This is a genomic window from Pseudomonas sp. Sample_14 (assembly GCF_004307515.1).
GTDB classification, from domain to species: Bacteria; Pseudomonadota; Gammaproteobacteria; order Pseudomonadales; family Pseudomonadaceae; genus Aquipseudomonas; species Aquipseudomonas atacamensis.
In genome coordinates this window covers 1-45025 of record NZ_RCOC01000081.1, presented here as the reverse complement: position 1 = coordinate 45025, position 45025 = coordinate 1, and the positions used below count along the sequence as shown (strand labels likewise).

The 45025-nt window shown below is 60.1% G+C and carries 41 protein-coding genes; 22 read left to right on the top strand and 19 right to left on the bottom strand.

Features of this window, described 5'->3' with window-relative positions; genetic code table 11:
- Window positions 1-174: 174 nt before the first annotated feature.
- The 8 genes from D8U61_RS19070 to D8U61_RS19035 form a co-directional block, all read right to left on the bottom strand.
- Window positions 175-2097, bottom strand: a complete 1923-nt coding sequence (locus tag D8U61_RS19070; protein ID WP_016772892.1) for a PrkA family serine protein kinase — start codon at window positions 2095-2097, stop codon at window positions 175-177.
- Window positions 2098-2393: 296 nt separating this feature from the next.
- On the bottom strand, window positions 2394-2723 hold the full coding sequence (glpE, locus tag D8U61_RS19065) for a thiosulfate sulfurtransferase GlpE (protein ID WP_016772893.1): 330 nt from the start codon (window positions 2721-2723) through the stop codon (window positions 2394-2396).
- Between the two features lie 33 nt (window positions 2724-2756).
- The gene (locus tag D8U61_RS19060; protein ID WP_130887898.1) at window positions 2757-3638 is read right to left on the bottom strand and encodes a symmetrical bis(5'-nucleosyl)-tetraphosphatase; all 882 of its coding nucleotides are present in this window, start codon (window positions 3636-3638) and stop codon (window positions 2757-2759) included.
- Window positions 3638-4018 (bottom strand): Co2+/Mg2+ efflux protein ApaG, encoded by a 381-nt coding sequence (gene apaG / locus D8U61_RS19055; RefSeq protein WP_016772895.1) that lies wholly within the window; start codon window positions 4016-4018, stop codon window positions 3638-3640. Before apaG ends, D8U61_RS19060 begins: the two co-directional genes overlap by 1 nt.
- A gap of 113 nt (window positions 4019-4131) precedes the next feature.
- Entirely contained in the window at window positions 4132-4950 is an 819-nt protein-coding gene (gene rsmA / locus D8U61_RS19050; protein WP_041476699.1) for a 16S rRNA (adenine(1518)-N(6)/adenine(1519)-N(6))-dimethyltransferase RsmA, read from the bottom strand.
- Entirely contained in the window at window positions 4947-5936 is a 990-nt protein-coding gene (pdxA, locus tag D8U61_RS19045) for a 4-hydroxythreonine-4-phosphate dehydrogenase PdxA (RefSeq protein ID WP_130927465.1), read from the bottom strand. The genes rsmA and pdxA overlap by 4 nt, the downstream gene beginning before the upstream one ends.
- Entirely contained in the window at window positions 5933-7255 is a 1323-nt protein-coding gene (gene surA, locus D8U61_RS19040; RefSeq protein WP_177421654.1) for a peptidylprolyl isomerase SurA, read from the bottom strand. Before surA ends, pdxA begins: the two co-directional genes overlap by 4 nt.
- Entirely contained in the window at window positions 7230-10028 is a 2799-nt protein-coding gene (locus D8U61_RS19035) for an LPS-assembly protein LptD (RefSeq protein WP_130902119.1), read from the bottom strand. Before D8U61_RS19035 ends, surA begins: the two co-directional genes overlap by 26 nt.
- A gap of 130 nt (window positions 10029-10158) precedes the next feature.
- Between D8U61_RS19035 and D8U61_RS19030 the strand changes: the two genes are divergently transcribed.
- Genes D8U61_RS19030 through D8U61_RS19020 form a run of 3 tightly spaced genes read left to right on the top strand, consistent with a single transcriptional unit; the run spans window position 10159 to window position 12615 of the window.
- Window positions 10159-11178, top strand: a complete 1020-nt coding sequence (locus D8U61_RS19030; protein ID WP_130927464.1) for a phosphotransferase — start codon at window positions 10159-10161, stop codon at window positions 11176-11178.
- Window positions 11175-11846: an N-acetylmuramate alpha-1-phosphate uridylyltransferase MurU gene (gene murU, locus D8U61_RS19025; protein ID WP_130927463.1), complete on the top strand. Its 672-nt coding sequence runs from the start codon at window positions 11175-11177 to the stop codon at window positions 11844-11846. Before D8U61_RS19030 ends, murU begins: the two co-directional genes overlap by 4 nt.
- 1 nt (window position 11847) lies before the next feature.
- On the top strand, window positions 11848-12615 hold the full coding sequence (locus D8U61_RS19020; protein WP_073476573.1) for a TerB family tellurite resistance protein: 768 nt from the start codon (window positions 11848-11850) through the stop codon (window positions 12613-12615).
- A gap of 123 nt (window positions 12616-12738) precedes the next feature.
- On the opposite strand, the gene D8U61_RS19015 is transcribed toward D8U61_RS19020, so the two are convergent.
- Entirely contained in the window at window positions 12739-13725 is a 987-nt protein-coding gene (locus D8U61_RS19015) for an alpha/beta hydrolase family protein (protein WP_130927462.1), read from the bottom strand.
- Window positions 13726-13799: 74 nt separating this feature from the next.
- Between D8U61_RS19015 and D8U61_RS19010 the strand changes: the two genes are divergently transcribed.
- The 10 genes from D8U61_RS19010 to trpE all read left to right on the top strand — a co-directional run bounded on the left by D8U61_RS19010 (window position 13800) and on the right by trpE (window position 26333).
- Window positions 13800-16196 carry a sensor histidine kinase gene (locus tag D8U61_RS19010; RefSeq protein ID WP_130927461.1) on the top strand — a complete coding sequence of 799 codons (2397 nt, stop codon included), beginning with the start codon at window positions 13800-13802 and terminating at the stop codon, window positions 16194-16196.
- Window positions 16197-16280: 84 nt separating this feature from the next.
- Window positions 16281-16910: a response regulator transcription factor gene (locus D8U61_RS19005; RefSeq protein ID WP_003228820.1), complete on the top strand. Its 630-nt coding sequence runs from the start codon at window positions 16281-16283 to the stop codon at window positions 16908-16910.
- A gap of 333 nt (window positions 16911-17243) precedes the next feature.
- Entirely contained in the window at window positions 17244-18368 is a 1125-nt protein-coding gene (locus tag D8U61_RS18995; RefSeq protein WP_041476689.1) for an ABC transporter ATP-binding protein, read from the top strand.
- A 48-nt stretch (window positions 18369-18416) separates the two neighbouring features.
- On the top strand, window positions 18417-19460 hold the full coding sequence (locus tag D8U61_RS18990) for an ABC transporter substrate-binding protein (protein ID WP_016772907.1): 1044 nt from the start codon (window positions 18417-18419) through the stop codon (window positions 19458-19460).
- A 198-nt stretch (window positions 19461-19658) separates the two neighbouring features.
- The gene (locus D8U61_RS18985) at window positions 19659-20906 is read left to right on the top strand and encodes an ABC transporter permease (RefSeq protein WP_073476581.1); all 1248 of its coding nucleotides are present in this window, start codon (window positions 19659-19661) and stop codon (window positions 20904-20906) included.
- Between the two features lie 12 nt (window positions 20907-20918).
- A complete protein-coding gene (locus D8U61_RS18980; protein ID WP_093097808.1) occupies window positions 20919-21743 on the top strand; it encodes an ABC transporter permease in 825 nt (274 codons plus the stop codon).
- Window positions 21744-22028: 285 nt separating this feature from the next.
- A complete protein-coding gene (locus D8U61_RS18975) occupies window positions 22029-23177 on the top strand; it encodes an iron-containing alcohol dehydrogenase (protein WP_016772910.1) in 1149 nt (382 codons plus the stop codon).
- A 114-nt stretch (window positions 23178-23291) separates the two neighbouring features.
- Window positions 23292-23966: a ribulose-phosphate 3-epimerase gene (gene rpe, locus D8U61_RS18970; RefSeq protein ID WP_007918813.1), complete on the top strand. Its 675-nt coding sequence runs from the start codon at window positions 23292-23294 to the stop codon at window positions 23964-23966.
- Window positions 23963-24781, top strand: a complete 819-nt coding sequence (locus D8U61_RS18965; protein ID WP_041476686.1) for a phosphoglycolate phosphatase — start codon at window positions 23963-23965, stop codon at window positions 24779-24781. Before rpe ends, D8U61_RS18965 begins: the two co-directional genes overlap by 4 nt.
- A gap of 70 nt (window positions 24782-24851) precedes the next feature.
- Window positions 24852-26333 carry an anthranilate synthase component I gene (gene trpE / locus D8U61_RS18960; RefSeq protein ID WP_125925541.1) on the top strand — a complete coding sequence of 494 codons (1482 nt, stop codon included), beginning with the start codon at window positions 24852-24854 and terminating at the stop codon, window positions 26331-26333.
- Window positions 26334-26505: 172 nt separating this feature from the next.
- On the opposite strand, the gene estP is transcribed toward trpE, so the two are convergent.
- Entirely contained in the window at window positions 26506-28413 is a 1908-nt protein-coding gene (estP, locus tag D8U61_RS18955) for an esterase EstP (RefSeq protein ID WP_130927459.1), read from the bottom strand.
- Window positions 28414-28820: 407 nt separating this feature from the next.
- Between estP and D8U61_RS18950 the strand changes: the two genes are divergently transcribed.
- The 4 genes from D8U61_RS18950 to D8U61_RS18935 all read left to right on the top strand — a co-directional run bounded on the left by D8U61_RS18950 (window position 28821) and on the right by D8U61_RS18935 (window position 32129).
- Window positions 28821-29414 (top strand): aminodeoxychorismate/anthranilate synthase component II, encoded by a 594-nt coding sequence (locus D8U61_RS18950; protein ID WP_130927458.1) that lies wholly within the window; start codon window positions 28821-28823, stop codon window positions 29412-29414.
- Window positions 29415-29423: 9 nt separating this feature from the next.
- Entirely contained in the window at window positions 29424-30473 is a 1050-nt protein-coding gene (gene trpD / locus D8U61_RS18945; protein WP_041476682.1) for an anthranilate phosphoribosyltransferase, read from the top strand.
- A complete protein-coding gene (gene trpC / locus D8U61_RS18940; RefSeq protein ID WP_041476681.1) occupies window positions 30470-31306 on the top strand; it encodes an indole-3-glycerol phosphate synthase TrpC in 837 nt (278 codons plus the stop codon). The genes trpD and trpC overlap by 4 nt, the downstream gene beginning before the upstream one ends.
- Before the next feature lie 124 nt (window positions 31307-31430).
- On the top strand, window positions 31431-32129 hold the full coding sequence (locus tag D8U61_RS18935; RefSeq protein ID WP_130927457.1) for a lipoate--protein ligase family protein: 699 nt from the start codon (window positions 31431-31433) through the stop codon (window positions 32127-32129).
- On the opposite strand, the gene crp is transcribed toward D8U61_RS18935, so the two are convergent.
- Window positions 32126-32770, bottom strand: coding sequence for a cAMP-activated global transcriptional regulator CRP (gene crp / locus D8U61_RS18930; RefSeq protein ID WP_016772920.1), 645 nt, complete (start codon window positions 32768-32770; stop codon window positions 32126-32128). The genes D8U61_RS18935 and crp overlap by 4 nt on opposite strands.
- Before the next feature lie 235 nt (window positions 32771-33005).
- Between crp and D8U61_RS18925 the strand changes: the two genes are divergently transcribed.
- Window positions 33006-33428, top strand: coding sequence for an OsmC family protein (locus D8U61_RS18925; protein WP_016772921.1), 423 nt, complete (start codon window positions 33006-33008; stop codon window positions 33426-33428).
- 237 nt (window positions 33429-33665) lie between these two features.
- Window positions 33666-34460 carry an adenosylmethionine decarboxylase gene (gene speD, locus D8U61_RS18920; RefSeq protein ID WP_024014530.1) on the top strand — a complete coding sequence of 265 codons (795 nt, stop codon included), beginning with the start codon at window positions 33666-33668 and terminating at the stop codon, window positions 34458-34460.
- A 110-nt stretch (window positions 34461-34570) separates the two neighbouring features.
- On the opposite strand, the gene coq7 is transcribed toward speD, so the two are convergent.
- From coq7 to hemJ, 6 genes are all read right to left on the bottom strand, one after another.
- On the bottom strand, window positions 34571-35218 hold the full coding sequence (coq7, locus tag D8U61_RS18915; RefSeq protein ID WP_041476678.1) for a 2-polyprenyl-3-methyl-6-methoxy-1,4-benzoquinone monooxygenase: 648 nt from the start codon (window positions 35216-35218) through the stop codon (window positions 34571-34573).
- 196 nt (window positions 35219-35414) lie between these two features.
- On the bottom strand, window positions 35415-35753 hold the full coding sequence (locus tag D8U61_RS18910; RefSeq protein ID WP_016772924.1) for a histidine triad nucleotide-binding protein: 339 nt from the start codon (window positions 35751-35753) through the stop codon (window positions 35415-35417).
- A gap of 56 nt (window positions 35754-35809) precedes the next feature.
- Entirely contained in the window at window positions 35810-36598 is a 789-nt protein-coding gene (locus D8U61_RS18905) for an SDR family oxidoreductase (protein ID WP_122612457.1), read from the bottom strand.
- Between the two features lie 61 nt (window positions 36599-36659).
- Window positions 36660-37607, bottom strand: a complete 948-nt coding sequence (locus tag D8U61_RS18900) for a DUF805 domain-containing protein (protein ID WP_125925550.1) — start codon at window positions 37605-37607, stop codon at window positions 36660-36662.
- A gap of 66 nt (window positions 37608-37673) precedes the next feature.
- Window positions 37674-38642: a nitronate monooxygenase family protein gene (locus D8U61_RS18895; protein WP_125925552.1), complete on the bottom strand. Its 969-nt coding sequence runs from the start codon at window positions 38640-38642 to the stop codon at window positions 37674-37676.
- Between the two features lie 33 nt (window positions 38643-38675).
- The gene (gene hemJ / locus D8U61_RS18890) at window positions 38676-39104 is read right to left on the bottom strand and encodes a protoporphyrinogen oxidase HemJ (protein ID WP_016772928.1); all 429 of its coding nucleotides are present in this window, start codon (window positions 39102-39104) and stop codon (window positions 38676-38678) included.
- Between the two features lie 134 nt (window positions 39105-39238).
- Here hemJ and argC point away from each other — a divergent pair, with 134 nt between their 5' ends.
- Window positions 39239-40273, top strand: coding sequence for an N-acetyl-gamma-glutamyl-phosphate reductase (gene argC / locus D8U61_RS18885; RefSeq protein ID WP_130902111.1), 1035 nt, complete (start codon window positions 39239-39241; stop codon window positions 40271-40273).
- Between the two features lie 168 nt (window positions 40274-40441).
- Complete coding sequence (gene erpA, locus D8U61_RS18880) at window positions 40442-40792, top strand: iron-sulfur cluster insertion protein ErpA (protein ID WP_007918905.1); 351 nt, start codon at window positions 40442-40444, stop codon at window positions 40790-40792.
- Window positions 40793-40861: 69 nt separating this feature from the next.
- On the opposite strand, the gene D8U61_RS18875 is transcribed toward erpA, so the two are convergent.
- On the bottom strand, window positions 40862-41953 hold the full coding sequence (locus tag D8U61_RS18875) for an anhydro-N-acetylmuramic acid kinase (RefSeq protein WP_130927456.1): 1092 nt from the start codon (window positions 41951-41953) through the stop codon (window positions 40862-40864).
- 3 nt (window positions 41954-41956) lie between these two features.
- Entirely contained in the window at window positions 41957-43381 is a 1425-nt protein-coding gene (locus D8U61_RS18870; protein ID WP_110603590.1) for a peptidoglycan DD-metalloendopeptidase family protein, read from the bottom strand.
- A 212-nt stretch (window positions 43382-43593) separates the two neighbouring features.
- Here D8U61_RS18870 and tyrS point away from each other — a divergent pair, with 212 nt between their 5' ends.
- Window positions 43594-44793 (top strand): tyrosine--tRNA ligase, encoded by a 1200-nt coding sequence (gene tyrS, locus D8U61_RS18860; protein WP_016772931.1) that lies wholly within the window; start codon window positions 43594-43596, stop codon window positions 44791-44793.
- Window positions 44794-45025: the final 232 nt, after the last annotated feature.

Below are 45025 nucleotides of genomic sequence, written 5' to 3'. Positions count from 1 at the left end.
GGTTTACCGTGCTCTTGTTCTTGCCATTGAGGCGTCGGTCGATCACATAGCTCATAAGGCCCCTCCGGGGAGCTTCAAGTTTTGAGCTGCAAGCTGCAAGTAAAAGCGAATGCCCGTGTTTTCGGGTTCACGCGCTTTGTTCTTGCAGCTTGTGGCTTATAGCTTGCAGCTGCCTCACTGCGACTTGCGGACCCGCAGGTACCATTCGGACAGCAGGCGTACCTGTTTATCGGTGTAGCCACGTTCAACCATTCGCGTAACGAAGTCGTTGTGTTTCTGCTGATCCTCCTTGCTGGCCTTGGCGTTGAAGCTGATGACGGGCAGCAGGTCTTCGGTGTTGGAGAACATTTTCTTCTCGATGACCACCCGCAGTTTTTCGTAGCTGAGCCAGGTCGGGTTCTTGCCGTTGTTGTTGGCCCGGGCGCGCAGGACGAAGTTGACGATTTCGTTGCGGAAATCCTTCGGATTGCTGATCCCGGCCGGTTTCTCGATTTTCTCCAGTTCTTCGTTCAGCGCCACGCGGTTGAGAATCTCGCCGGTTTCCGGGTCGCGATACTCCTGATCCTGAATCCAGAAGTCCGCATACAGCACGTAGCGGTCGAAGATGTTCTGACCGTATTCGCTGTAGGACTCCAGATAAGCGGTCTGGATTTCCTTGCCGATGAACTCGATGTAGCGCGGCGCCAGGTATTCCTTCAGATAGCGCAGGTAGCGTTCGCGGGTTTCGGCCTGGAACTGTTCCTGTTCGATCTGCTGCTCCAGCACATAGAGCAGGTGCACTGGGTTGGCGGCGATTTCATGCGGATCGAAGTTGAACACCTTGGAGAGGATCTTGAAGGCGAAGCGGGTCGACAGACCGTTCATGCCTTCGTCGACACCGGCCGAATCGCGATACTCCTGAATCGACTTGGCCTTCGGATCGGTGTCCTTGAGGTTTTCACCGTCGTAGACGCGCATCTTCGAGTAGATGTTGGAGTTTTCCGGCTCCTTGAGGCGTGACAGCACGGTGAATTGCGCAAGCATTTTCAAGGTGTCCGGTGCGCAGTGCGCCTTGGACAAGGAACTGTTGAACAGGAGTTTGTCGTAGATCTTCACTTCATCGCTGACGCGCAGGCAGTACGGCACTTTGACGATGTAGATCCGGTCGATGAACGCCTCGTTGTTCTTGTTGTTGCGGAAGGTGTGCCACTCCGACTCGTTGGAGTGAGCCAGCAGGATGCCGGTGAAGGGAATCGCGCCGAGGCCTTCGGTACTGTTGTAGTTGCCCTCCTGAGTAGCGGTCAGCAATGGGTGCAGCACCTTGATCGGCGCCTTGAACATTTCGACGAATTCCATCAAGCCCTGGTTGGCTCGGCACAGCGCACCGGAGTAGCTGTAGGCGTCAGCGTCGTTCTGCGGGAATTCTTCGAGTTTGCGGATATCGACCTTGCCGACCAGCGCCGAGATGTCCTGGTTGTTCTCGTCACCGGGTTCGGTCTTGGCCACCGCAATCTGATTGAGGATCGACGGGTACAGCTTGACCACGCGGAACTGGCTGATGTCGCCGCCGAATTCGGCCAGGCGCTTGGTCGCCCAGGGCGACATGATGGTGTTCAGATAGCGTCGTGGGATACCGAAGTCTTCCTCGAGGATCGCGCCATCTTCAGTGGCGTTGAACAGACCCAGAGGTGATTCGAAGACCGGCGAGCCCTTGATGGCGTAGAAAGGCACTTTCTCCATCAGCTGTTTCAGCTTCTCGGCCAGGGACGATTTACCGCCACCGACGGGGCCGAGCAGATAAAGAATCTGTTTCTTCTCTTCCAGGCCTTGGGCGGCGTGGCGGAAATACGAGACGATCTGGTCGATGCATTCTTCCATCCCGTGGAAGTCTTCAAAGGCCGGATAGCGGCGGATCACCTTGTTGGAGAAGATGCGCGACAGCCTCGAATTGGTCGAAGTGTCGAGCAGTTCCGGTTCGCCGATCGCCATCAATAGACGCTCGGCGGCGGAAACGTAGGCGCTGCGATCGTTTTTGCACAGCTCCAGGTACTCCTGCAGAGAGAGTTCTTCCTGGCGTGTGGATTCGAAGCGTTGTTGGAAGTGGCTAAAGATACTCATGACGTCACCTCGCTCGATACGTGGAGCCGACGCCGGATCACTCAGTCGATGCTGGCAGCAGTCGCTGTGGCAGCTGCTGTTTACCCCCCAGAATTCTCCCACGGTCGACAAACCGCGAAAGCTACTCCCGATGATCCGCGCGCCGGTGTACCGGCTCTCCCCTGATTTGGATGGCCTGCGCTTAAGGATAGTTGGGAATTCGAGAGGTAAAGGCGAGATACGTAATTAGTTGTGGCAGACCGTTCGTCTGCCGCGCGCAGGACCACGGCAGCCGGGGCCTGCGCTGCGCAAAAAAATTATTCGGCGGTGCCTTGCGCGGTTTCCGACGGATAAGTCGTACGCCACAGCTCAAAGCCGCCGTCCATGCTGTAAACATCGGAGAAACCTTGGCTGACCAGATAGGCGGCTGCGCCCTGACTGGAGTTGCCGTGATAGCAGACCACGACGGTCGGTGCATCAAGATCGGCGCCTTGAATGAAAGCGTGCAGCGAATGGTTGTCGAGATGCTTCGAACCGCTGATATGCAGCGCGGCAAAGGTCGCCGGGTCGCGCACGTCGACCACAACGGCGCCTTGTTCACGCAGGGCCTGCGCCTGTTCCGGGGGGATTCGTTTGAATTCGCTCATGGCGGGTTCCTGTAGCTCAACTGAAAGTGCAGTCTAACGCGGCGCGTCGACTGGCGAAGATTCGGGGATAAGTGGCGCAACCGTGTGTGCAAGCCCGCCGTGCTCGTCGCATTTGCATGACAGGCGTTCGCCGCTGTCGACGTTCATCAGCGTCAGGCTGCCGCCCCATACGCATCCGGTGTCCAGCGCGGAAATGCCCGGCTCGTGGATATTGCCCTCAAGCGCGGCCCAGTGACCGAAGATGATGCGCAGGCCTTTGGTCTTGCGCTCCTTGTGCTGAAACCACGGCCTGTAGCCGGGTGGGGCGCTGTCGAGGCCTTCCTTGCTTTTGAGGTCGAGCTTGCCCTCGGCGGTGCAAAAGCGCATGCGTGTGAAATAATTAGTGATCACCCGCAGGCGATCAATGCCTTTGAGGTCGTTGTCCCATCTCGCCGGTTCGTTGCCGTACATGCCGTCAAGGTAGGCGGGGAACACGTTGTCGTCACGCAGGGCGGTCTCGACTTCGGCGGCGCACTTCAACGCACGGCGCAGCGACCATTGCGGCGGGATGCCAGCATGGACCATCGCAACATCGCGTGTTTCGTCGTAATGCATCAGCTTCTGCTGGCGCAGCCATTCCATCAATTGCGGGCCGTCGGGGGCCTCGATGATTTCGCGCAAGGTGTCGCTTTTCTTCAAGCGCTCGATCTTTTTCGCGGCGGCCAGCAGATGCAAATCGTGATTGCCGAGGACACAGACCAGCGACTCGCGCATCTCGTAGAGAAAGCGCAGGGTTTCCAGCGACTGCGGGCCGCGGTTGACCAGATCGCCGACCAGCCATAGCCGATCCAGCACCGGGTCGAAGGCAACTTGCTTGAGCAGGCACTTGAGCGGTTCGAGGCAGCCTTGCAGGTCACCGACGGCGTAAGTCGTCATCAGTGCAGGGCTCCGGGTACGGCGAGGCGAAACGGTTTGATGGTCGCATCGAAACGTTTGCCGTCGTCGGCGAGCATCTGATAGGAGCCTTGCATGGTGCCGACCTTGGTGGTCATCACCGTGCCGCTGGTATACGTGTGGCTCTTGCCTGCATCGATCAACGGTTGCTGGCCGACGACGCCTTCACCGCGCACGTGTTCGACATGGCCGTCACCGTCGGTAATCACCCAGTGCCGGGACAGAAGCTTGGCCGCAATCTCGCCGTTGTTCTGTACGGTGATGGTGTAGGCGAAGGCGAAACGGTCGTGTTCGGGTTGCGATTGGTCTGCCAGATAATGGGTGACGACGCTGACATCGACCTGGTAACGGGAATCGGACATGCAAGAGGGCCTTAACGAAGCGGAACGCGGGGCGTAGCTGATGGGGAATCAGTCTAGGCAAGTATCGGGCAGTAAACCAGAGTGGTGTGCTGCCCGATAGCGTTCATCGCGGGTCAGTCGGCGGCGGGAGCTGCCGGGACCTGTATCGCGAGCTGGTCGGCCAGGCGCACGAATGCGGCCAGATCCAGTTGCTCGGGACGCAGGCTGCCATCAACGCCCGCGGCTTCGATCTCGGCGTTGCTGAGCAATTGCTTGAGGGTATTGCGCAAGGTTTTGCGGCGCTGATTGAAGGCTTCGCGTACCACGCGCTCCAGCAACTTGTGATCCTTGGCCGGGTGCGGCAGAACCGCGTGGGGCACGAGACGAACGATTGCCGAGTCGACTTTCGGCGGTGGATTGAATGCGCCTGGGCCGACGTTGAACAGATGTTCCACGCGGCAATGGTACTGAACCATGATCGACAGACGACCCCAGTCACCGCCACCCGGGCCTGCGGCCAGGCGCTCGACCACTTCTTTCTGCAACATGAAGTGCATGTCACGAATGATGCCGGCGTTGTTCAGCAGGTGAAAAATCAGCGGCGTGGAGATGTTGTACGGCAGATTGCCAACCACCCGCAGGCTGTTCGGCGCGGCATTCAGCGTATTGAAGTCGAACTTCAGCGCATCGCCCTGATGCAGGTTGAAATTGCTCATGCCGGCAAACTGCTGGTTGAGGATCGGGATCAGATCCTTGTCCAGCTCCACTACGTCGAGTTGCGCGCCGGAGCCCAGCAAACCTTGGGTCAGCGCACCCTGACCGGGGCCGATTTCCAGCAGGCGGTCGTCAGGCTTGGCGTGGATGGAGCGCAGAATGCGGTCGATAACGCCGGCATCGTGGAGGAAGTTCTGACCAAAGCGTTTGCGCGCCTTGTGTTGGTATTGCTCGTTCATAAACGGGTCTCGGCCATCTGGTAGGCGGTTTCCAGGGCGACTTGCAGGCTGCCGGTGTCGATCCTGCCGCTGCCGGCCAGATCCAGGGCGGTGCCATGGTCGACCGAGGTGCGGATGATCGGCAGGCCCAGCGTCACGTTGACGGCAGCGCCGAAGCCTTTGTACTTGAGCACGGGCAAGCCCTGGTCGTGGTACATCGCCAGCACTGCGTCACAGTGCTCCAGATATTTGGGGGTAAACAGAGTGTCGGCAGGCAGCGGGCCACGAAGGTCCATGCCCTCGCCGCGCAGGCGCTTTAATGTCGGTTCGATGATGTCGATTTCTTCATGGCCCAGGTGGCCGCCTTCACCGGCGTGCGGGTTGAGGCCGCAGACCAGGATGCGGGGCCGGGCGATGCCGAATTTGTCTTGCAGGTCGGTGTGCAGGATTCGCGTCACGCGCTCCAGCCGCTCCGGGATGATCGCGTCGGCAATCTCGCGCAGAGGCAGATGCGTGGTGACCAGCGCCACGCGCAAACCGCGAGTGGCCAGCATCATCACTACTTGCGCGGTGTGCGTCAGGTCGGCGAGAAACTCAGTGTGTCCAGAGAACGCGATGCCCGACTCGTTGATTACACCTTTGTGCACCGGCGCGGTGATCATCCCGGCGAAGTCGCCGTTCAGGCAGCCGTTGCCGGCGCGGGTCAAGGTTTCGAGGACGAATGCCGCGTTGGCCTTGTTCAGTTGCCCGGCGATTACCGGTGCGCTGAGCGGGGTGTCCCAGACGTACAGACTATTGGCCGGTGCTGGAACATCTGGCCACTGCCCCGGCGCGACATCCAGCAGGTTGACGGCCAGCCCCAGTTGCGCGGCCCGCTCAAGGAGCAGGTCGCGGCTGGTGATGGCAATCAGGGGATGTGGCTGGGCTTGCGAAGCGAGCAGCAGGCACAGGTCGGGACCGATGCCGGCTGGTTCGCCGGGTGTCAGCGCGAAACGCTTGGGTTTCACTGCGCTGCCTGGTCTGCACCAGGGAGTTTGATCTCTACATATGCTTCGTCACGGATCTGACGCAGCCAGGTCTGCAGCTCTTCGTCGTATTTGCGGTTACGCAGTACGGACATCGCTTGCTGCTCACGGGCCTGTTCCGTGCCGTCAGTGGCGCGACGGCCAAGGACTTCCAGCACGTGCCAGCCGTATTGGGTCTGGAATGGCTTGGACAGCTGACCTTGCGGGGTCGAAGCCATCACTTCGCGGAATTCCGGTACCAGCACGTTCGGGTCGATCCAGTTCAGGTCGCCACCGTTAAGGGCGGAACCCGGATCTTCCGAATAGTTTTTCGCCAGTTCGGCAAAGTCTTCGCCGGCGGTGATGCGGTCATACAACGATTGCACCAGTGCCTTGGTCTTGGCTTCGTCGCGGATCGGGCTCGGCTTGACCAGAATGTGACGCACATGCACTTCGTCGCGCATCTGCGCTTCGCCGCCACGTTTGCCCAGCAGCTTCAGAATGATGAAGCCGCCCGGTGTACGCGCAGGCTGAGTAATGTCGCCAACGGCCATGCTGCTCAATTCACGATCGAACGGCGGCGGCAGTTGCGCGGCTTTACGCCAGCCCATGTCGCCGCCTTCCAGCGCGTTGTCGCTGCCGGATTTGGCCACGGCCATCTGACCGAAGTCAGCGCCTTGCTTGAGCTGTTGGTAAACATCCATGGCCTGACGATAAGCGCTCTGAATCGCTTCAGAGTTGGCGCTTTCCGGGGTCGGAATCAGGATGTTGGCCAGGTGCAGTTCTTCGGACAGCTGCATCTTGCCGAGGTCAGAGGCGAGGAAGTTCTTCACTTCCTGCTCGGAAACCTGAATGCGCTCGGCCACACGACGCTGACGCACACGGCTGATGATCATTTCGCGTTTGATCTGATCACGGGCGTCGTCATAGTTCAGGCCATCGCGAGCCAGCGCAGCACGGAACTGATCAACAGTCATGTTGTTGCGCTGGGCGATGGTGCCGACAGCCTGGTTCAACTCTTCGTCAGTGATGCGGATGCCCGAGCGTTCGCCGATCTGCAGTTGCAGGTTTTCGACGATCAGGCGCTCGAGCACTTGCTGATCGAGCACGCCCGGAGGCGGCAGGCCGCCACCGCGCTTGGCGATGGTCTGCTGAACTTCGTGAACGCGCTGGTCCAGTTGGCTCTGCATGACCACGTCGTTATCGACGATCGCCACCACTTTATCGATGGACTGTACGGCGGCGTTGGCCGCCGTACCCAGGAACAACGCGCCCAGCAGCACCGGGCGCAGACAATCAGAAAGCTTGGTCTTCACGTTCACGATAACCTTGAATGCCTTTGTCGAGGAAGCTCTCTACCTTGGCGCCAGTCAGGCCGCCGAGTCCCTTCAGAACAATTTGGAGGAAGACGCCATGGTCGCCTTTTTCGTTTTGCGGAGCTTCCTGGCTGAACTCGTCATAGGAAACCCAGTAACGGTTGATCAGGCGCAGTTTCCAGCAGCAGTTGTCGTATTCGAAACCACCGAAAGCTTCCAGCGTGCGATTGCGGTTGTAGTCGTACTGCCAGCGGCTGATAGCGTTCCACTGCGGAACGATCGGCCAGATGACCGAGAAGTCATGCTGCTGGATCTTGTAGTAGTCCTTCACGTAGCCAGGTTGGCCCGGGGTGCCATAGTCGCCACCGCCCACAGTCCAGCGACCGGTGTTCTGGTCGTAACGAACCTGGTCGTTACGATAGCGGTAACCGACGTTGACGACCTTGTTCGGGTTGTCTTCCGGCTGGTAGTGGAACATCGCGCTGCCAGAGCGCGGGCTGCGGCTGTCCGGGTCCCAGTTATAGTCGGCAGTAGTGCGCCAGTCGCGGTTCCAGCGGTATTCGTATTCCAGCGCGTATGGCGAAACGTCGGATTTCGCGTCGTCACGATCGTTGAAAGCGATACCCGGCAGTTGGACCTTGCGATCCTTGAAGTACAGAGCCTGGCCGACGCTGATGCGCTGACGCTCGAAACCGTTGTCTTCGATCCAGCGACTGGTCACGCCCAGAGACAGCTTGTTCTCGTCACCGACACGGTCGGAGCCGGTAAAGCGGTTGTCACGGAAGAGCGACGAGTAGTTGAACGTCGTTTCGCTGGTGTCGAATACTGGAATGTCTTCCTGATCAACCTCAGGGACATAGAGGTAGAACAGGCGCGGTTCCAGGGTCTGACGGTAGTTTTTGCCGAAGTACGACGTGTTGCGGTCGAAGTACAGGCCGCTGTCGATGCTGGCGATCGGAACACCGCGGTTCTGATTGCTATCGAATTCGCCGTTGAGCTTCTTCTGTTCTGCGGTCATCGCATCGATCTGCGATTTACCGGTACTGTCCAGATCAAGCTGATACTGCGTGTACTGATACTTCAACGATGGTTTGAGGAAACCATACGTCCAGTTCATCGGCAGGCTGACGCCCGGCTTCAGATTCAGGCGATCACCGTTAGCGCGAGCCAGACCGGTGATGTTTGTGTCCAGACGACGTTCGGCAATGCCATCTTCATTGATGAAGTCACCATCACGTAGATCGCGATCGAAACGAACCAGCTCGGTCTCGTAATCGAAATTCAGACCTTCCGGATGGTACGGCAGCTGACCATTGAAGGTGATCTGCGGCAGACGACCGTACGGTGTGATGTTGGAAACGGTAGCCAGCTGATATTGCTGAGCATTCAGTCGCGCAATGTAGCTGTCGCCACGATACGTCACTGCGCCTTGTTGGTTGACGTAATCATCGCTCTTCACACCAATCTGATCAGTCTGCAGATCCTGGAAGTAATACGGATCGCTGATCTTGGTGTAATCAACTTCTGTGAGCACGCGGGAATCGAGACCGCCCTTGTGCTGCCAGTTGTACATATAGCGAGTGTCTTTGTAGTCAGACTGAAGCTTGCGATCGTCGTTCTCATCGTTGAGATACGCCGCACCGAACTGACCTTCACTCGACTTGGTCAGGTAGCGGAACTCGCCCTCCACCAGCATGCCGCGCTTGCTCATGTAGCGCGGGTACAACGTGGCGTCGTAGTTCGGCGCCAGGTTGAAGTAGTAAGGAGTGACCAGCATGAAGCCGGTGTCGCTGCCCGAACCGATGGTCGGCGGCAGGAAACCTGACTGGCGACGGTCGTCGATCGGGAAGTAGATGTACGGGGTGTACAGAATCGGGATGTCTTTGACGCGCAACGTCACGTTGGTCGCGGTGCCGAAACCGGTCGCCGGGTTCAAGGTGATGTTGTTGCCCTTGAGCTGCCAGGCGTTGCTGTTCGGTTCGCACGTGGTGTACGTGCCGTCCTTCAAGCGGATGATCGCGTTTTCGGCACGCTTGGCATACAGCGCGTTACCGCGGATGCGCGATTTGTGCATCACGTATTCGGCGTTGTCGACCTTGGCTTCGCCGGTGTCGAGTTGCACATCGGCGTGGTCGCCGACGATCAGCGCGCCGTTGTCACGGATGCGCACGTTGCCGGCCAGTTCGCCACGGCTCTCGGCCTGATACAGGTTGGCCTCGTCGGCTTCGACCTGCATGCTGCCCTGACGCATGACCACGTCACCGGCGAGGCTGGCGACTTGTGTGTCCTGCTCGTAACGCGACGCTTTGGCACCGATGAAGGTCGGCGCGTCACTTTTATTCGTCTTGTCATTCATGCCAGGACGAATCGGTTCGATATAGGAACCAGAGCAGTAAGGACCGGTCTCGGCCAATTGCGCGGCGGTGAGCTTCTCGCGCGGAACCCAGTCGAGGTGACTGTAGTCTTCGCTACGGGATTTCAGACCGCGGCCCTTGGACTCAGTGACCAGTGCGGTTTTTGCACCGGTCTCTGCGCCGGAGCCGTTGTCGGCCGGGGCCTCGCCAGCAGAGCTGACGGCACTGCCGTCATGCACCGGGCGCGGCGGCAATGCCGCGGCGGGCGACTTGGGCGCACAGTCCCAGCCACCCGTAGCCGAGACGGAGCAGTCATACTGCTCGGCGGCAACAACGAATTGACTGGCCAGAGGTTGCATAGCCAGCAGACTGCCGGTTACCAACAACGGAAATTTTTTACGAAACGCGGGGGATTTCAATGCCATCTTATTAGTCCGGGCTTCCTGCGTGCCATCTGCCCGCGGTGTGGGCCGCACGCCTCTCGATGGTCTGAAAAAGATGCTGGATAATAAAGCATGACCCGCTTGACGGCTAGCGCCGTCGGAGACCCTTGCAATGCCTGACCAAGATGTACGCTTGCAACACCTGAAAGTTTGGCTCGATGAGCAGTTGGCAAAGCTGTTTGCCGAGCAGGGCTGGGGCACCGTGCCCCCGGCCACGTTGACCGCGGCCAGCAGCGACGCGAGTTTCCGCCGCTACTTCCGCTGGGAGGGCGATGGTCGCAGCTTCGTCGTGATGGACGCGCCGCCCCCCCAGGAAAACTGCAAACCGTTCGTGGATATCGCTTTTTTGCTGGCGAAATCCGGAATTAATGTGCCGAAAATTTACGCCGAAGACCTCGATCGCGGTTTTCTTTTGCTCAATGACCTGGGCAACAAGACCTATCTCGACGTCATCGATGGCGAAAATGCCGACGCGTTATTCCACGATGCCCTGCAAGCGCTGTTGGCTTTTCAACAGTTGCCGATGGTTGCGCCGTTGCCCAGTTACGACGTCGCCTTGTTGCGTCGCGAGCTTGAATTGTTCCCCGAGTGGTACGTCAAGCGCGAGCTGGGCGTCGAGTTCGATGCGGCCCAGCAGCAACAATGGCAGCACATCAGCGAGTTGCTGATTGACAGCGCGCTGGCGCAGCCGAAAGTGCTGGTGCACCGCGACTACATGCCGCGCAACCTGATGCTCAGCGAGCCCAACCCTGGCGTGCTGGATTTCCAGGACGCGGTGTACGGCCCGGTGACCTACGACGTCACCTGCCTATTCAAAGATGCCTTCCTCAGCTGGCCTGAAGAGCGTGTGCGCGGCTGGCTGGAAAGTTATTGGCAGCAAGCCTCGGCGCTGGATATTCCGGTGCAGGCGGACTTCGAAGACTTCCTGCGCGCCAGCGACCTGATGGGCGTGCAGCGTCACCTGAAAGTCATCGGCATCTTCGCGCGTATCTGCCATCGCGATGGCAAGCCGCGTTATCTGGCCGATGTGCCGCGCTTCTTCTCTTATATAGAAGCAGTGATCGCCCGCCGTCCTGAACTGGCGGAACTGCAAGCACTGTTCAGCAGCTTGCGTGCTGGAGCGACGGCATGAAGGCAATGATTCTGGCGGCGGGCAAAGGCGAGCGCATGCGCCCGCTGACCCTGACCACGCCGAAACCGCTGGTGCGTGCCGCTGGCGTGCCGCTGATCGAGTATCACCTGCGCGCCCTCGCGGCCGCAGGCTTCAACGAAATCGTCATCAACCACGCCTGGCTTGGTCAGCAGATCGAGGATCATCTGGGCGACGGTTCGCGTTTCGGCCTGAGCATCCAGTACTCGCCGGAAGGCGAGCCGCTGGAAACCGGTGGCGGGATTTTCCGTGCGCTGTCGTTACTTGGTGACGATGCGTTTCTGGTGGTCAACGGCGACATCTGGACCGATTACGACTTCAGCGTGCTGCACCAGCCGATCAATGGCCTGGCGCATCTGGTGCTGGCCGACAATCCGCCGCATCACCCGAAAGGCGACTTCACTCTCATCGACGGCAAAGTGCGGGACGGTGAGCCTGATGCGCAGACGCTGACTTACAGCGGCATCGCCGTGCTGCATCCGCAGTTGTTCGATGGTTGCAGCGCTGGCGCATTCAAGCTCGCGCCGCTGCTACGCAACGCCATGGCCAAAGGTGAAGTGACGGGCGAGCGGTTGAAGGGGCATTGGGTAGATGTTGGTACCTACGAGCGTCTGGCCGAAGCCGAAGCCTTGATAGAAGCGAGTCGCTGAGATGCTGTGGCCAGGGACTCTGATTGGAGCCGGAGTGGGATACGCGATTGCCAGCATTCCGGGGGCCATGCTTGGGGCGTTGTTGGGGCAGGCGCTGGATCGGCGCCTGCACTTGCAGAGCTGGGGACACTTGCGCGAAAAGCTCGGCGGCCGGCCGATGCTGCGCAACGATGAATTGCTGTTCGTGTTGCTCGGGCGTCTGGCCAAGAGCGACGGGCGCGTCACTGACGGGCATATCCAGCAGGCGCGCAATGAAATGCGCGCGCTGGAAATGAGCGAGCCGGCGACACGGCGGGCCATTGCTGCATTCAATCGCGGCAAGTCCGGCAGCGACAATCTGCGCGGCTATCTGCGTCGTTTGAGTGCGCAACCGCATGCGGCTGAAGGCGTGTTGCGCGCCTGTTGGCGAATGGTCTGGGCCGATGGTCGCGCCGGGGTCAGCGAACGCGAGTTGCTGGCGCAGTGGGGCAAATGGCTCGGCTGGACGGCGCAGCAGGTGCAGGCATTGGCCAGCGATTACGAGCCGGGCAAGCGGCCGATCGTCAGTGCGGCAGTGAGCTATCAGGAGGCGATGAAGCTGCTTGGTGTGTCAGCGAGCAGCGAGCCGGCGCAGATCAAGCGCGCTTACCGACGGTTGCTCAGTCGCCATCACCCGGACAAGATCGCCGGCAGCGGCGCGACCCCGGCGCAGGTACGTGAGGCGACCGAGCGGACGCGGGAATTGCATAACGCCTATACGTTGATTCGGGAGCGGCGGGATTTTCGCTAGGCGTTAGAGAGGTGTCGTATGTGCGGGCCTCTTCGCGAGCAGGCTCGCTCCCACATTGAATTTTGCATAGATCCAATGTGGGAGCGAGCCTGCTCGCGAATTAAGGGCGACTCGGTGGAACAGTCAGTCAACAGCCTGAGGATTCAACCAGCCCCGCACCCGCCGAAACAATTGTTCCTGCTCAGCCTTCTTGTCCGGCAATACCTTCAGCGCCACCTGGCTGAACGCCGAGGTCTTCAGACGCTTGCTCGCCTGCATGCGCTCCAGCGCCGCGTTGCGATCCAGCGCTTTGTCCATGTAGAAAATATCCACCGTCGGCAGCTTCAGCGTCGGCGTCAGTTCGGCGAGTGGCGGCAGGGCTTTGGCCGGTGCTTGCGCGTCAACCATCACCAGTTTCTCCACCTGCGGCGTCTGCCGCTCGCTGAGAAAACGCGCCGCCCAATAAGCGCCGGTGCCGTGGCCGAGCACGACAATGCTGCGCGCGCTCTGCTGTTCGGCGTAGGCAATCGCTGCGTCGATGCGTCCGAAAATGCGCTCGGCGTCGGCCTTGGCCTGTTCTTCGCTGGTTTCGGCGACCACCTGTTCGGCGACCTCCGCTTCACCGCCAGCGGCCTGTTCGATCGGTTGTGCGGTGGCGGCATCCTTGCTTGTGGTTTCCGGGGCTTTCGGCGCCGCGGCCGGTTCGATCACGCGCGGAGCAATGGCGTCGCCTTGCAGATCCGGCAGGGTGATACTCAGGCTGCTCCACTCGACATCCGGCAATTTGCGTCGCAACGGGCCGATTGCCTGCGGCCAGTCAGCGGTTTCGCCGGCACCGGGAACGATGATCACCGCGCCTTTGGGCTCGGCGCTGTTGGCCGGTTTCCACAGGGCGAGGAAAGTGTCGCTGCCAGCCTGCAGTTGTTGCTGCTCTTGCGCCGGCAGTTTACGTTGCAGTGCGGCGGCCTCTTCCTGACTACGCTCAAGCATTGGCTGGCGCTCGGCCGGTTTTTCTTCGGCGGGTTTATCCGTGGCGGCAGGCGCCGGGTTGGCGGCTTCGACGGAAAACGCACAAGGCAGGATCAGCGACAGGCACAATGCTGGCAGTGCCAGGCGGTAGACAGAGGGCATCGGTTATTCCAGGCCAGAAAAGTATCCCGGCAGCCTAATGGGTTGGTCAGAATTTGTCAGTGTATGAGACTTCAATGAAGCGATTTTGCTGCCTGTGGGTTATCGGCTGTTTGTGGATTCCCTTGATGGGCTGGGCGGCGCCTGCGCCACCGGATCATGCCGCGCAATTGTCGCCAGAGCAGCAGCAATGGCTGGCGCAGCACAACGAATTGCGCGTCGGCCTGGTGTTGCAGGCGCCCTACGCGACCTACGATCGGCGCCTGCAGCGATTGTCCGGGGCCAATGTCGAGTTGATGAAACTGCTGGCCAAAACCCTCGGCGTGGAACTGAGCTGGCGCAACTTTCAGGATCTGGGAGCATTGGAAAACGCTTTGCGCGAGGGCGAGATCGACATCGCCCCGGGCCTCAGCCAGACCCCGAGCGCGCTGCGCCTCTGGCAGTTTTCCGACCCCTACATGCGCGTGCCGCAACTGGTGGTCAGCGACCAGAAAAGCAGCGGCGCGGTCGATCTGGAAAAGCTCGACAGCCAGACCCGCGTCGCCGTGCGCATGCCGAGCAGCACCGCCGATTACCTGCGCAGCAACTATCCGCACTTGAATCTGCAAGGCGTGCCGCTGGAACGGCAAGCGTTGCAACTGCTGTTGAGTCAGCAAGCCTCCTACGCGGTGGTCGACGAAGCACAGTTGGGCCGGCTGTCGGTGGAGCCGGAGTTTGCCGAACTGGTGGTGGTTGGCGATATCGGCCTGCCGCAACTGCTGCGTGTGGCCTCGCGGCGCGATTGGCCGGAGCTGGCCGGCATCGTCCAGAGCGCCTTGCGCGCGATCCCGGCCAAGGATCTGGAACAACTGCACAACCAATGGCTGCAGCCGAAATACCCACGGCTGACCGAGTCGCCGGGGTTTTGGCAGAACCTCAGCCTGTTGTTCGCGGTGATGCTGCTCAGTTGCGCGGCAATCGTGGCGTGGCAGCGGCGCCAACAGCACAGCCTCGAACAACGCCTGCTCAGCGCCCGCGAAGACATTGCGTTGCGCGCGGCCAGTGAAGAGGCGCTGCGGCTGACACAGTTTTCCATCGACCAAAGCACCGTCGGCATTCTCTGGGTCAATTGGGACAGCCATGTGCGCTACGCCAACCGCGCGGCGGAAAACATGCTCGGCTATCCCTCGGGCGGGCTGATCGAGCGGCCGCTGATCGATTTCGAGCCCGGCCTGCACATGGATCGCTGGCTCAATCTGTGGAAGCGTGCACGGGCCAGTGAAGAAGGGCCCTTGAGCTTCGAAACCAGTTGCCTGCGCGCCGATGGCAGTGTGCTGCCGGCGGACGTTTCCCTGAGCTTCCTGCGTTTTCGCGACAGTGAATATCTGGTGGTCTACCTCACCGACGTCACCGATCGCCGCCGCGCGCTCGCCGCTTTGCAGGAAAGCGAGGCGCGCCTGCAAGGCATCGCCGCCAACGTTCCGGGTCTGGTGTTCAGGCTGGAGCGGGCACCGGTCACCGGGCAGATCGACTTTGCCTACATCAGCGAGGGCAGCGAAAGTCTGGTCGGTTATGCGCCGGCAGCCATCGCTCATCGCGACATGGGCTTGCGCAGCCTCGTGCACCCCGACGACAAGGCCAGTTATCACCGCACCCAGGATCAGGCGCTGGACACTGACAGCGACTGGTCGTGGCAGGGCCGCATCGTCACGCGCCAGGGGGAGCAGCGCTGGGCCGAGATCAAGGCGATCACCCGCCAGCTGGAGGACGGCGCCTATGTGTGGGACGGCATCGTCTGGGACATCAGCGAAAGCAAACGCATCGAGCTGGAACTGGCGGCCTCGCGCGAGCAACTGCGTGAACTGTCGGCGCACCTGGAAAGCGTGCGTGAAGAAGAGAAGGCGCGCATTGCCCGGGAAGTTCATGATGAGTTGGGGCAGATGCTCACCGTGCTGAAACTGGAGACATCGATGTGCGAATTGGCCTACGCGCAGCTTGATCCGGGACTCAACGAGCGGCTCAACAGCATGAAACGCCTGATCGCGCAGTTGTTTCAGCTGGTACGCGATGTGGCGACGGCGTTGCGCCCGCCGATCCTTGATGCCGGGATTGCCTCGGCCATCGAGTGGCAGGCTCGGCGTTTCGAGGCGCGCACACAGATACCGTGTCTAGTGCAGGTGCCGGACAACCTGCCGGCACTCAGCGATGCCAAAGCGGTGGGGCTGTTCCGGATTTTGCAGGAGGCGCTGACCAACGTGATGCGCCATGCTCAGGCGCACACGGTGGAGCTGACGCTGGAGCTTGCGGGCGATGAATTGTGTCTGACCGTCAGCGATGATGGCGTAGGATTTGTCGCGGCCGAGGGTAGGCCGACGTCGTTTGGCCTGGTCGGCATGCGTGAGCGGGTGCTGATCATGGGCGGGCGGCTGGAGCTGGTGAGTGAGCCGGGGGAGGGCACCAGTCTGGTGGTGCGAGTGCCGGTGAGTGAGGTTTGACATGTTGCGGTGTCTGGACTGGCGCCTTCGCGAGCAAGCTCGCTCCCACAGGGATTGGTGTGTACCTGAAATCTGGAGAAGAACGTGATCCGTGTACTGGTAGCCGAAGACCACACCATCGTCCGCGAGGGCATCAAGCAATTGATCGGCCTGGCCAAGGATCTGCAAGTCGTGGGGGAGGCGAGCAATGGTGAGCAACTGCTCGAAACCCTGCGCAGCGTGCCGTGCGAGGTGGTGCTGCTGGACATCTCCATGCCCGGCGTCAACGGCCTGGAAGCGATCCCGCGCATTCGGGCGCTGAACAATCCGCCGGCGATTCTGGTGCTGTCGATGCACGACGAAGCGCAAATGGCCGCGCGCGCCTTGAAGGTCGGCGCGGCCGGGTATGCGACCAAGGACAGCGATCCGGCGCTGCTGCTCACGGCGATTCGCAAAGTCGCGGCGGGTGGGCGTTACATCGACCCGGAACTGGCCGACCGCATGGTTTTCGAAGTCGGCCTGACCGATACCCGGCCGCTGCATTCGCTGTTGTCAGAACGCGAATTCTCGGTGTTCGAACGCCTGGCCCAGGGCGCCAACGTCAACGACATCGCCCAGCAACTGGCCTTGAGCAGCAAGACCATCAGCACGCACAAGGCGCGGCTGATGCAGAAGCTCAACATCACCTCCCTGGCCGAACTGGTGAAATATGCGATGGAGCACAAACTCCTCTGACCGTCACCGCCCTCATGTGGGAGCGAGCCTGCTCGCGAAAGCGGCGTAACAGTCAGCCATTCAGTTTGATGACCCACCGCATTCGCGAGCAGGCTCGCTCCCACAGGTTCGGAGTCGGCATATCCATTAGCGACAAGCGCTTTTGCCTGTTCTTGCCGCTTGCAGCTTGCCCCTTGCCGCTGCGTTTGCCCAAACGCGCCATCCTTGTAGGGCAATCCCTACCCCCAACCTTCCATTGCACTTAAGCGATTCTCTCCTGCGCCCCGATTTGCGTGGCCGCCGCCAGCCACTAGGCTTGATGAACAAGCAGTCATCAACAACAAAGGTGTGGGTATGAGCCAGGTCGATACAAGCGCAGGGACCAGTGATGTGCTGGTCAGCTTTCGTGGTGTGCAGAAGAGCTACGACGGCGAGAACCTGATCGTCAAAGACCTCAACCTGGACATTCGCAAGGGCGAATTCCTCACCCTGCTCGGGCCGTCCGGTTCCGGCAAGACCACCAGCCTGATGATGCTCGCCGGGTTCGAAACGCCGACCGCCGGTGAAATCCTCCTGTCCGGGCGTTCGATCAACAACGTGCCGCCGCACAAGCGCGATATCGGCATGGTGTTCCAGAACTACGCACTGTTCCCGCACATGACTGTCGCGGAGAACCTTGCTTTCCCGTTGACCGTGCGCGGCTTGAACAAAAGCGATGTCAGCGAGCGGGTGAAGAAAGTCCTCAGCATGGTTCAGCTCGATGCCTTCGCTTCGCGCTATCCGGCGCAGTTGTCCGGTGGTCAGCAGCAACGTGTGGCACTGGCCCGCGCGCTGGTGTTCGAGCCGCAACTGGTGCTGATGGACGAGCCGCTGGGCGCCCTCGACAAGCAACTGCGTGAACACATGCAGATGGAGATCAAACACCTGCACCAGCGCCTCGGCGTGACCGTGGTCTACGTGACCCACGATCAGGGTGAAGCGCTGACCATGTCCGACCGCGTTGCCGTGTTCCATCAAGGCGAGATTCAGCAGATCGCGCCACCGCGCACGCTTTACGAAGAACCGAAAAACACCTTCGTCGCCAACTTCATTGGCGAGAACAACCGCCTCAACGGCCGCCTGCTCAGCCAGAGCGGCGAGCGCTGCGTGGTCGAGTTGGGGCGCGGTGAAAAGGTCGAGGCGCTGGCCGTCAACGTTGGCCAGACTGGCGAACCGGTGACTCTGTCGATCCGTCCGGAACGCGTCAGCCTCAACGGTTCGAGCGATCAATGCGTCAACCGCTTCTCAGGGAGGGTGGCGGAATTCATCTATCTGGGCGACCACGTCCGGGTGCGCCTGGAAGTCTGCGGCAAGACCGACTTCTTCGTGAAACAACCGATTGCCGAGCTCGATCCTGCGCTCAGCGTCGGCGACGTGGTACCGCTTGGCTGGCAGGTCGAGCACGTTCGTGCGCTCGATCCGCTTTTAGAGGCGCACTAAGCGCCCCGGCAATACCAACACCAACCCTGCACGTGGAGAGAACAATAAATGTTGAGATCCCTGAAGTTCACCGCCCTGACTCTGGGCCTGATGGGTGCGACCGGCGCGATGGCTGCCGGCCCGGACTTGACCGTGGTGTCGTTTGGCGGGGCGAACAAGGCGGCGCAAGTCAAAGCCTTCTATGCACCGTGGGAAGCGGCGGGCAACGGCAAGATCGTTGCCGGCGAATACAACGGTGAAATGGCCAAGGTCAAAGCCATGGTCGACACCAAGAGCGTGTCGTGGGATCTGGTCGAAGTTGAATCGCCAGAGCTGTCCCGGGGTTGCGACGAAGACATGTTCGAGCAACTCGACCCGGCCCTGTTCGGCAAGACCGAAGACTACGTCAAAGGCGCCATTCAGCCGTGCGGCGTAGGTTTCTTCGTTTGGTCGACCGTACTGGCGTACAACGCAGACAAGCTGAAAACCGCACCGACCAGCTGGGCGGATTTCTGGGACACGAAGAAATTCCCGGGCAAGCGCGGCCTGCGCAAAGGCGCCAAGTACACCCTCGAATTCGCGCTGATGGCCGACGGTGTAGCTCCGAAAGACGTCTACAAAGAGCTGGCGAGCAAGGGCGGCCAGGATCGCGCGTTCAAGAAACTCGATGAGCTCAAGCCAAGCATTCAGTGGTGGGAAGCCGGCGCACAACCGCCGCAATACCTCGCTTCCGGTGATGTGGTGATGAGCTCGGCGTACAACGGTCGCATTGCGGCGGTGCAGAAAGAATCCAACCTGAAAGTGGTATGGAACGGCGGCATCTACGACTTCGACGCCTGGGCAATCCCGAAAGGTCTGGACGCCAAGCGCGCCGAAGCGGCGAAGAAATTCATCGCCTTCTCGGTGCAGCCGCAGCAGCAGAAGACCTACTCGGAAAACATCGCCTACGGCCCGGCCAACACCCAAGCCGTGCCGCTGCTGGCCAAGGATGTCCTGAAAGACATGCCGACCACCCCGGAAAACATCGCCAACCAGGTGCAGATCGACGTCAGCTTCTGGGCTGACAACGGCGAGCAACTGGAACAGCGTTTCAACTCTTGGGCTGCCAAATAAGCCAAGCATGCGGACCGATGGCTTTCCGGATGATCGTTCCCACGCTCTGCGTGGGAATGCCGCCCGGGACGCTCCGCGTCCCTGTGTGACGCAGAGCGTCACTGGATTCATTCCCACGCAGAGCGTGGGAACGATCACTGGCAAAAGTTCGAGGTGGTTCGCCACCTCTGTAACGATCAAAGATTTGCGGAGTACGTCATGGCCATCGCCGTTCCCCTGAACGAGGGCGCCAGCCCCACCTTGAAGCAGAAGCTCAAGCACGCCGAGCGGGTCAACCGCTGGAAAGCCCAGGCGCTGATTGCGCCGCTGGTGCTGTTTCTGCTGCTGGTGTTTCTGGTGCCGATTGTGGCGCTGCTCTATAAAAGCGTCGGCAACCCGGAAGTGGTTGGCGGCATGCCGCGCACTGTCACTGCCATCGCCAGTTGGGACGGCCGTGGTCTGCCCGCCGAGCCGGTGTACAAGGCGGCCAGCGAAGACCTCGCCGAAGCCCGCAAAAACCAGACGCTGGGCGATCTGTCCAAGCGCTTGAACATGGAGTTGGCCGGCTACCGCAGCCTGCTGACCAAAACCGCCCGGGCGCTGCCGTTCGCCAGCGAACCGGCTTCTTATAAAGAAGCGCTGGAAGCGCTCGACGAACGCTGGGGCGACCCGGCCTACTGGCAAGCGGTGAAACGCAACACCAGCAGCATCACTCCGTATTACCTGCTGGCGGCGGTCGATCACCGCATCGATGACCTCGGCGAAATCGCCCCGGCCACTCCGGATCAGGCGATCTACCTCGACATCTTCGCTCGCACGTTCTGGATGGGCCTGGTCATCACCGTGATCTGCTTGCTGCTCGCCTATCCATTGGCCTACCTGCTGGCGAACCTGCCTTCGCGGCAGAGCAATCTGCTGATGATTCTGGTGCTGCTGCCGTTCTGGACTTCGATTCTGGTGCGGGTCGCAGCGTGGATCGTGCTGCTGCAATCCGGCGGCCTGATCAACAGTGCGCTGCTGGCCATGGGCATCATCGATAAACCGCTGGAACTGGTGTTCAACCGCACCGGCGTGTACATCTCGATGGTGCACATTCTGCTGCCGTTCATGATTCTGCCGATCTACAGCGTGATGAAAGGCATCTCGCCGACCTACATGCGTGCGGCGATTTCCTTGGGCTGTCATCCGTTCGCCAGCTTTTGGCGGGTGTACTTCCCGCAGACCTACGCGGGTGTCGGCGCCGGCTGCCTCTTGGTGTTCATCCTCGCGATTGGCTACTACATCACCCCGGCGCTGCTCGGCAGCCCGAACGACCAAATGGTCAGCTACTTCGTCGCTTTCTACACCAACACCAGCATCAACTGGGGCATGGCCACTGCGCTCGGCGGCTTGCTGTTGCTGGCGACCGTGGTGCTTTATCTGATCTACAGCTGGCTGGTCGGCGCCAGTCGCCTGCGCCTGAGCTAAGGGGAATTTGCGATGCTGAGTCCTTACATGTCGCCCATTGAACGGGTGTGGTTCTACAGCCTGCGGATTCTCTGCGGCCTGATTCTGTTGTTCCTGATCCTGCCGGTGCTGGTGATCGTGCCGCTGTCGTTCAACTCGGGGAGTTTCCTGGTCTATCCGCTGCAGGGTTTCTCGCTGCAGTGGTACCACGACTTCTTCGCCTCGGCGGAATGGATGCGCGCGCTGAAGAACAGCATCATCGTCGCCCCGGCGGCGACGGTGCTGGCGATGATCTTCGGCACGCTGGCGGCGATCGGCCTGACCCGTGGCGACTTCCCCGGCAAATCGCTGGTGATGGCGCTGGTGATTTCGCCGATGGTGGTGCCGGTGGTGATCATCGGCGTGGCGAGTTATCTGTTCTTCGCGCCACTGGGGCTGGGTAACAGCTTCTTCTCGCTGATCGTCGTGCATGCGGTATTGGGTGTGCCGTTTGTGATCATCACCGTGTCGGCGACGTTGCAGGGGTTTAATCACAACCTGGTGCGTGCTGCTGCGAGTCTCGGTGCATCGCCGCTGACTGCATTCCGCCGGGTGACCTTGCCGCTGATTGCGCCGGGAGTGATTTCCGGGGCGCTGTTTGCCTTTGCCACTTCTTTCGATGAAGTGGTGGTGACGCTGTTCCTTGCCGGACCCGAGCAGGCGACATTGCCTCGGCAGATGTTCAGCGGGATTCGCGAGAACCTGAGCCCGACGATTGCAGCGGCAGCGACGTTGCTGATTGCCTTCTCGGTGATCTTGCTGCTGACGCTGGAATGGCTGCGCGGGCGCAGCGAGAAACTGCGTACTGCGCAGGTCTGAGATCAAGGTCAAAAGCCACCCCTCACCCCAGCCCTCTCCCCAAGAGGGCGAGGGGGAAGGGAGCAGATCTCCGTGGCTTTCGCGGCCGGAGTTCGACTCGGTAATTCAGGTCGATGTATTTCGAGAGTACAACCCGGTCAGTCCCCTCTCCCTCCGGGAGAGGGTTAGGGTGAGGGGCTCTTGATCTTCCTATCCGATCAACCATTCACACCCTGAATAGCAGACAACCCCAAATCCCCAGCTAATCTTGTGCCCAGCTCCCACATCTATAAGAGGCTGCGCACCATGAGTCTGTCCCAGTTCAAAATCGCTCACAAACTGATCACCGGCGCCGCAGCCATCGAGCAACTGGCCGCCGAACTCACCCGCCTCGACATCGACAACCCGCTGATCGTCACCGACGCCGCGCTGGTCAAGTCCGGTACTGTCGAGCTGGCGCTGGTGCAACTCGGCGGGCGCGAATACGAGATTTTCGACCGTGTGCTGCCCGACCCGGAAATCGCCATCGTCGAGGACTGCATGCGCGCCTATCGCGAAGGCGGGCATGACGGTTTGATCGGCCTCGGGGGCGGTAGCGCCATCGATATTGCCAAAAGTGTCGCCGCCTACGCCGGATATCACGGCGCGCTGGAAGATTTGTTCGGTGTCGATCAGGTGCCGCGCAAAGGCCCGCCGCTGATCGCCATTCCGACCACTGCTGGCACTGGCTCTGAAGTCACCAACGTGGCGATCCTCTCGGACAAGGTCGCGCAGTTGAAGAAAGGCATCGTCAGCGACTATCTGCTGCCGGACGTGGCGCTGGTCAGCCCGCAAATGACCCTGACCTGCCCGCGCAGTGTCACCGCCGCCAGTGGTGTCGATGCACTGGTGCACGCCATCGAATCCTATCTGTCGGTGAACGCCTCGCCGATCACCGACTCCCTCGCCATCGGCGCGATCAAGTTGATCGCCAGCGCCTTGCCCAAGGCCTACGCCAACGGCGCCAATCTGCAAGCGCGCGAAGACATGGCCACCGCCAGCCTCATGGCCGGCATGGCGTTCGGTAACGCCGGGGTCGGCGCGGTGCATGCGCTGGCGTATCCGCTGGGTGGGCGCTTCAACATTGCCCACGGCGTCAGCAACGCCTTGCTGCTGCCCTATGTGATGACCTGGAACAAAATGGCCTGTGTCGAACGCATGCAGGATATTGCCGAAGCCATGGGCGTGAAGACCGCGCATCTGAGCGCCAGCGAAGCCGCGGACAAAGCCGTGCAGGCCATGACCGACCTGTGCGCGGCGGTGGAAATCCCTGCCGGGCTGCGCAGTTTCGGCGTGCCGGAGGAAGCGATCCCGGCGATGGCCGTGGAGGCCGCTGGCATCGAGCGCTTGATGCGCAACAACCCGCGCAAACTCAGCGCCGGCGATATCGAGAAGATCTACCGCGCGGCTTACTGAGGCGCGATCGCTGAGGGCTCATGGCACAACCCAATCATCGCGGTCCCGGTGCGCGCGTGGAAACTTGAGGTATACAATGCGCGCCATCGTGATTTAGCTCAGCACAGGTGCGTCATGCAGCCCTTCGTAATTGCTCCGTCGATCCTCTCCGCCGACTTCGCCCGCCTCGGCGAGGAAGTGGACAACGTTCTCGCCGCCGGCGCCGACTTCGTCCACTTCGATGTCATGGACAACCACTACGTACCGAACCTGACGATCGGCCCGATGGTCTGCGCGGCGCTGCGCAAGTACGGCGTCACCGCGCCGATCGACGCGCACCTGATGGTCAGCCCGGTGGACCGCATCGTCGGCGACTTCATCGAAGCCGGCGCGACCTACATCACCTTCCACCCGGAAGCCACTTTGCACGTCGATCGCTCGCTGCAATTGATCCGCGAAGGTGGTTGCAAATCCGGTCTGGTGTTCAACCCGGCGACTCCGCTGGACGTGCTCAAGTACGTGATCGACAAGGTCGACATGGTCCTGCTGATGAGCGTCAACCCGGGATTCGGCGGGCAGAAGTTCATTCCCGGCACCCTCGACAAGTTGCGTGAAGCGCGGGCGATCATCGACGCTTCCGGTCGCGACATCCGTCTGGAAATCGACGGCGGCGTCAACGTCAACAACATCCGCGAAATTGCCGCTGCTGGCGCTGACACCTTTGTCGCCGGCTCGGCCATTTTCAACGCGCCGAACTATCAGGAAGTCATCGACAAGATGCGTTCCGAACTGGCACTGGCGCGCCCATGAGCGGTTTTGAGCAGTTGTTCCCGGGGCAGTTGCCACGGTTGGTGATGTTCGATCTGGATGGCACGCTGATCGATTCGGTTCCCGACCTGGCGGCGGCGGTGGACACCATGCTGCTCTCCCTCGGCCGTCCGCCGGCGGGTATCGAAGCGGTGCGCGAATGGGTCGGCAATGGCGCGCCGGTGCTGGTGCGTCGGGCCTTGGCGGGTGGCATCGATCACTCGGCAGTGGACGACGCTGAAGCCGAGCGCGCACTGGAGATTTTCATGGAGGCGTACGGCGCCAGCCATGAACTGACCGTGGTCTATCCCGGTGTGCGCGACACGCTCAAGTGGCTGCACAAGCAAGGCGTGGCCATGGCGTTGATCACCAACAAGCCCGAGCGCTTCGTCGCGCCGTTGCTCGATCAGATGAAGATCGGGCGCTACTTCAAGTGGATCATCGGCGGCGATACCCTGCCACAGAAGAAGCCTGACCCGGCGGCGCTGTTTTTCGTGATGAAGATGGCCAACATTCCGGCCTCGCAATCGTTGTTCGTCGGCGACTCGCGCAGTGATGTGCAGGCGGCGAAAGCGGCGGGGGTCAAGTGTGTGGCGCTGAGTTATGGCTACAACCATGGCCGGCCGATTGCCGAGGAATCGCCGGCACTGGTGATCGACGATTTGCGCAAACTAATTCCCGGTTGCCTGGATCTGGCCGGTGGGATAACGTTGCCCGACGCTGTTCAACCCCCTTCTGGAAACGCCATCGTGGTGGTTACCCGCAAACTCTGGATGAAAGTCATCAAGGCCCTGGCCCGCTGGCGTTGGCGCGCCTGACTGATTCTGGCCGGCCCTGCCGGCGCGTTTGCATACCTGACTGATTGCACCTCACACCACGAGGCACCTTATGAATCGCGAAGAATTCCTGCGTCTGGCCGCTGACGGCTACAACCGCATCCCGTTGGCTTGCGAAACCCTGGCCGACTTCGACACGCCGCTGTCGATCTACCTGAAACTGGCCGATCAGCCCAACTCCTACCTGCTCGAATCGGTGCAGGGCGGCGAGAAATGGGGCCGTTATTCGATCATCGGCTTGCCGTGCCGCACCGTGCTGCGGGTTCATGATCATCACGTCAGCATCACCGTCGATGGCGTCGAGACCGAAAGCCATGACGTCGAAGACCCGCTGGCCTTCGTTGAAACCTTCAAGGCGCGCTACAACGTGCCGACCATCGCCGGCCTGCCGCGCTTCAACGGTGGTCTGGTCGGTTACTTCGGTTACGACTGTGTGCGCTATGTCGAGAAGCGTCTGGGCAAATGCCCGAACCCGGATCCGCTGGGCGTGCCGGACATTCTGCTGATGGTTTCCGACGCCGTTGTGGTGTTCGACAACCTGGCCGGCAAGATGCACGCGATCGTCCTCGCCGACCCTGCGCAGACCGATGCCTTCGAGCAAGGTCAGGCGCGTTTGCAGGAACTGCTCGAGCAACTGCGTCAGCCGATCACCCCGCGTCGTGGCCTGGATTTCAGCAAACAGCAATCGGCCGATCCGGTGTTCCGTTCCAGTTTCACTCAGGACGATTACGAAAAAGCCGTCGACACCATCAAGGAATACATCCTCGCCGGCGACTGCATGCAGGTGGTGCCGTCGCAGCGTATGTCGATCGACTTCAAAGCTGCGCCGATCGATCTGTACCGTGCCCTGCGGTGCTTCAACCCGACGCCGTACATGTACTTCTTCAACTTCGGCGATTTCCACGTCGTCGGCAGTTCGCCGGAAGTGCTGGTGCGCGTCGAAGACAATCTGATCACCGTGCGCCCGATCGCCGGCACGCGCCCACGCGGTGCCACCGAAGAAGCCGATGTGGCGCTGGAGCAGGATCTGCTCTCGGATGACAAGGAGATCGCCGAGCACTTGATGCTGATCGATCTGGGCCGCAACGATACCGGGCGCGTTTCGGAAATCGGCTCGGTGAAGCTCACCGAGAAAATGGTCATCGAGCGTTATTCCAATGTGATGCACATCGTCTCCAACGTCACCGGCCAGTTGAAGTCGGGCCTGACCGCGATGGACGCACTGCGGGCGATTCTGCCGGCGGGTACGTTGTCGGGCGCACCGAAGATTCGCGCGATGGAAATCATCGACGAGCTGGAGCCGGTCAAGCGCGGTGTGTACGGCGGCGCGGTCGGTTACTTCGCCTGGAACGGCAACATGGACACCGCCATTGCCATTCGCACGGCGGTGATCAAGAACGGTGAATTGCACGTACAGGCCGGCGGCGGCATCGTCGCCGACTCGGTGCCGGCGCTGGAATGGGAAGAAACCCTGAACAAACGCCGCGCGATGTTCCGCGCCGTGGCCCTGGCCGAGCAGACCCCGGACGCCTGATCCACGCAATTTCCCATGTGGGAGCGAGCCTGCTCGCGAAGAGGATGTGTCAGTCACCGTTGATATTGACTGACCCGGCGCTTTCGCGAGCAGGCTCGCTCCCACATTGGGTTTTGTGTTGAGGCATAAAAAAGCGGCGCCCTGACAGGCGCCGCTTTTTTGCATCTACGACTCAGAAATCCAGCACAACCCCGACATTCACTCCCTGCTGCTTGAAGTCATCATCCTTGCGGAACGTATACCCCCCACGCAGCGCCAGATCCGCCGTCAGCTTGTGACTGACACCCAGGCTCAAGCGGTTCAGGTGACTAGCCGGCGTGTAGCCTTCAAGGGTGAAGTCATTGGCCGGCAGGGTATTGAGGGCGATGTTGACCTTCTGCACGTCATCTTCGTACTCACGCTCGTGGGCGTATTCGCCGTACACCTGAGTTTGCGCGGTGAAGTTGTACTTGCCCTGGATGCCCAGGCCGAGTCGTTTCGAATCGCGGCTCTGGTCATCGAAGGTCAGCGCCGTGGCGCGGTTGCTCTTTTCCGAGTAACCGTCGACATCGACACTGGCGTAATCGGCGCTGACGAACGGCGACAGGTGCCATTGGCTGCCCGGTTGCGCAATGTCATAGCCCAAGCGCGTGCTGAACGCCCACAGGCTGCCGTCGGTATCGCCTTTCTCCGCGCCCTCGCTGGCGCCGAGGTCGAACTTGCGCTTGAGGTTGTCGTAGTCGAGTTTGCCGCCGGTCAGCGCCGCGTCGGCCCACCAGCGGTTCTGCTGGAACTGGGCGAACGCGGTGGCCATGTAGCTGTTGAGTTTGTAGTCGGAATCGTTGTGCCCGGCCTCGAGATTCTGTCGGTACAAACCGGCCGCCACGCCCACGCGCCAGGCTTCGTTCAGGCGATAGCTGCCGCCGACGTTGAGGTTGTAACCGCTGCCATCGGCGCTGGCGCCGCTGCTTTGGCTGTCGACATCCAGATGCTGTCCGCCGGCCGAGACAATCGCGCGCCATTGGCCGACCGCTTGCCAGTTCTCCCAGTCTGCCTGCCATTGGTTGCGCAATTCATCCTGATGCGCGCGCACGGTGCCGTGGGCCATTTCAGGTAGCAGGCTCAATTCCCACGGCGCAGCCAGCAACGAATAGGCGTAATCGGCGATCAGTTTTTGCCCGGATTCGGTCGGGTGTACGCCATCGTTGTAGATCAGCTTGGTCGGATCCGGCGTGGCGCTGTTGATCCCGTAACGGGCGTTTTCCGTGCAGCTATTGCCACTGAAGCAGGTCGCGGTGAGGTTCTGGTCGGTAGCCAGACCAAAGCGCCCCGGGTCGGCGAAGACTTCCGAGAGCAGCACCGGAATGTTCAGCGGAATGACTTCGGCGTTGATGCCTTGCAGGCGCGTCACCAACTGACTGTTGAACTGGTTGGCGAGGGTGCTGCTGAACGCTTGCAGCGGCGTGCCGTTCAGAGCAGGTGTCAGGCCCACGTCGGGCAGCAGCCAGACCATCACGTATTTGGCGCCGGCGGTCTGCAGGGTTTGCACGCTATCGGCCAGCCGATTGGCTGCGGCGTTGGCCTGGGGCAGGCTGAGAATGCGGCCCTGGAGGAAGTCATTGCCGCCACCGGAAATGTAATACAGCGCGTTCGGGTCGGCGCGGAAGCCGTTCGACGGCAGGTATCCGGCGCGGGTGCGTTCGCCGGTGGCCGATTGGGTGGTGATCGAGTCGAGAATCTGGTCGGTGCGATAACCACCGACCGCCCAGTTGTTGCCGTCGGGCTGGTCGTTTTCCGCGCGCACTGCGGAGCTGGAAGAGGCTGTCTGGTCGGGCGAAAAGCCTAGGCGGCCGCCGAGCAACTGGGTGGAATTCAATGAAAAAACTTCGCCGCTGCCACCCTGATACACCGGCCCGGTACGGTTGGTGTAACGCTCGGTGGAGCCCGCCGGGCCGCCGGTGTCGGCGAAGGTGCCGGCATCGTTGAGGCTGTCGCCGAACACAATGAAACTGGAATAAGGATTGGGCGCTGCATTGGCCTGGGCGCAGGCGAGTGCGAGCAAGCAGCTGGCCAGCGGTACAAACAACGTCTGTCTGATCATGAGCAAGTCCGTTTATTTATTGTTGTAGGTGAACGAAACGACAGTACCAAAAACGTTCGGCGTTTTGCCATCGGTCGTGAATCCCTCTGCCGTTTTATAACCCGCAGGCCCCGCCATATTGCACGCTCCGCCCAGCTAAGTTACTGTGCCGGAACGTATGAACGAGACCTTCCCCGTGTTGATCACCAGCAAACTTCTGGATCAAGTCATCAAGGCACACGCCCGCTGGCGTTGGCGCGCCTGAATCTTCTCTGCCGGCTCCGCCGGATCTGTATCGCTTTGCCTTCCTTGTCTGTTTGAAATGCCGCTGTGCTGGCGCCCTGTGCGCGTCCGACATCGCGCAGCGCCCTGCGGGCAAGTCATCTGAAGGCTGTCATCAAGTCAGAATTCAAGAGGTTCGAAACGCCATGTTGCTGATGATCGACAACTACGACTCCTTTACCTACAACGTTGTGCAATACCTCGGCGAGCTGGGTGCCGAGGTCAAAGTGGTGCGCAACGACGAACTGACCATCGCCGAAATCGAAGCGCTGAATCCCGAGCGCATCGTGGTTTCCCCCGGGCCGTGCACGCCCACCGAGGCGGGCGTTTCCATCGACACGATCAAGCACTTCGCCGGCAAACTGCCGATCCTCGGCGTCTGCCTCGGCCACCAGTCCATCGGTCAGGCCTTCGGCGGTGATGTGGTGCGTGCCCGCCAGGTCATGCACGGTAAGACTAGCCCGGTATTCCACGAGGACAAGGGCGTGTTTGCCGGCCTCAATCATCCGCTCACCGTTACCCGTTACCACTCGCTGATCGTCAAGCATGACAGCCTGCCCGATTGCCTCGAGCTGACCGCATGGACCCAGCACGATGACGGCTCGGTCGACGAGATCATGGGCCTGCGTCACAAGACCCTGAACATCGAGGGTGTGCAGTTCCACCCCGAATCGATCCTCACCGAGCAGGGTCATGAATTGTTTGCCAACTTCCTCAAACAAACCGGCGGCACGCGCTAAGGACTTCCCATGAATATCAAGACAGCCCTCAGCCGTATCGTCGAACACCTCGACCTGAGCACCGATGAAATGCGCGATGTGATGCGCGAGATCATGACCGGCCAGTGCACCGAAGCGCAGATCGGCGCGTTCATGATGGCCATGCGCATGAAGAGCGAAAGCATTGACGAAATCGTCGGCGCGGTGTCGGTGATGCGCGAGCTGGCCGATCAGGTCGAGCTGAAAACCCTCGACGGCGTGGTCGATGTGGTCGGCACCGGCGGTGACGGTGCGAACATCTTCAACGTATCGACCGCGTCTTCCTTCGTTGTCGCAGCGGCCGGTTGCACCGTGGCCAAGCACGGCAACCGCGCAGTGTCCGGCAAGAGCGGCAGCGCCGATCTGCTGGAAGCTGCCGGCATTTATCTGAACCTGACCCCGGTGCAGGTCGCGCGCTGCATCGACAACGTCGGCATCGGTTTCATGTTCGCCCAGACCCACCACAAAGCGATGAAGTACGCCGCCGGCCCGCGCCGCGAACTCGGCCTGCGCACGCTGTTCAACATGCTCGGCCCGCTTACGAATCCGGCCGGTGTGAAACATCAGGTTGTCGGCGTATTCACCCAGGCGCTGTGCCGGCCATTGGCCGAAGTCTTGCAACGGCTGGGCAGCAAACACGTGCTGGTCGTGCATTCGAAGGACGGTCTGGATGAGTTCAGCCTCGCCGCGCCGACCTTTGTTGCCGAGCTGAAGAACAACGAAATCACTGAGTATTGGGTCGAACCGGAAGACCTCGGCATGAAGAGCCAGAGCCTGCACGGTCTGTCGGTCGAAGGCCCGGAAGCATCGCTGGCGCTGATCCGCGATGCCCTCGGCAAGCGCAAGACCGAAAACGGTCAGAAAGCTGCCGAGATGATTGTGCTCAATGCCGGTGCGGCGCTTTACGCCGCCGACCTGGCAAGCAGTCTGAAACAAGGTGTGGAGCTGGCGCACGACGCGCTGCACACCGGCCTCGCTCGGGAAAAGCTCGAGGAGCTGGGTGCCTTTACCGCGGTATTCAAAGTGGAGAATGAAGGATGAGTGTACCGACGGTTCTGGAAAACATTCTGGCGCGCAAGGTTGAGGAAGTCGCCGAGCGCAGCGCTCGGGTCAGCCTGAGCGAGCTGGAAAGTCTGGCCAAGGCGGCCGATGCACCCCGTGGTTTTGCCCAGGCGTTGCTGGCGCAAGCGAAGAAGAAACAACCGGCGGTGATTGCCGAAATCAAAAAGGCTTCGCCGAGCAAAGGCGTGATCCGCGAAGACTTTGTGCCGGCCGACATCGCCAAGAGCTACGAAAAGGGCGGGGCGACCTGTCTGTCGGTGCTGACCGACATCGATTACTTCCAGGGCGCCGATGCCTACCTGCAACAGGCGCGCGCCGCCTGCAAATTGCCGGTGATCCGCAAGGACTTCATGATCGATCCGTACCAGATCGTTGAAGCCCGCGCGCTGGGCGCCGATTGCGTGCTGTTGATCGTCTCCGCACTGGACGACGTGAAGATGGCCGAGCTGGCCGCCGTGGCCAAAGGCGTCGGCCTCGACGTCCTGGTGGAAGTGCACGATGGTGACGAACTTGAGCGCGCGTTGAAAACCCTCGACACGCCGCTGGTCGGGGTCAACAACCGCAACCTGCACACCTTTGACGTCAGCCTGGAAACCACCCTCGACCTGTTGCCGCGCATCCCGCGTGATCGCCTGGTGATCACCGAAAGCGGCATCCTCAATCGGGCCGACGTTGAGCTGATGGAAATCAGCGATGTGTACTCGTTCCTGGTCGGCGAAGCGTTCATGCGCGCGGAAAATCCGGGCATTGAACTGCAGCGCCTGTTCTTTCCGGAGCGTGGTGTGCCGATCAGCGGTTCGACCCTCGACTGACCGAGTCGACCTCATTCGCAAGCAGGCTCGCTCCCACAGGGAAATGCATTCCAGTGTGGGAGCGAGCCTGCTCGCGAAGAGGCGCTAAATTCCGCTAAAGAGATTCAATCTGCCGGAGCTCACCATGTCGTTGCCAACCCCGCTGACCATCGAATCCGGCCTGCAAGCCGAACAGGACTTGCTGGCCTCGGTCTGCGCTGGCGACGCCGAATTCGGCCTGCTGTTCTGGCAACCCACCGACCGCGCGCTGGTCATGCCGCGCCGCCTCAACCGTCTCCCGCAATTCGACCATGCCTGCGAAGTCTCCGCTAACGCTGGCTGGCCGGTGCTGTTGCGTGAAACGGGCGGTGAGCCCGTCCCGCAATCCGCTGCGACCATCAACATTGCCTTGGTGTATGCCCCGCCTGGCAGTGAAGGCGACCTGAACCGCATCGAAACCGGCTACCGCCGTCTGTGCGATCCGATCTGTCAGTTGCTGGATGAGTTGGGTGGCACGTCGTCAGTCGGGGAAATCGACGGCGCATTCTGCGACGGCCGTTTCAACGTCAATCTCGACGGTCGCAAGATGGTCGGCACCGCCCAGCGCTGGCGCCAGAGCCAGGGCGGCCAGCGTCCGGTGGGGCTGGTGCACGGTGCAATGCTGATGGATGACGGGCGTGAAGCGATGGTCGCCGCGGTCAACCGCTTCAATGAAACCTGCGGCCTGGAGCAGCGGGTGAGGGCGCAAAGCCACATCGCCCTGCATGAGAAATTCAACGCGCCACATGCGTTGGCGCGTCTCGATGAATTGTTTCGTTTGATGCTGGCGCAGATTTACGTCTAGCGCGTGCCGAAGACCACCATCGTCTTGCCTTTCACATCGACCAGGTTGCGTTCTTCCAGATCCTTGAGCACGCGGCCGACCATCTCCCGTGAACAACCGACAATCCGGCCGATTTCCTGACGGGTGACTTTGATCTGCATGCCGTCGGGATGGGTCATGGCGTCCGGCTGTTTGCACAGCTCCAGCAGGCAGCGGGCGACGCGGCCGGTGACGTCGAAAAACGCCAGGTCGCCGACTTTGCGCGTGGTGTTGCGCAGGCGTTGTGCGATTTGTCCGCTGAGGGCGTAAAGAATGTCTGGATCCTGCTGCGATAACTCGCGGAACTTGGCGTAACTGATTTCTGCGGTTTCACATTCAACCTTGGCACGCACCCAGGCGCTGCGTTCCTGCTCCTGACCTGCCTGCTCGAACAGACCCAGTTCGCCGAAGAAATCCCCGGCGTTGAGGTAGGCGATGATCATCTCGCGGCCATCGTCATCTTCGATGAGGATGGTGACCGAACCCTTGATGATGAAGTACAGCGTGTCCGAGCGATCGCCGGCGCAGATGATGTTGCTCTTGGCCGCATGACGCCGGCGCTGGCAATGCATCAACAGCTTGTCGATGTTCTTGATTTTGGGTGTGGGGGTAATAGCAACCATGGTTGTATCCCGAAAAGACTGCACGGTGATGTTTGAGTTGTTATGAGGCGCTGAAGGCGGTCGCTACAGAGCTGACGAATTGGCGCCAGCGAATTGGCGCCAGCTTACCAGACACTTCGTCGTAAATTCGAGAAATTACCTACAGCCAGAAAGCATCCGTCCTAGGACGTCGTTCCTGCCGGGACAAAGCGCTGTGCTAAGCTGGCGACCCTTTTTTTACTGTGGAGTCTGGGCGATGAAGGCACGCATCCAATGGGCTGGCGAAGCCATGTTCCTCGGCGAATCCGGCAGCGGTCATGTCGTGGTGATGGACGGCCCGCCGGACGCCGGCGGCCGTAACCTCGGGGTTCGCCCGATGGAAATGCTCTTGCTGGGTGTCGGCGGTTGCAGCAATTTCGATGTGGTCAGCATCCTGAAGAAGTCGCGCCAGGCCGTTGAAAGCTGTGAAGCCTTCCTCGACGCCGAGCGTGCGACTGAAGATCCGAAGGTGTTTACCAAGATCCACATGCACTTCGTGGTCAAGGGCCGGGGCTTGAAAGAAGCTCAGGTCAAGCGCGCCATCGAACTGTCGGCCGAGAAATATTGCTCGGCGTCGATCATGCTCGGCGCGGCTGGCGTGGCAATCACCCACGATTATGAAATCGTCGAACTCGGCTGAACCGACATTCAACTATCATAAAAGCAGTGCAGACTCTGGCGATCCCCCGCTGACGTCTGCATAATGCGCCACTTTTTTCAGGGCAGTGATCGGTCAGCCGACGGGTCATCCGCCTGAACAGATAACCAAAATCGCCATCGCGAAGAGGTGTTAACCGTCCTACGCAGGTGCGTTGTTCGCACTTGACGGGCATGCTTGATCACGCGGCCGCGCCGCATACATAGAGAGTTTTTAACGGTGAAAAGCAAACTCAAGCTCCACGGGTTCAATAACCTGACAAAGACCTTGAGCTTCAACATCTATGACATCTGCTACGCGGAAACCCCGCAAGACCAGCAGGCTTACGTTGAGTACATCAATCAAGAGTACAACGCGAAACGCCTGACGCAGATTCTCACAGAAGTTGTCGAGATCATTGGTGCCAACATCCTGAACATCGCCAGTCAGGACTATGAACCCCAGGGCGCCAGCGTCACGATTCTGATTTCGGAAGAGCCGGTAACCCCGACTGACAGCCAGATCGAAGAATCGCCGGGCCCTTTGCCCGAAATTATTCTGGCCCACCTCGACAAGAGCCACATCACGGTGCACACCTATCCGGAAATCCATCCGGACGATGGTATTGCGACCTTCCGTGTGGATATCGACGTGTCGACCTGTGGTGTCATTTCACCGCTCAAAGCACTCAACTTCCTCATTCACCAGTTCGATTCGGACATCGTGACCGTGGATTACCGTGTGCGCGGCTTCACCCGTGACGTTGAAGGCAACAAACACTTCATCGACCACGAGATCAACTCGATCCAGAACTACCTCTCCGAAGACACCCGCGACGCGTACCAGATGACCGACGTGAACGTGTACCAGGAAAACCTGTTCCACACCAAAATGCTGCTGAAGAACTTCGAACTGGATAACTACCTGTTCGGCGATGCCACCAGCAACCTCTCGCCCGAGCAGCGTGCCCAGGTGACCGACCGTGTGAAACACGAAATGCTGGAAATCTTCTACGCGCGCAATATGCCGACCTAAGATTACCGGACAAAAAAAGGCGACCTCGTGGTCGCCTTTTTCATGCCTCATACAAAACCTCTGTGGGAGCGAGCCAGCTCGCGAAGAGGTCATCAGCACCGACACAGATCTCAGATCCGATAAGTACTCTTGGTCATCACCTTGGCCAACAAGCTCATCCCGAACTTGACCGGCGCCGGAAAACGAAACCCGCCCGCATCCAAAGCACTTTCCGCATGGTGTTCTTCATCGATGCGCATCTGCTCAAGAATCGCCCGGGATTTTTCGTCCTCGGCCGGCAATTGCTCCAGATGTTCGTTCAAGTGTTTGCAGACCTGATGCTCGGTCGCCGCAACGAAACCAAGGCTGACCTTGTCGCTGATCAGGCCGGCCACCGCGCCGATACCGAACGACATGCCGTAAAACAGTGGATTCAGCACGCTGGTGTGGCTGCCCAGCTGATGGATGCGCTGTTCACACCAGACCAGATGATCGATCTCTTCTTCAGCCGCGTGCTCCATGGCTGCGCGTACCTGCGGCAACTTGGCGGTCAGCGCCTGTCCCTGATACAGCGCCTGGGCGCAGACTTCGCCGGTATGGTTGATGCGCATCAGACCGGCGACATGGCGGGTGTCTTCATCGCTCATTTGCGTATCCGGCTGCAGAATCGCTGGCGACGGGCGGTACGGCTGGCCACTGAAGGGCAACAGGGTGCGCATCGCGGCATCGGCTTGCAGTAGCAGACGGTCTATGGGCGAGTAGTGACGTTGGGTAGTCATGCTGACCTCCGGGAAGAATCTCGGCGGCCAGTTTAACCGAATCGGCCGGCGAGGGTTTGCGCTGGGTCACTTGCTGGGCGGTCAGGCTTTTTTGTGGGAGCGAGCCTGCTCGCGAAAGCGGATTATCGGCTACTGAAGTGTTGGATGTATCGGCGCCTTCGCGAGCAGGCTCGCTCCCACGGTTGGTTGTCGCCAATCAGCCCGGCGGCCAGTTCATCTGACGCTGCCCCAGCACGTGCATATGGATGTGATAGACAGTCTGCCCGCCAAGTTCATTGCAGTTCATCACCACGCGGAAGCCTTCTTCGCAACCCAGTTCCAGCGCCAGACGCTGCGCGGTGAACAGGATGTGCCCGGCCAGTGCCTTGTCGTCTTCGGTCAGGTCGTTGAGCGTGCGCACCGGTTTTTTCGGGATCACCAGAAAGTGCACCGGAGCCTGTGGGGCGATGTCGTGGAAGGCCAGAACCTGGTCGTCCTCGTAGATGATATTGGCCGGGATTTCCCGGTTGATGATCTTGGTGAACAGAGTATCCACTGCTGTTTCTCCGTTGAGTTGGGCTGAATCGAGTGTACCGCTTCGAAGTCGTGTTCCTAGCGGGGGCAGTAAGCTTTATTGACCATGCCGACAATCGTCCGGTTAAGCCAGCGCGAACCCAGTCGCGGCAGGAACGCCAGCCAGCGGTTGCGCCGTCCCGGAATAATGATGGCGCGGTTTTTATCCAGTGCGCGTACGGCATGCAGTGCCACTTCTTCCGGACTCATCAGCGAGTGGCTGCTTTCGATCTTTTCGCTACTCATCTGTGCGGTTCGGAAGAACGGTGTGCGCGTCGGGCCGGGGCAAAGCACGGAGACTTTCACGCCGCTTTGTTTGAGCTCCACGCGCAGGGCTTCGGAAAAATGCAGCACATAGGCTTTGCTGGCGTAGTAGGTGCTCATCCATGGGCCGGGGCTGTACGCAGCCACCGACGCGACATTGAGGATCTGCCCGCCACCCAGCAGCGCCATGCTGTTACCCACCGCATGGCAGAGGCGGGTGAGGGCGAGGATATTGACCTCGATGAGGTCCTGCTCGGTCATCCAGTCTTGCGCCAGGAATGGCCCGCAGGTGCCGATGCCTGCGCAATTTACCAGCAGATCGATTTGCCGGTCGCCTTCTTCCAGCTCCAGCAAAAAGCCCGACAGGCGCAACGGTTCGCCGAGATCGCAGGCACGAAACAATACTTCGACATCGAAACGCTGGGTCAGCTCGATGGCGATACTTTCCAGCTGATCACGCTGTCGTGCCACCAGAATCAGGCTGCGGCCGCGCCGGGCCAGTGCTTCGGCCATGGCCAGGCCGATGCCGCTGGAAGCACCGGTGATCAGAGCGTAACGGGTCATGCAGTTCTCCATCGCAACAGCTCCGCGCCGGCGACGCAGTTGTCGCGGCAGGGAGCGCTGTTCATTCTTGCGCAGAGTCTACAGGGGCCTGCGCCGGTTCGGCTGCCTCGTCGGCGGAAATCGCTGGCGGCTCGACAACTTCAACTTCGTCGGTGGTCACCGCGCCGCTGTCATAGCTGCTCTCCAGACTGCTTTCATATTCTTCCTGCACAGCCGAGAAGCCGCCAAGCAGGCCGCCGGCAAAAATCAGTGCGAAGAATACGATCCACAACGAGCACAGCACTTTGACCGCCGTGCTGTTCGGTGGCGGCGGCGGGCCATAGCGGTTGGCGCCGGCATTGCCGGGTACGACCATCATTACCAGCGGGAAAAAACTGCCCACGAACGGCACCAGATTCAACAACCACAGCCAGCCCGACCAGCCGATATCGTGCAGGCGCTGAACGCTGAACAGAATGCTGACGATCATGAAGCCAATGAACAGGAAGACCGCCAGAATGCCGCCGAGGATCAGCCCGGTAGTCGAGTCGCCGCTGACCAGGCCCAACGCAATCAAAGCAAACACGCCGACGATGGGCAGGGTCACCAGGCTCAAGACCATGGTCCAGGCCAGAAAACGCAGGCGACCGATCCGGCCTTCGACGCTCAATGGCTTGAGCGTGGCGAATGGCGGCAGAGCTTCACCGACATTGGCGCGCGGTGGGGCGTAAGGCGAGTCCGGTTCCACCACCGCTGCAGGGTTATCGTGGACGTCCGCGAGATTCAGCTCGATGGCGGTTTCCGCTTCGATCCGCGCATCGATCCCGGTTTTGTTCAACGCCTGCAGATACGTCTGCGCATCGCTGTGAGACAACTCACGTTTGAGAGCGACGGTGCGGCCATTGAACAGGCGCTCGATGGCGGCCACATCGCTTTTGAACAGATCCGCCAGATTCAGTTTGGCGGTGGTGAGGTCGACGCCGGGCTGCAGCGCGCCGTCGAAGACGATCTTGTAACGGGTGTCGCTCATGGCCGAGGCATCCTTGTCGCGATTCATTGGGCAGCCAGTCTGATCAGGACTGGCCAGATATGTTTTTCAGCGCGGCCAGCGTTGTGGCAGCTGTGCAGCGCGCGTTTGGGCTTGACGATATTCAGCGTCGAGCCGCGCGATCAACTGATCCACGCTTGGCAGATCACCAATCTGGCCAACACCCTGACCCGCCGACCACACGGTCTTCCAGGCTTTGGCTTCATCGTTGATCGGCTTGAGCTTGTCGCCGAAATTGACCTCGCCCTTGCCTTGCAGGGCCGCCATGTCGAAACCGGCCGCCTCCAGGCTCTGGCGCATGAAACTGGCCGGCACTCCCGACACCGCTGGAGTATGAATGATGTCGGCAGCCTTGGCTGTCAGCAGCATTTCTTTATAAGCGTCAGGCGCGTGACTTTCGGTGGTGCCGATAAATCGCGTACCGAAGTAGGCCAAATCCGCGCCGAGCAGCTGCGCGGCGAGAATCTCATGGCCGTGGTTCAAACATCCTGCAAGCAACAGCGTCTTGTCGAAAAACTCACGGATCTCGGCAATCAGCGCAAACGGACTCCAGGTGCCGGCATGCCCGCCGGCGCCGGCCGCGACGGCAATCAGCCCGTCGACACCGGCTTCAGCGGCTTTCTCGGCATGGCGCCGCGTGGTCACGTCGTGAAACACCAGACCGCCGTAGCTGTGCACCGCGTCGACCAGTTCCTTCACCGCGCCGAGGCTGGTGATAACGATCGGCACCTTGTGCTCGACGCAAATGTCCAGATCCGCCTGCAGACGCGGGTTGCTGTGGTGAACAATCAGGTTCACCGCATAAGGGGCCGGATTATCCAGCGTCGCCAGGCCCGCTTCGATCTGTTCCAGCCAGGCCTTGAACCCACTGCTTTCGCGTTGGTTCAGCGCCGGAAAGCTGCCGACCACGCCGTTGCGGCAGCAGGCGAGCACCAGTTCCGGATTGGAGATCAGGAACATCGGCGCTGCTACTACGGGCAGACGCAGACGTTGTTCGAGCAGAGCGGGCAGCGACATTGAGAACACCCCGAGGATCTGTATTGGTTGAAGTTAGAACGGCTTGACCACGACCAGAATTACGATAGCCAGCAATATCAGAACCGGCACTTCATTGAACCAGCGATAAAAGACATGGCTGCGGGTGTTTTCGCCACGGGCGAAGCGTTTTACCTGCGCGCCGCACATATGGTGGTAACCGATCAGCAGAACGACCAGAGTCAGTTTTGCGTGAATCCAGCCGCCCTGGCTGAAAAGGCTCGGGTTGAGGTAGATCAGCCAGCCACCGAAGATCAGCGTGGCGATCATCGCCGGGCCCATGATGCCGCGATACAGCTTGCGCTCCATGACGCTGAAGCGTTCCTGGCTGATCGTGTCGGTGCTTTGCGCGTGGTAAACGAACAGGCGCGGCAAGTAGAACAGCCCGGCAAACCAGCAGACGACGCTGACAATGTGAAACGCTTTGAGCCATAGATAGAGCATTTTTGGTTATTCCCTCATTCACGGTAGCCAGATAGTAGAGGCTTGAGCGTCCGCGCGTCACCTTGGCGGTTGTCGCAGGCGCGCGCGGCCCCTATTATCGACGGCTTTCCAGTGGGTTCGTTGAGGGCAGGTTTATGGTCAAGGTCGGTATCGTCGGCGGCACGGGTTACACCGGTGTCGAACTGCTGCGTCTGTTGGCACAGCATCCGCAGGCAGAAGTGGTCGTCATCACTTCCCGATCCGAGGCCGGACTGGCCGTGGCTGACATGTACCCGAACCTGCGCGGTCACTATGACGGGCTGGCGTTCAGCGTGCCGGACGTGATAACCCTTGGCGCCTGCGACGTGGTTTTCTTCGCCACGCCACACGGTGTGGCTCACGCCTTGGCAGGCGAGCTGCTGGCGGCGGGCACCAAGGTCATCGACCTGTCCGCCGACTTCCGTCTGCAAGATGCTGATGAATGGGCCAAGTGGTACGGCCAGCCACACGGCGCACCGCAATTGCTGGACGAAGCGGTCTATGGTCTGCCGGAAGTCAATCGCGAGCAGATCAAGAAAGCGCGCCTGATCGCGGTGCCGGGTTGCTATCCGACCGCAACGCAATTGGGTTTCCTGCCATTGCTGGAAGCAGGTCTGGCCGACGCATCGCGTTTGATCGCCGACTGCAAATCTGGTGTCAGTGGTGCCGGGCGTGGTGCCGCTGTAGGTTCTTTGTACTCCGAGACGTCGGAAAGCATGAAGGCCTATGCGGTAAAAGGTCATCGTCATCTGCCGGAAATTCGCCAGGGCCTGCGTCGCGCGGCGGGCAAGGACGTCGGCCTGACCTTCGTCCCGCACCTGACGCCGATGATTCGCGGTATTCACTCCACGCTCTACGCGACAGTAGCGGATCGCTCGGTTGATCTGCAGGCACTGTTCGAAAAGCGCTATGCCAACGAACCCTTCGTCGATGTCATGCCAGCCGGCAGCCACCCGGAAACCCGTAGCGTGCGTGGCGCCAACGTCTGCCGCATCGCCGTGCATCGTCCACAGGATGGCGATCTGGTGGTCGTGCTCTCGGTGATCGACAATCTGGTCAAGGGCGCCTCGGGCCAGGCGGTGCAGAACATGAACATTCTGTTCGGACTGGACGAGCGCTTCGGCCTGTCACACGCCGGCATGCTGCCTTAAAAGCAGCTACGAGCTTCAAGCCACAAGCTACAAGAGATCAGAGGCAGGCTTGAAGCTCACCGCTTGAAGCTTGCCGCTGCTCCTCTAATAGTTGACCAATTTTCTAGGACAAGCGGATAATGCGCGTCATCACGCATTATGGCGGCGTAACGCCGGGAGATAGTCAGCATGAGCGTCGAATCCTTCACCCCCACGGCTTTGCAATTCACTCAAGGTGCTGCGCACAAGGTGAAGAGCCTGGTCGATGAAGAGGGGAATGATCGCTTGAAGCTGCGCGTATTTGTTACGGGCGGCGGTTGTTCAGGGTTTCAATACGGTTTCACCTTCGATGAGGACGTGGCCGATGACGACACCATCGTCGAGCGCGAAGGCGTGAGCCTGGTGGTCGATCCGATGAGCTTCCAGTACTTGGCCGGTGCCGAGGTGGATTATCAGGAAGGTCTGGAAGGTTCGCGCTTCGTGATCAAGAACCCGAATGCCACAACGACTTGTGGTTGCGGTTCGTCGTTCTCGATCTGATCGCGCTTCAGCGCACACAACAAAACGCCGCAGAGCCTTTCGGTTCTGCGGCGTTTTTGTATCTGAAGTTTATGCCGGGTAGATGGCGCCGAGTACGCGCAGCCCGCGAGCGCCGGTGACGCTTGGCCGATTGGCGGCGATGCCTTCGAGGCAGCAATGAGCCAGCCAGGCGAAGGCCATGGCTTCTACCCAGTCAGGGTCAACGCCGTGAGTTGCGGTGCTGGCGACTTGGGTATTTGGCAGCAGATCCGCCAGACGTCTCATCAGCGTCGCGTTGTGCGCGCCGCCGCCACAAACCAGCAATTCCTGAGTGTCCGATTGAGCGCTTTGTAGCGACTCGACGATGGTCAGCGCCGTCAGTTCGAGCAGCGTGGCCTGAACGTCTTCGGCTGCGAAGGTTGGCAGGTTCGAAAGATGCTGTTCCAGCCATGGCAGATTGAAGACTTCCCGGCCGGTACTCTTCGGGCCTTTGGTGACGAAGAACGGGTCGCTGAGCAGTGCCGTGAGCAGGGCTGGTTCAACCTTGCCGATCGCAGCCCATTTGCCGTCCCGGTCATAGTTCTCGCCCCGTTGCCGGTGAATCCAGGCGTCCATCAGAACATTCCCCGGTCCGCAGTCGAAACCGGCTACAGGTTTGTTCGGCTCAATCAGGCTGAGATTGCTGAATCCGCCGACATTCAAGACTGCCTGGTTACCAGTACGCTCTTCAAACAACGCTTCGTGAAAGGCTGGCACCAGAGGCGCACCTTGGCCACCCGCTGCGACATCGCGACTGCGGAAATCGCTGACGACGGTAATACCGGTCAACTCAGTCAGCAGGGCTGGATTACCGATCTGCACGGTAAACCCGCGCGCCGGCTCATGGCGAATGGTCTGACCGTGGCTGCCGATGGCGCGGATGGCTTCGGGCTTGAGTTGTTGTTGCGCGAGGAGGGTGTGAATGCCCGACGCGGCAAGTTCGACCCAGTGTTGCTGGGCAATCGCCGAGCGGGCGATCTCGTCGAGGCCGCTGGCGCACAAGCCAAGCAGCTCGGCGCGCAGGGAGTCAGGCATTGGCAGGTAGTGGGTGGCGATCAGTTTGATCGCCGAGGTCTGCTCGATCAGGGCGATGTCCAGCCCGTCGAGACTGGTTCCGGACATCACACCGATATACAGGGCCATGGCTTAGCGCTTGCTCGAAGCCAACATGGTGGCCTTCTCTTGATCCATGCGCGCCATCAACGGCTGGCTCTGCGCGAGGAAGCGCGCGCGTTCGGACTTGGCGATCGGATCGGCCATCGGCAGCTTCTGGCCCAGCGGATCGACGTGAACGCCGTTGACCTGGAACTCATAGTGCAAATGCGGGCCGGTGGAAAGGCCGGTTGTACCGATATAGCCAATGACTTGACCTTGCTTGACGCTGCCACCGGTTTTCACGCCTTTGGCAAAGCCCTGCATATGGCCATAGAGCGTACGGTAAGTGTTGCCGTGCTGAATGATCACAGTGTTGCCGTAACCACCACGACGACCGGCCAGCAACACTTTGCCGTCACCGGCAGCCTTGATCGGCGTGCCTCGCGGCGCTGCATAGTCGACACCTTTGTGCGCGCGGATCTTGTTGAGGATCGGGTGTTTGCGGCCCATGGAGAACTTCGAGCTGATGCGGGCGAAGTCAACCGGCGTACGGATGAAGGCCTTGCGCATGCTGTTGCCATCGGCAGTGTAATAGCTGCTGTTGCCTTGTTTGTTGGTGTAGCGAACAGCGGTGTAAGTCTTCCCGCGGTTGGTGAAGCGCGCCGACAGGATCGGGCCGGTGCCGACAGCCTTGCCGTTGATGACTTTCTGCTCGTAGATCACATCGAATTCATCACCCTGACGAATGTCCTGCGCGAAATCGATGTCGTAGCCAAAGACGCTGGCCATGTCCATGGTCATGCTGTGAGAAAGGCCGGCGCGGGCTGCGGACTGCGACAGTGAGCTGTTGATGACACCGTGGACGTAGGCAGTGCGAACGGTTGGCTTGGCAGTCACTCGGTTGAACGAATAACCCTTGTCATTCTTGGTCAGGGTGATGGTTTCAACGTCGCTGACCTTGCTGTGCAGGCTAGTCAACTGGCCTTCCGGGCTGAGTTCGAATTCGAGTTTCTGACCGCGCTTGAGTTGGCTGAACTGCTTGGCTTGCTTGTCGCTTGCCAGTATTTCGTGCACGGAGGCTGCCGGTAGGCCGACTTTTTCAAACAGGGTAGACAGCGTATCGCCTTTGGAAACCACGACCTCGCGGTGCCCAGGCTCTTTTGGTTTCTCAGCAGGGGCTACAGGTGCTGGCGCGGTTTCAGCGGTTTGCGCGGCATTTTCGTCGCTGTTTTCGATTTGTGCGAACGGCGAAGCTACCGGCTCGTTTGTGGCTTGAGCCGCATCAGCAGCGTCTTGATCTTGTGTCAGTTGTTCAGCAGGACTTTCCAGTTCAAGACTCAGAGTCGTCTTTTTGGCTTCAACATCGCTGGAGGGAAATACCAGCAGCGCCAGGCTGAGAAGGGCGGCGATTCCACTTGCGGCGAGCAGGTGGGTCTTCGGGTAAAGCGGGGGCGCTTTAGACGGTTCTGTGGTCATAGGTAATTTTTGACTTTGAAATAGATGAATTGGAAAAGATGAATGACATGATGAAGATGAAATAACTGTATAAAATATAACCAAATCATCGCTGAAGCAAGTCTACAGACCTCGGGTCTGTGGATTGGTGTCCGTGCGCCGGGCAAAACTTGTAATTGGTGCGCGTTCTTGTATGGTTGGTTCCCTTTGAATCTGAGCCTTGCGGGTCTGTTATGAAGTCGGTTGAAGAGCAGCTAGCGCTGATTAAACGTGGTGCGGAAGAACTATTGGTCGAGTCCGAGCTGGTCGAGAAGCTCAAGCGCGGCCAACCGCTGCGTATCAAGGCTGGTTTCGACCCTACCGCTCCGGATCTGCATCTTGGGCATACCGTGCTTATTAATAAGCTGCGTCAGTTCCAGGAACTGGGGCACCAGGTGATCTTCCTTATAGGTGACTTCACCGGGATGATCGGCGATCCGAGCGGCAAGAGCGCCACGCGTCCGCCACTGACGCGTGAGCAGGTTCTGGAGAATGCCGAGACCTACAAGACTCAGGTTTTCAAAATCCTTGATCCGGCGAAAACCGAAGTTGCCTTCAACTCCACTTGGATGGACAAGATGGGGCCGGCGGATTTCATTCGCCTGACTTCGCAATACACCGTCGCTCGCATGCTCGAGCGCGATGACTTCGACAAGCGCTACACCACCAACCAGCCGATCGCTATTCACGAGTTCCTCTATCCGCTGGTTCAGGGTTATGACTCGGTCGCGCTACGCGCCGATGTTGAGCTGGGCGGTACCGATCAGAAATTCAACCTGCTGATGGGTCGCGAGTTGCAGCGTGGTTATGGCCAGGAAGCCCAGTGCATTCTGACCATGCCATTGCTGGAAGGTCTGGATGGCGTGAAGAAGATGTCCAAGTCGCTGGGCAACTATGTCGGTATCCAGGAAGCGCCAGGCGTCATGTACAGCAAGCTGGTTTCCATCCCGGATGCGCTGATGTGGCGTTACTTCGAGTTGCTCAGCTTCCGTTCGATGGATGAAATCAACGCATTCCGGGCTGACGTCGAAGCTGGAGCGAATCCGCGTGACATCAAAATCAAACTCGCTGAAGAGATCGTTGCGCGTTTCCATGGTGAAGAGGCTGCGGCGAACGCTCACCGAGGCGCTGGCAACCGCATGAAGGATGGCGAGCTTCCAGATGACTTGCCTGAGATCGAACTGTCTTCGGTTGAGGATATGCCAATCGCTGCCGTCCTTAATAAGGCTGGCTTGGTGAAGAACTCAGCGGCGGCGCGAGATCTGTTGGCGGCTGGCGGGGTGCGTGTCGATGGTGAGGTGGTTGATCGCTCCTTTATATATGTACTGGGCACGACTCACGTTTGCCAAGCCGGCAAGAAAGCTTTTGCACGTATTACGCTGAAATCTGAATAAAGTTGAAATTGGGGGTTGACGGCGAATTCTAGAAGTCTATAATTCGCCCCACTTCCGGCGCAGTCGAAACGGAAAACTCCTTGAGATTCAAAGAGTTACGCAGTTTTCGACAGCGACTTGCTTCAGATCATCGAAGCCTGGAAGGAGTTGAAAGAGCAGTGATGTGTAGCTCTTTTAACGGTTCGATCTTCTCGGTCGAAAGCGGAGAAAAAGAGGTGTTGACAGCAGCGAT

Bases quoted from the DNA above. Each gene is read 5' to 3' on its own strand.
- D8U61_RS19070 (WP_016772892.1), bottom strand. From the start codon at position 2,097: ATGAGTATCTTTAGCCACTTCCAACAACGCTTCGAATCCACACGCCAG.
- glpE (WP_016772893.1), bottom strand. From the start codon at position 2,723: ATGAGCGAATTCAAACGAATCCCCCCGGAACAGGCGCAGGCCCTGCGT.
- D8U61_RS19060 (WP_130887898.1), bottom strand. From the start codon at position 3,638: ATGACGACTTACGCCGTCGGTGACCTGCAAGGCTGCCTCGAACCGCTC.
- apaG (WP_016772895.1), bottom strand. From the start codon at position 4,018: ATGTCCGATTCCCGTTACCAGGTCGATGTCAGCGTCGTCACCCATTAT.
- rsmA (WP_041476699.1), bottom strand. From the start codon at position 4,950: ATGAACGAGCAATACCAACACAAGGCGCGCAAACGCTTTGGTCAGAAC.
- D8U61_RS19035 (WP_130902119.1), bottom strand. From the start codon at position 10,028: ATGGCATTGAAATCCCCCGCGTTTCGTAAAAAATTTCCGTTGTTGGTA.
- D8U61_RS19030 (WP_130927464.1), top strand. From the start codon at position 10,159: ATGCCTGACCAAGATGTACGCTTGCAACACCTGAAAGTTTGGCTCGAT.
- murU (WP_130927463.1), top strand. From the start codon at position 11,175: ATGAAGGCAATGATTCTGGCGGCGGGCAAAGGCGAGCGCATGCGCCCG.
- D8U61_RS19020 (WP_073476573.1), top strand. From the start codon at position 11,848: ATGCTGTGGCCAGGGACTCTGATTGGAGCCGGAGTGGGATACGCGATT.
- D8U61_RS19015 (WP_130927462.1), bottom strand. From the start codon at position 13,725: ATGCCCTCTGTCTACCGCCTGGCACTGCCAGCATTGTGCCTGTCGCTG.
- D8U61_RS19010 (WP_130927461.1), top strand. From the start codon at position 13,800: ATGAAGCGATTTTGCTGCCTGTGGGTTATCGGCTGTTTGTGGATTCCC.
- D8U61_RS18995 (WP_041476689.1), top strand. From the start codon at position 17,244: ATGAGCCAGGTCGATACAAGCGCAGGGACCAGTGATGTGCTGGTCAGC.
- D8U61_RS18990 (WP_016772907.1), top strand. From the start codon at position 18,417: ATGTTGAGATCCCTGAAGTTCACCGCCCTGACTCTGGGCCTGATGGGT.
- D8U61_RS18985 (WP_073476581.1), top strand. From the start codon at position 19,659: ATGGCCATCGCCGTTCCCCTGAACGAGGGCGCCAGCCCCACCTTGAAG.
- D8U61_RS18980 (WP_093097808.1), top strand. From the start codon at position 20,919: ATGCTGAGTCCTTACATGTCGCCCATTGAACGGGTGTGGTTCTACAGC.
- D8U61_RS18975 (WP_016772910.1), top strand. From the start codon at position 22,029: ATGAGTCTGTCCCAGTTCAAAATCGCTCACAAACTGATCACCGGCGCC.
- rpe (WP_007918813.1), top strand. From the start codon at position 23,292: ATGCAGCCCTTCGTAATTGCTCCGTCGATCCTCTCCGCCGACTTCGCC.
- D8U61_RS18965 (WP_041476686.1), top strand. From the start codon at position 23,963: ATGAGCGGTTTTGAGCAGTTGTTCCCGGGGCAGTTGCCACGGTTGGTG.
- trpE (WP_125925541.1), top strand. From the start codon at position 24,852: ATGAATCGCGAAGAATTCCTGCGTCTGGCCGCTGACGGCTACAACCGC.
- estP (WP_130927459.1), bottom strand. From the start codon at position 28,413: ATGATCAGACAGACGTTGTTTGTACCGCTGGCCAGCTGCTTGCTCGCA.
- D8U61_RS18950 (WP_130927458.1), top strand. From the start codon at position 28,821: ATGTTGCTGATGATCGACAACTACGACTCCTTTACCTACAACGTTGTG.
- trpD (WP_041476682.1), top strand. From the start codon at position 29,424: ATGAATATCAAGACAGCCCTCAGCCGTATCGTCGAACACCTCGACCTG.
- trpC (WP_041476681.1), top strand. From the start codon at position 30,470: ATGAGTGTACCGACGGTTCTGGAAAACATTCTGGCGCGCAAGGTTGAG.
- D8U61_RS18935 (WP_130927457.1), top strand. From the start codon at position 31,431: ATGTCGTTGCCAACCCCGCTGACCATCGAATCCGGCCTGCAAGCCGAA.
- crp (WP_016772920.1), bottom strand. From the start codon at position 32,770: ATGGTTGCTATTACCCCCACACCCAAAATCAAGAACATCGACAAGCTG.
- D8U61_RS18925 (WP_016772921.1), top strand. From the start codon at position 33,006: ATGAAGGCACGCATCCAATGGGCTGGCGAAGCCATGTTCCTCGGCGAA.
- coq7 (WP_041476678.1), bottom strand. From the start codon at position 35,218: ATGACTACCCAACGTCACTACTCGCCCATAGACCGTCTGCTACTGCAA.
- D8U61_RS18905 (WP_122612457.1), bottom strand. From the start codon at position 36,598: ATGACCCGTTACGCTCTGATCACCGGTGCTTCCAGCGGCATCGGCCTG.
- D8U61_RS18900 (WP_125925550.1), bottom strand. From the start codon at position 37,607: ATGAGCGACACCCGTTACAAGATCGTCTTCGACGGCGCGCTGCAGCCC.
- D8U61_RS18895 (WP_125925552.1), bottom strand. From the start codon at position 38,642: ATGTCGCTGCCCGCTCTGCTCGAACAACGTCTGCGTCTGCCCGTAGTA.
- hemJ (WP_016772928.1), bottom strand. From the start codon at position 39,104: ATGCTCTATCTATGGCTCAAAGCGTTTCACATTGTCAGCGTCGTCTGC.
- argC (WP_130902111.1), top strand. From the start codon at position 39,239: ATGGTCAAGGTCGGTATCGTCGGCGGCACGGGTTACACCGGTGTCGAA.
- erpA (WP_007918905.1), top strand. From the start codon at position 40,442: ATGAGCGTCGAATCCTTCACCCCCACGGCTTTGCAATTCACTCAAGGT.
- D8U61_RS18875 (WP_130927456.1), bottom strand. From the start codon at position 41,953: ATGGCCCTGTATATCGGTGTGATGTCCGGAACCAGTCTCGACGGGCTG.
- D8U61_RS18870 (WP_110603590.1), bottom strand. From the start codon at position 43,381: ATGACCACAGAACCGTCTAAAGCGCCCCCGCTTTACCCGAAGACCCAC.
- tyrS (WP_016772931.1), top strand. From the start codon at position 43,594: ATGAAGTCGGTTGAAGAGCAGCTAGCGCTGATTAAACGTGGTGCGGAA.